Origin of the sequence: Aeromonas sp. QDB30 (assembly GCF_027707645.1) — a bacterium.
GTDB classification, from domain to species: domain Bacteria; phylum Pseudomonadota; class Gammaproteobacteria; order Enterobacterales; family Aeromonadaceae; genus Aeromonas; species Aeromonas caviae.
This window is the reverse complement of the sequence record NZ_JAPCIY010000016.1, coordinates 1-56010: the sequence shown is the minus strand read 5'-3', so window position 1 is coordinate 56010 and position 56010 is coordinate 1. Positions and strand designations below refer to the sequence as shown.

Sequence of the window (56010 nt, the reverse complement as noted above, 5' to 3'; positions counted from 1 at the left end):
TCTTCTCCCGCTCCGTGGGGGCGGGCAGCGCGACGACGCGAAAGACCCGGGGGCTGACCCGCTCGGTGATCGCCTTGATGGTGCCCCCCTTGCCGGCCCCGTCGCGCCCCTCGAACACGATGCAGACCTTGAGCCCCTTGTGCACCACCCACTGCTGCAGCTTCACCAGCTCCACGTGCAGGCGGCGCAGCGCCTTTTCGTATGCCTTGTTGCCGAGGGGCTTCTGCTCCTCGACCACGACCGGCTGTTCAGCCCTGGATTTTTTTTTGCTGCCCATGATGTCCTTCTTGTGTCTCAAACGGATGGAGAGTGGCCGTCATCCCGGACGGCGCCCTTCAAGCGTAGATGACGACGCCGGCTCGCCGTTGGCGGCGAGGGCAGAGGGTGATCGGGATCATGGGTGGGCAGGTGGACGGCGAGCCCTTGCCCCGGTTGTCGCCATCCCCACGGGGCTGGGGCCGCACTGCGCACAGTGCTGGCGGGGGATGATGAAGGGGCCAAGAACGACCAAGGGGTTGGCATCTTGCGATGCCAACCCCTTGTTTTGTATGGCGTTCCCGACTGGAGTCGAACCAGTGGCCTGTCCCTTAGGAGGGGACCGCTCTATCCTGCTGAGCTACGGGAACCTTGTGGCGGGCATTATACAAGAAGCATTGTGCTTTTAAACCCTTGATTCCTATTCCAATACGGCCAAATCACCGATTTGGACATTGAATGGCGAATATTTGTTCTGACTGCTGATGACGGCGCCGTCCTCGAACACCTGCACCACCTCGAACAGGCCGTCGGCGGGATTGCGCATCACGCGGGACTTGCCGTAGGGGTCGACGAAGTCGGCGCTGTGCTGGACGCGGAACTGATCCCCGAGCTTGACGCCGTTGCGACGGCCCAGATTGATGTGGGGACCGCGCTCGTGCTGGGCCACGATCCGGGCGGTGACGGGGGCGCAGGCAAGCTCGGCGACGATGTCCTGGGCCGCCTCCTTCAACTGGTAGCCCACCTCCTGGCCATAACTCGACTGCCAGAACCGGCCGCCGCTGCTGCCGACCTGTTCCCGCTTGGAGAAGGTCCAGTTGGCGCGCCCCTGGTACTCCTTGCGACCGAGCAGGGTGCCGTTGATGCCGTCAAACAGGTAGAGCTGCATGCGAAAATTGCGCACGGGATCCTCATACCAGCTGGTCAGGGCGTTGCCCTGAGGCTCGAGGGAGAGATCGTCGATGCTGCCGAGCACCAGGTACTGGCTGTCGGTGCGCAGGCTCAGGGCCTTGATCTCCTCGAGGGCGCTGCGATCCCCCTGCTGCAGGTGGAGCGGATCGATGCGCAGGTTCTCGTCGAGCCACTGGCGGGCGACCACCCCCTGGGGGGCTGCCGCCAAGGTCTCGAACAGGCGGCGGGAGAGATCGGCGGGCATGTCGTCCAGGGCGCCGGTGCTCGCCTGATCCGGGTAGCGCATGCGCAGGCGTACCAGCGTCAAATCCTTGGCGTAGTGCTGGGTCTGGCAGATCTGGCGCTCGGCCTGGATGTCGGCCACCAGCGTGATGTACATGCGGCCGTTGCGCACCTCTTCGCGCTTGAGGCGGTACTGGCGGATGTCGCCGCCGGAACGGATCTGGATCTGCTCCGAGCGCAGGCTGCCATTTTCCAGGCGCTGGATGCTGGAGACGGACGCCCCGCTGGCCAGCAGGGCCTGGCGCAGCGCATCCCGGGTTGCCTGCTCGCGGGCGTAGACCTCGTCGCCCCCCAGAATGGCGGCACTGCCCTGGGCCTCGATAAGTTCGGCCCTGGCCGACAGGCTGGCCAGCAGCAGGGTGAACAGCAGCGAAACTTTCATAACAAACACCTTGAGTGGGCGACCCCGCTGCCGCCGGTGAGGCGGGTCAGGGATCCTGGACACAGATCCGGTCTGCACCGGAGCGGGTGACCAAATAAAAGCAAGAACCATGCCTTCTTCCCTGGCCGGAGCCCGTACGGTGGGCTCCGGTGGCACAGTGCGCGCCTTTGCCCTGGGATCATCGAGGATCCTGCGCGCATTCCCGCCTCAAGTGTTGGCGGTTGCGACCGATAACAGGTCAGGTGCAGATACAGGAAAGGTATCCATGAAGAGAGTTATCACGGTGCTGGCGGTGGCGCTGGCATTGGTCGGTTGCGGGTCGGCCGACCCCATCAATCGGGAGCTGGGAGACCCTCGCCAGGCGGCGAAGGGGATGGAGCTCAACTGGCTGGTGGCCCGCATGACGGATCAGTTGATGGAGCGCAAGTCCCTCACGACCCTGACCGAGCCCATTGCGGTCGCCTCCTTTGTCGATCTCGACACCCTGAAGGACACCAACTGGATGGGGCAGCAGATCGAGGAGAGCTTCATCTACGAGCTGAACCGGCGCGGGGAAGTGGTGGTGGACTTCAAGACCACGGGCAACATCCAGGTGACCCCGCAGGGGGATTTCGTGATGAGCCGCAACTACAAGGATCTCTCGTCCCGGCTGCCCATCTCCCGCATCCTGACCGGCACCTTCAGCCGCAATCAGCAGGGGATCCTGGTCAACGCCCGCATCATCGATCTGCGCACCAAGATGGTGGAGACCACGGCCCAGAGCCTGATCCCGAAACAATATTTGTCCGGTGCCAGCAACTCCTTTGGCCGGGCCTCCATCAATCGCGGTTACCTGATGCGGGGGGGCCAGAGCCCGTCCGGCCATCTGGTCAACCTGACCCCTTGAGGTGGCGCGTCATGAAGCGTGAAGCGGGCTGGCTGACATTGAGCCGTGAAACATCGGGTGTGGTGAACAGGAAAACGGGGAAACAGCGATGAAAATCTTGTTGGGTTGCCTGATGGCCATGTTGCTGACGGCGTGCAGTGGCAACCGGGTGGTGAACTATGACGTGGGCGAGAAGCCCGATGACTTCCCGGTGCTCAAGGCGGTGGGGTATGCGGTGATCGACATCCAGCCCGGTCCCTCCCAGTCCGAGAAGATGTTGCAGGCGATCCGCGCCTCCAAGATGGACGCCTACCGGGAGCTGGCGGAGCAGCTCAACGGCCAGCAGGTGCGCGGCCAGAGCAGCTACAAGGACCTGACCCAGACCTCCAACTCCCTGGATGTGTCGGTGGCGGGCATGGTGCGCGGTGCCCGGGTGGTGGCGACCTATCCCCGTGGCAACACCTATGCCACCGAGCTGGAGCTCGACACCCGCAACCTCTATCACCTGAACCAGCTGATGGCGGGCCAGTTCTAGGGCGGGTCCGGGGGGCGCCGGCATGAGCCCGGCGATGATCACGGCACAGACAAAGGCGAGCGCAGGCTCGCCTTTTTGTTTGGTCGGGAAAGGGCTCGGATCTGCGGGGAATAACCGGGGTTGGCGCCTTGGACGGGATAGGGCCTGGGGAGGATAACCGGGGTTGGCGCCTTGGACGGGATAGGGCCTGGGGAGGATAACCGGGGTTGGCGTCTTGGGGGATAACTGGCCTGCGGTGAGGATAACCGGGATTGGCGTCTTGGGGGGAGAGCTGGTCTTCTGCAGGAGAAACGGACTTGATGGCCGGGCGGGATCCGGCCTGTGGCGAGGAAAAAGGGGGCTGAAGTAGAACAAGAGGTGCCCGGGCGCCGGAATGGCAGCCTTTTTTGTTTAGGGAAATCTAACGATATCACCATGTCGTTAAATAAAGCCAAACGATAGAAAGGCCCGGCAGGCGGCAAAAGGAGGCCGCAACGGGAGGAAGATGGCCTGATGGTGAGTGGAGAGACAGCAGCGCCAGGATCCCGGGTCCACGAGGAAGGGGGTGGAGGGCGGTTTAACGCCGGAAGGGAAGGGCGGGACTGGGCCGCGTCTCACGGGGAGGGCGCAGAGAGCACAAAGGCGAGCCGGGGCTCGCCTTTGTGTGGCAGGGGCGGGATCCGCTCCCCATCAGCTTCCCATCAAGACGGGCGGCACGGCGGTCGGCTTGACGTCTTCGCTCGGGTAGCAGCCCAGCACCTTGATGTAGCGGGTGATCTTGGTCAGCTCCAGCAGGGCGGCCTGCATGGCCGGGGTCTGCAGGTTGGCGGAGACATCCAGGTAGAACATCTCCTCCCAGGGGTTGCCCTGCACCGGACGGGATTCGAGCTTGGTCATGTTGATCTCGTGGCTGCGCAGCACCAGCAGCGCCTCCACCAGGGAGCCCGGCTTCTGGGAGGTGGACATGATGAGGGTGGTCTTGGCCGGGATCTGGGGCGCCACGTCGATGGGCTTGCGCGCCACCACGATGAAGCGGCTGTAGTTCTCCTTCTGGTTGGCGAGCTGCTCGGCCAGCACGTCCAGGCCATAGAGCTCGCCGCCGGCGGCGCTGCCGATGGCCGCCGCTTCCGGGCTTGCCAGCTCCTTCACCTTCATCATGGCGCTGGAGGAGGAGTCGCAGATCTCGTGGCGCGCTCCTTCCAGCTTGCTGAGGTAATGGGAGCACTGCTGGAACACCTGGGGATGGGCGTAGAAGGTCTTGATGCGTTCGATCTCGGTGGGCACGGCGGTGAGGATGCAGTGCTCGATGGGATAGGTGAGCTCACCCACGATGGAGAGGGTGGTGTGCTGCATCACGTCGTACACCTCGTTGATGGAGCCCGAGCTGGTGTTCTCGATGGGCAGCACCCCGAAGGCGGCGCGGCCCGACTCCACGGTGTCCAGCACCTCGCGGAAGTTCTGGCAGTTCACCTCGATCACCTGATCCTTGTAGCGGGCCAGGTACTTGCGGGCGGCCAGGCTCGAGTAGGAGCCGCGCGGTCCCAGGTAGGCGACGCTGGTCATGGGCTCCTGTTGCTGGGGGTTGAGCAGGCTCTGCAGGTAGGCCTGCTGGGAGAGCACGGAGTCTTCGATGATGGTGTGGTAGATGCGGGTGATGTACTGGGCATCCAGTCCGAGGGCGCGCCCTTTCTGGATCAGGGCGACCAGCAAGTCCTGTTCGCGCTGGTGGTCACGGATGGGACGGGGATTGGCCTGCTTGGCGCGGGCGACCTCGATGCTGAGGGTCTTGCGTTTGGCCAGCAGGGCGAGCAGCTCCTGATCCAACTGGGTGATGTCGTGTCTGATCTCGTCGAGCGTTGCCATGGTGGTTCCCTATCCAGTGATTCTGTGGTGTGTGGTGCAAAAAAAAGCCTCCGCTGGGGAGGCTCGATTCGTCTTTGGTTTCTGTTTACGCGAATGGTTCACGTGACGACGGGCCTTCCCTCATGTGGGCCGGGTAAACGAGAAAACAAAGAAGAATGGTGTGTTCATGGGCGTGTCCTGAATGTAACGCCATAACCATTAAGGGATTTGGCGGTGCGATGCAAGTAAAACTTGCCCGGGGGCGTTGAACGGGGCAGGGTGGTGGCTCGGGTTGCCGAGGGGGAGTGAGCGTCGTTCTGGTCCCTGTTTGTGGCAACCGCCGTGACCACATCCGTGGCAACAACACATAGAGAGGACGAGACGATGGCGGTGATCTTCGATCTGGGCAGGGTGGTGGTGCGCTGGGATCCGGTGGCCATCGTGAGTGGGGTGCGCGGACCTGATGGGGCGACAGCGATCGCGGAGCAGCTGTTCAACCACCCGGACTGGCTGGAGGTGGACAGGGGGACCCTCTCCCTGCACACCATGGCCCGTCAGGCGCAGGGGCGCACCGGCCTGTCGATGGCGGAGAATCTGGCCATCTTGCAGGCGGTGCCGTCCTCCCTTGTGCCGGATCCCGCCATGGTGGCGCTCATCGAAGAACTGCACGGTGCAGGCCACCCCCTCTATGCCCTCTCCAACATGGGGCACGCCAGCATCGACTGGCTGGAGCAGCATCAGTCCTTCTGGCGCTTCTTCAGCGGCAAGGTGGTGTCGGCCCGGGTGCGAATGCTCAAACCCGAGCCCGACATCTACCGCTATCTGCTGGTGTCGTTCGACCTCAAGGCTGGGGAGTGCCTCTTTATCGACGACAGCCCGGCCAACGTGGCGGCGGCCGAGGCGCTCGGTCTGCGGGGGCTGATCTTCACCGATCCGGCCCGGTGCCGGGCGCATCTGATCGCTCAGGGGTTGTTGCCTGCCTGAGGAGAGCCAGTTTCGCTTCGCAGCGAAAAAAGTGTGCAAAACCTTGATTGAGGGCAAATAACGTACAGCTTTATCCATGCTCTTTAAGTGTATATTCAGCTTGGTGCGGGCAAAATGGTATCCAGTTCATCATCCGGAGTTGTTGTTATGGATGCCAATGTCGTTGCGCTGCATCGGGGATACGATCAGACCTTTCAAGCCAGGGAACAGAGGCTCATCAACACCCTGGCCGGTTACAGCGAACTGCTTGTCTCCTTCTCCGGCCGACAGGAATCTTGCTACAGCATGGATCTGTGCCGGGCCAGCGGGGTGCGATTTCGCGCCATCACCCTGGACAACCCCACCCTCAGCCGCCAGTCGGTGGCCAGGGCACAGCGCTACTGCCGGCACTACGGCATCCCCCATCAGGTGCTCAAGACCGACGAGATGATCTTCAGCGCGCACCTGGGCCACCTCGCCGAGGTGACCGACCCGGTGCGCTACCTCTGCCAGCAGCTCGAACATGAAGAGGGCCCGCCGCTGCTGATGTCGGCCTCGGTGGAGGAGAAGCGGGAGTACCTGCGCCGATTCCACAGCCTGCCCGCCAACACCCTCTGGATCTTTGCCGAGCAGGGGATGACCAACCGGGATTTTCGCTACGGCTTTCACAAGCGGCAACTGGCGCTCTGGGGAGACGTGGGGGAGGCCTGCCTGAGCCGGCGGTTTGTCGATATGACCTCCCTGGACAGGCGGCACCTGCGGATGGTCGACATGGCCGAGCAGATGCTGGTGGACATGGGGCTGGGGGGAGCCCAGGTCTTCTTCCATACCCTGGGTGACAGGGTCACCACCCTTGCGAGGATCCGGGTGCCCGAACGGCTGCGGGCCTTGGTGTTCGACATGCAGCCCACCATCCAGAAGGCCCTCAGGAGTGCCCAGTTCGATCTGGTGACCCTGGATCTGGCCACGCTGGAGGATCCCCACCCCCTGGTCATCTGAGTCGGGGCGTAACGTGAGGGGGGTCATAGGCAAGGAGGGCGCGACTCTTTATACTGCTCCCTTCGCATCCTTTATCGAGTGCCTGCCCATGAAACCCCTCTCCCGACTGCTGGTCGCCCTCTGTCTGTGCCCTCTGCTGGCCGAGGCGGCTCCCCTGCACCAGATCACCTTGCCGGATGGTCGCCAGGTGCAACTCAATGACGATTTCACCTGGGAATACCTGCTGGTCAAGCCGGCAGCCACGGTAGCCGGTCAGGCAGTGACGGCGAGTGTCGCGGCCCCGGTGCTGACCGAGCAGGCCATGGCCCATCCCGACTTGCTCTCCCAGGCGACCCGGGACGGCATCACGGTGAAGCTGGACCAGGTGGCGGGGGACGATCCCCTCAGCCTGCAGTTCGTGGTGAGCAACACCGGCAGTCGCAACGTGGTGCGCGTCAACGGCAGCCTGACCCTGTTCAGCGCCGACGGGGTGCAGCTCTCGAGCGAGCCCGTGCGCTTCTGGGTCGGGGAGAACCGCCTGCCTGACTCCTACCTGCGCAAGGGGGAGGCACGCACCTCCCGGGCCATCGAGCTGGCACGACCCGCCGGCCTCACCGGCAAGCCGCTGGTGCGGGTGCAGATCGACGAGGTGGAGTTCCGCTAGGATGACGGCGGGGGAGCCCTCGCTCCCCCGCAGAGTGTTGCACCGGTAACCGCCAGCAATATCCGCTTACATCTGACATGGTTTGGCAACAGCTTGCTCCTCGGCGTTGCCCCCTTTGCCCGTCACAATGGCTCCATTCCAGTTAGGTCCGCCTAACTCAACCCATGGAGTCAACAAAATGCAAAAGATCGCACTGTCTGTTCTGGTTCTGGCCGGTCTCTCTTCCACCTCCGTCCTGGCGCAAGATGCCTTCAGCTATGCCAAGGGCTCTGCCACCTGGGCCCACACCAAGTCTGACTACATCGGTGGCAAGGATGGGGAGAACCGCGACTTCGGCGGCCTGAGCCTGGATCTCTCCAAGAGCTTCACCAGCAATGTCTATGGCCGGATCGGCAGCGAATACACCTCCCGCAGCAGCGGCAACGACAGCATGGCCATCTCCAGTCTGGGGATGGGTGTCTACACCCCCCTCAGCACCGGCCTGAACCTCTACGGTGAAACCGGCCTGATGGGCTACAGCCTGGAACGGGAGCTGGCTTCCGACGTGAACCACTCCGGTTGGGATACCCTGGCCCGCAAGAAGAGCGGCAGCCTCTACGGAGAAGTGGGTCTGCGCTACGACATCGGCGCCGTCGAGCTCTCCACCGGCTATCGCTACGCCAACATGACCGACGACATGCACGACTTCAAGGCGGGGGCGGCCTACAAGCTGACCCAGAACCTGGCCCTCACCGCCGACTACACCTATCGCAACTGGGATCTGCAAAAAGGCTCCATCTCCAGCCTGGGTGTGAAATACAGCTTCTGATCATCCTTCCTGCAGGGTCTTCACCTTTACCCATGACTTCGGTCATGGGTTTTTTTTATGGGGGCTGATCCGCCCGCCGCCCCCTGGCCGTATCAGTTCGCAATAGTTATACAGCTTCCAATCTTTTGTATAACTGCTATAACTTACTCAAGGCTTATACAAGGGGCTTCATCATGTACAAGATTAAGGTCGGTATCAGTGCCTGTCTGCTCGGCCAGGAAGTGCGCTTCGACGGGGGCCACAAACGATCCAGTTTCTGCGAACGGGATCTGGGTGCCCATTTCGACTATCACCCCGTCTGCCCCGAGATGGCCATTGGCCTGGGTGCACCCCGCGCCGCCATCCGGCTGGTGAAGCGCCAGGGCGAGGTGCGGGCCGAGGCAAGCAACGGCAGCTTCGACGTCACCGACAAGCTGATTGCCTTCAGCGAGCAGAAGGCACGCCAGCTCGACTTCCTCTCCGGCTACATCCTCTGCGCCAAATCCCCCAGCTGCGGCATGGAGCGGGTGCGCATCTATGGCGCCAACAACGAGGGGAGCGCCAAGGAGGGGGTCGGCCTCTTCGCCAAGGCGCTGATGGAGGCCAACCCCCTGCTGCCGGTGGAGGAAGATGGCCGCCTGTGCGACCCCATCCTGCGGGAGAACTTCGTGCTGCGGGTCTTCGCCTACCACGACTGGCAGCAGCTCTGCGCCCGGGGGATCACCGCCTCAGCCCTGATCCGCTTCCATTCACGCTACAAGTACCTGGTGCTCTCCCACGCCACCACCCACTACCGGGCGCTGGGGCGCCTGCTCGCCAACCTTGGCAAGGCCAACCTGCAGGAGGTGGCCGACAGCTACATCCAGGGGTTGATGGCGGCGCTGACCCTGCGGGCCAACCGCCGCAGCCACACCAATGTGCTGATGCACCTGCAGGGCTACTTCAAGCGGGTGCTGACCCCGGCCCAGAAGCAGGAGCTGTGCGACACCATCGACAAGTACCGCACCGGGGTCTTCCCGTTGCTGGTGCCCCTTACCCTGATCCGCCACTACCTGCGCGAGTACCCGAACCCCTATCTCGCCGAGCAGGTGTACCTCAATCCCCATCCCGACACGCTGAAATTGCGTTACGGGCTGTGAAGGTGTGGCTGGATTTGGCCGATCAGGCCTACCTCGACCTTCATCCCGACACGCTCAAGCTGCGCTACGGGCTCTGAACCCCCTGTGCAGGCCCCGGCGGATGACCGGGGCCTCTTCCCAACGTCTGATGGACTCTCTCATGTCTGATGAACCACAAGCAGCCGCGCCTCTCCCCGACGAGGGCGTCTACCCCATTCGCGAGGTCTCCCGCCTCACCGGCGTCAACGCCGTCACCCTGCGCGCCTGGCAGCGCCGCTACGGGCTGGTGCAACCGGCCCGAACCGAGAAGGGCCATCGCCTCTACAGCGAGCAGGACATCCGCCAGATAGGCGAGATCCTGAGCTGGCTGGAGCGGGGGGTGAGCATAGGTCAGGTGAAGGGGCTGTTGAGCGAGCCCCAGAGTGCGCCGGTGAGCGATCACTGGCAGCAGACCCTGGAGCAGTTCAGCCAGGCGCTGCTCGCCTTCAACCAGCGCAAGGCGGAGGCCGAGCTTGGCGATCTGCTGGCGAGCTACCCCTTCGAGCTGGTGCGCAGCCGGGTGCTGCAGCCCCTGGTGGAGCGGCTGCTGGGGCTGTGGCGCGAGCGCCCCGATGGCGAGCTGCTGCAACAGGTGTGGCTCGGCTGGTTGCATACCCGCTTCGCCCGCCACCTCATCGAGCAGGAGAAGGGCGTCCCCGTCACCCTGGCAAGCTGGGGGCAGGTGGGGCCGCTGGATCTTGTCTGGGCTGCGTATGAGCTCATCGGTCAGGGATATGAGGTGCAACTGCTGGGGGCGGTGGAGCCCCGCCATGCCACCCTGCTGGAGGGGCGCGCCACCCCCCCCTGGCTGATCCTGCTGGGGGCCGGGCTCGGCAAGCAGGACCAGGCCGCCGAATGGCCTGCGGGTACCCGCTTCTTTGGCGAGCTGGGACGCCTCTACGATGAGCCGTGGCGGCGTGCCCGCAACTGGCACGCCACCCTGGCAGAGGTCAGTGCGACGCCCCGCACTGCCAAGGCGAAGGGCAAGGGCGGGAGAACACCGTCATGAGGCTGGTCTGGTTTCGCAACGATCTGCGTCTGGCCGACAACCCGGCCCTGCGCCACGCCTGCGCCGGAGATGAACCGGTCGCCGCACTCTTCATCGTCTCGCCGACCCAGTGGCAGCAGCACAAGCTGGCCCCGGTCCGCCAGCGCTTCATGCTGGCACAGGCGGATGCCATGGGCTGCGAGCTGGCGGCCCTCGGCATTCCGCTTCATCTGCTGCGGGTCGAGACCTTTGCCGAGGTGCCGACGGCGCTGACGGCGCTCTGCCGGGATCTCGGGGTGAGCCAGCTCTACGCCAACCAGGCCATCGAGATTGACGAGCTGCGCCGCGACCACGCCGTCAGCGCCGCGCTGGGGGAGCAGGGCCTGACCAGCCACTGGTTCAACGGCTGCTGCGTGCTGCCGCCCGGTCGGGTGCTGACCGGGTCGGGGGAGATGTTCAAGGTCTTCACCCCCTTCAGCCGCGCCTGGCTCAAGGCTCTCGAGGAGGATGGCTTCGTCATTCACCGTGCCCCCGCACCACGCGGCGAGCGGTTGCCGTGGCTGCCCCTGGCCGAGCGGGAGTGGGTGGACGACGGGCTGGGGGATTTGACGCCGGACACCCGCTGGCCGGTGGGGGAGGCCGAGGCGAGCCGCCGGTTGCACGCTTTTCTGGATCAGGCGGTGCTCGATTACGGCGAGACCCGGGACTTTCCGGCGCTGGCGGGCACCTCCGTGCTCTCCCCCTATCTGGCGGCGGGCATCATCAGTGCCCGCCAGTGCGTGGGGGCGCTGCAGCAGCGTCTCGGCTACCGGCCCCAGTCGAAGGCCCAACCCGGTTTCGTCTGGCTCAACGAGCTCATCTGGCGCGAGTTCTACCGCCACTTGCTGGTGCTGATCCCGAGCCTCTCCATGAACCGCCCCTTCAAGCCGGAGACGGCGGCCCTGCCGTGGAGCTGGGATCCGGATGCCTTCGCCGCCTGGTGCGAGGGGCGCACCGGCTACCCCGTGGTCGATGCGGCCATGCGTTGCCTCAACGCCACCGGCTGGATGCACAACCGGCTGCGGATGATAGTGGCGAGCTTCCTCACCAAGGATCTCCATATCCACTGGCGGCTTGGGGAGGACTACTTCATGAGTCGGCTCATCGACGGGGATCTGGCGGCCAACAATGGCGGCTGGCAGTGGGCGGCGGGGACCGGGGCCGATGCGGCGCCCTATTTCCGGGTCTTCAACCCCACCACCCAGGGGCAACGATTTGATCCACAAGGGGAGTTCATTCGTACCTGGGTCACTGAGCTGGCGGATGTGCCTGCTGCCTATCTTCACGAGCCCCACGACTGGTTGCGGCTCAAGGGGCGGCAGGATTATCCGGCCCCCATGGTGGATCATGCCGTTGCACGGGTGAGGGCCATCGAGATGTTCCGCGAACTGGAGAAAAACTAGCATGAATGACGCGCTGGCCCGCTTTGTCATCCTCTACCTGCAATTGGACAAGCATCAGTTGCACCGCTTGTCGGAGGTCTATGCCGATGAGGTGCTCTTCATCGATCCTGCGCACCGGATAGAGGGGCTGGCCGCGCTCACCCGTTACTTTTCCTCCCTTTATGAGCGCCTTGCCCAGTGCAGTTTCGAGATAACGAGTCAGCAGCAGTCGGGCAACGAAGCCTGGCTCGCCTGGGTCATGACCTTCTCCCACCCCAGGATTGCCGGTGGCCGGGCCGTCAGGGTGGAGGGGGCCACCCGGCTGACGTTCGACTCCTGGGGCAAGGTGTTCCTGCACCGGGACTACTTCGATCTCGGGGCCATGCTCTACGAGCAGTTGCCGCTGCTGGGGCCCGTGGTACGTGCCATCAAGGGGAGGCTGGGGACATGAGCGGCCGGGTGCTGATCACCGGGGCCACCTCGGGCATCGGCCGCCAGCTGGCGCTGGATTATCGGCGCGCCGGCTGGCAGGTGTGGGGTTGTGGCCGGGACGAGGTGCGCTTGCAGGCACTGGCCGACCTGGGGATCACCCCTTTGCGATTCGATGCGCGCGACAGCGCCGCCATGGCCGGGGTGGCCGCGAGTCTGCCCGCCCTCGACCTGCTCATTCTCAATGCGGGCAACTGTGAATACATGGATCCGGCAGAAGGCTTTGACGGCGCCCTGTTTGCCCGGGTCATCGAGACCAACCTCATTGCCACCGGCAACGCCCTGGCCGCCTTGCTGCCGCGGCTGGGGGCGGGTGGACGGCTTGCCATCGTCAGCTCCTCGGTGAGCTGGCTGCCCCTGCCACGGGCGGAGGCCTATGGCGCCTCCAAGGCGGCCCTCGATTATCTGGCGGATACGTTGCGCCTGGATCTGGCCAGCAAGGGCATCGGGGTGACCCTGATCCGCCCGGGCTTCGTGCAGACGCCGCTCACCGACAAGAATGATTTTTCCATGCCCTGCCTGGTGACGGTGGAAGAGGCTTCCCGCGCCATCATGACGGGGCTTGCCGCCGGTCGCCACCAGATCCACTTTCCCCGTCGCTTCATCTGGCTGCTGCGCCTGCTCGGCGCCCTGCCGACAGGGCTCTGGCTGCGCCTTGGCCGCACACTCGTTTCGAAAGGACGCCCTTCATGAAGAAAAAGATCGCCATCGTCGGCTCCGGTATCTCCGGTCTCACCGCCGGTTTTCTGCTCCACAAGCTGCATGACATCACCCTGTTCGAGGCGGCGCCGACCCTGGGAGGCCACACCGCCACCGTGGAGGTGGAACAGGCTGGGCGCCACTATGCCATCGACACCGGCTTCATCGTCTTCAATGACCGCACCTATCCCAACTTCCTCAAATTGCTGGAGCGCATCGGGGTGGGGCGCCAACCCGCCGAGATGAGCTTCTCGGTCAAGAGTCCCGAGGGGATGGAGTACAACGGCCACAACCTCGATACCCTGTTCGCCCGGCGCCGCAATCTGCTGAGCCCGCGCTTCTATCGCTTCGTCGCCGAGATACTGCGCTTCAACCGGGAGGCGCGGGCCTGGCTGGCCGCGCATCGCCAGCGGGAGCTGACCCCCGAGCTGACCCTGGGGGACTTCCTGCAGGCGGGGAAATTCAGCGACTATTTCGCCCGCCACTACATCCTGCCCATGGGGGCGGCCATCTGGTCCTCCACCCTGGCGGACATGCGTGCCTTCCCCTTGAGCTTCTTCCTGCGGTTTTTCGCCAACCACGGGCTGCTGGAGGTGGCGAACCGGCCCCAGTGGTATGTGATCCCGGGAGGCTCGCGAGAGTACATAGGGCCGCTCACGGCGGGCTGGCAGTCGCGCATCCGCCTCGCTACCCCGGTGGAGGCGGTGCGCCGGGTGGCGGATGGCGTCGTGGTCACCAGCCAGGGGCAGGAGGCCCATTTTGACGAGGTGATCTTCGCCTGTCACAGCGATCAGGCCCTGGCCCTGCTGGCGGATGCGAGCGACGGAGAGAGGGCCATCCTCGGGAACATGCCCTATCAGGCCAACGACGTCTGGCTGCACACCGACGCCTCCTGCCTGCCGATGCGCCGCAAGGCGTGGGCGAGCTGGAACTACCAGCTCGGTGAGGATGACGGGGCGCGCCCCCTGGTGAGCTACAACATGAACATCCTGCAGGGGGTGAGCTCCCCAGCGCCCTTCTGCGTCAGCCTCAATCCCCGTGGACGGGTGGACGAGAGCAAGGTGTTGCGCCGTTTCGTCTATCATCATCCGGTATTCAATCAGGGCTCCATCGCCGCCCAGCAGCGACGGGGAGAGATCTGTGGCCATCAGCGCACCCACTTCTGCGGGGCTTACTGGTACAACGGTTTTCACGAGGACGGGGTGCGCAGCGCCCTGGACGTGGCCAGACGCTTCGGGGCCGAGCTATGAGCGGCGCCGCGGCCTTGACGCAAGGGGACGAGGGAATGGGGGAGGGGATCAGCGCCATCTGGCAAGGTTCGGTGCGCCATCGCCGCTTCGCGCCGCGTCCCCACGCCTTTTCCTACAGCCTCTTCATGCTGGGGCTGGATCTGGACGAACTGCCCGGGCTTGAGCAGGGGCGCTGGTTTGCCGTGGAGCGGGCCGGACTGCTCTCGTTTCGCCGCGAGGACTATCTGCGGGGCAGCGAAGGGCCCCTCAAGCAGGCGGTCTGGGACAAGGTGGCGGCCCTTGGGGGGGATGCGGAGTCCGGCGGGCGGGTGCTGCTGCTTGGCAACGTGCGCTGCCTCGGGTTTTATTTCAGCCCGGTCAATTTCTACTTCTGCGATCGGGCGGGGGAGACCCGCTACCTGCTGGCGGAGGTCTCCAATACCCCCTGGAACGAGCGCCACTACTACCTGCTGGATCTGGCGGCGCTCTCCCCCCATGACAAGGATTTTCATGTCTCCCCCTTCATGGGACTGGGGATGCGCTACCACTGGCGCATCCGAGCGCCGAAAGAGGAGGCGCTGATCCATATCGAGAGCCACCCCGTATCCGGTGAGAGCAAGCTGTTTGACGCCACCCTGGCCCTGCGCCGCGCGCCGCTGTCGCGCAAGGGGCTGGCGGCGCTGCTGGCTCGCTGGCCCTGGATGACCCTGAAGGTGCTGCTCGGGATCTACTGGCAGGCCCTGCGCCTTTTTATCAAACGCACCCCCGTCTTCACCCATCCGGAGAGCCGCCCGTGACGCTGACACACCCGTTAAATTCCGCTTCCTGGTGTTGTCAGCAGCCCATGGTGCGGGTTCATCCCAACCGAACGACCCCATTCTTGACCCATTCGGAGAGCTGCTAATGGAACTTGCTCAATCAACCCTCTCTGCCTCTTTCATCGACAAGGGGGCCAAGCAACTGCTGCTCAAATTGCTGGCGCGCCTTGAGCAGGGCCAGCTGGTGCTCCACGACGGCAGCGAGTGCCACCGTTTCGGCAAGGCGGGTAGCGACCTGCTTGCCGAGCTGGTGGTGCAGGATCCGGCGTTTTATCGCCGCCTGCTGCTGGGGGGCAGCATCGCCGCAGGAGAGACCTGGGTGGAGGGTCTCTGGACCAGCCCGGAGCCGGTGGCACTGGTGCGCTTGCTGGCCCGCAATCTGCCGCTGCTCGACGCCCTGGAACGGCGCCTCGGCTGGCTCAGCTTCCCGTTCAACAAGGTGCGCCACTGGTTCAATCGCAATACCCTGACCGGTTCGCGCGCGAACATCGCCGCCCACTATGACCTTGGCAACACCCTCTATCAGGGCTTTCTCGACGATCACATGCAGTATTCGAGCGCCATCTATCCCCACCCGGATGCCACCCTGGAGGAGGGGCAGCAGGCCAAGCTGCGCACCATCTGCGAGCGGCTTGAGCTTGGGCCGGACGACCATCTGCTGGAGATAGGCACCGGCTGGGGCGGTCTCGCCGTCTATGCGGCCCGTCACTACGGCTGCCGGGTCACCACCACTACCATCTCCCGGGCCCAGCACGACTATGCCAAGGCGTGGATCGAGCGGGAGGGGCTGGGAGATCGCATCACCTTGCTGCTGGAGGATTACCGCAAGCTGGAGGGACGCTATGACAAGCTGGTCTCCATCGAGATGATCGAGGCGGTGGGGCACGCCTTCCTGCCCGACTATTTCCGCCAGTTGTCGCGCCTGCTCAAGCCCGGCGGACGCCTGCTGATCCAGGCCATCACCATCGCCGATCAGCGTCACGCCCAGTATCTGCGCGGGGTGGACTTCATCCAGCGCTACATTTTCCCGGGAGGCTGCCTGCCCTGCGTCTCCCAGATGGCGGGTCTGCTGGCGCGGGAGACCGACATGCAGCTGGTACGGCTGCACGATCACGGCCACCACTATGCCCGTACCCTGGCCCACTGGTGCGAACGCTTCCTGGCGCTGGCCCCAGAGCTGCCCAAGCTCGGTTACAGCCAGGATTTCATCCGGCTCTGGCACTTCTATTTCGCCTACTGTGAAGGGGGATTCTGGGAGCGGGCCATCAGCCTGGTGCAACTGGAGGCCGCCAAGCCGGGGCCCCATGGCTGGTCCGGGGACTTGCCGGCACACGGTCGCTGATCATGTGGCAGTGGGCCCACCTGCTGGGATTCAACCTCTACTGGTTGCTGGCGGTGACATGGCAGCAACCGGGCCCGCTGCTCGGGATGCTGCTGCTCCATTTCATCTTCTCCCCCCGCCGTGGGCATGACTGGCGCCTCATCCCGGTCGCCCTGGCAGGCTGCCTGCTCGACATCCTGCTCTGGCGCCTCGGCCTGTTTCACTTTCCGTCCGGTTTTCCGCTCTGGCTGTTGCTGCTCTGGTGCGGTTTCGCCCTGACCCTCTCCCACGGCCTTCGCTGGCTTCGCCTCTTGCCGCGCTGGCAACAGGGGCTGTTCGGCATGGTGGGGGGGGCTCCTCCTATATGGCGGGGGCCGCCATGGGGGCAGTAAACTTACCCTGGGGCATCTGGACAAGCGCAGTGCTGCTGGCGGTGATCTGGATGTGGTGGTTACCCGTACTCCTGTGGGTAACGGTCAAGCTGGAGGGTGAGACGAGATGAACACCTTTTCGACCGACACCTTGTTGTTTTCCAAGTGGACCAGGGATGGCCAGTGCGAGCTGGCCGAGCGTTTCTACCTGGTGGTGGCCTGCCAGCGCGATGCCCAAGGGCATCTGGCGAGCGTGGTGATGCAGGATATCAACACCCTGCAGGAACAGGAGATGGACTGGCATGAACTGGAGGATCCCGCCCGTTGGCACATGGGGTGGAACTAGCCTGCTGCTGGCGGTCTTGAGCCTGCCACTGTTTGCGACCGCCCAGAGCGTTGCCGCTCCCTGGCAGGGGCTGCGCACCGTGGGACAGGGGGAGATGCGCTGGCTCTGGTTCAAGCTCTATGACGCCACCCTCTACAGCGAGAGCGGCCGCTATCAGCCGGGGCGCTACCCGCAGGCCCTCAGCATTACCTACGCGAGGGCCATCGAGCGCCAGGATTTGCTGGAGGCGACCGCCGCCGAGTGGCAGCGGCTCGGCCTTGGCAGCGAGAGTGAGCGCCAACGCTGGCTGGCTCGACTGGCCACGCTCTGGCCGGATGTCGCCCCCGGCGACAAGCTGGTTTTTTATGTGGACGAGCAAGGCACGGGCCACTTCTGGTTGCGAGATCGCCTCCTTGGCTCTCTTGATGATCCCGCCTTCGCCCCCGCGTTTCTTGCCATCTGGCTGACTGACGACAGCCGGGATCCCGCTCTGACCCGCCGCCTGCGCGGCCAATCCTGATGGAGTATTCCATGAAGTTCTCTTCCTGGTGGCGTCTTGCCTGGTTGCTGCCCCTGCTGTGGCTCTCTGGTTGCGGCGCGGGTCTTGACGATTATCGCGGCTCCCGGCCGGGTTGGGATCTCGCCCGTTTCTTCAATGGCAAGCTGGTGGCCCACGGCCTGGTGACGGACCGCAGCGGCGAAGTGACCAGTCGCTTTCGGGTCGAGATGCAGGGGCACTGGCGAGAGGGCAAGGGGGAGCTGTTCGAGCAGTTCTACTTCGATGATGGCCGTCGGCAGACCCGCACCTGGTTTTTGAGCAAGGGGGCGGATGGCCACTGGCGCGGCACGGCTTCAGACGTGGTGGGGGAGGCGGTAGGCAAGACAGAGGGCTTTGCCCTCAACTGGCGTTATCAACTCGATCTGGCTCTGCCGGATGAGAGCGTGGTGAGGGTGAGCTTTGATGACTGGATGTATCTGCTGGACGACGACCGCCTGATCAACCGCGCGAAGATCAGCAAGTTCGGCATTCATCTCGGCGAGGTGATCCTCTATATCGAACGGCTTGAGCAATGAAAGCCGGTGCATTTTTTTGCCGACGATAGCCATTGGCTATGGATCGGCAAGGCACGGACGATTGTCCTTTGAGTCTGCTTCTGGATAAGCTGACTCCGTTCCCGATAATGCTTACCACCTGGAGGTGAATCATGAAGAGCCCCATTGGTCTTGATACCGTTCAATCACAAGCCCTGGCCGCCGAGCTCAACAAGCTGCTGGCCAGCTACCAGATCCTCTACATGAACGTCCGTGGCTTCCACTGGAACATCCGCGGCAACCAGTTCTTCGAGCTGCACCTGAAATTCGAAGAGATCTACAACGACCTGCTGCTGAAAGTCGATGCCCTGGCCGAACGCATTCTGACCCTGGATGGCGTGCCCCTGCACAGCTTCAGCGACTACATCCAGGTGTCCGCCATCCCCGAGCAGAAGGGGCTGCATGACGGTCGTGCCTGCGTGGAATCCCTGCTGGCGAGCTTCCGCGAACTGCTGGTCGCCCAGCGCCGCATCCTGGGTCAGGCCGCTGATGCCGGTGATGAAGGGACTGCATCCATCCTCTCCGACTATGTGCAGCAGCAGGAAAAACTGGTCTGGATGCTGCGCGCCTATCTGGCCTGATGAACCTGGGGCCGGCTGCCCATGCCCCGGCCCGTATCATTGCCCCTGTTGTTGCAAACCCGAGTTGTCTCTCCTTGATTTCCCACCCGCTTGCCGCCCGATTTGGGCGGCTTTTTTCTATTTGATCTGCATCAATGAAATGTTAATTGGTAAATTGAATGCCTATTAAGTTTTCCAGGAGCGGAATAGAATCGCCACAAAACAGATAACTGAAATGTCCAATTAGGAGAGACATGATGTTTTGTGTGCAATGTGAACAGACTATTCGTACCCCGGCAGGCAACGGCTGCGCCTATGCACAAGGCATGTGCGGCAAGACGGCTGAAACTTCTGATCTGCAGGATGTGCTGATCTATACCCTGCAAGGGCTCAGCGCCTGGGCCCTGGCGGCCCGCGAGCACGGCATCGTCGACAGCGAAATAGACGCTTTCGTGCCCAAGGCGTTCTTTGCCACCCTCACCAACGTCAACTTCGACTCCGCTCGCATCGTCGCCTACGTCAACCAGGCGCTGGCCTATCGCCAGCAACTGGCCGCCAAGCTGGCACCGCTGGCGGTGCAGGCCGACACACTGCCCGCCGCGGCCAGCTTCGAGCCGGGTGCCGATCTGCTGGCCCAGCTTGCCCAGGCGCCGCAGACCGCGGTCAACCGGGGCAAGAACGACGTCAACGAAGACATCATGGGGCTGCGCCTGCTCTGCCTCTACGGCCTCAAGGGGGCCGCCGCCTACATGGAACACGCCCGGGTGCTGGATCAGCAGGATGCCGGGGTCGCCGCCGAATTCCATCGCATCATGAGTTGGCTCGGCACGGATCCCTGCGATCTGGATCCCCTGTTCAAGTGCGCCATGGATATTGGCCTGCTGAACTTCAAGATCATGGAGATGCTGGATCTCGGTGAAACCACCGCCTTCGGCCACCCCGAGCCGACCCAGGTACGCGTCACTCCGGTACCGGGCAAGTGCATTCTGGTCTCCGGTCACGACATGGTGGATCTCAAGCTCATCCTGGAGCAGACCAGGGGCACCGGCATCAATGTCTACACCCACGGCGAGATGCTGCCGGCCCTGGCCTACCCCTTCTTCAAGCAGTACCCGCACCTGGTGGGTAACTACGGCTCCGCCTGGCAGAACCAGCAGAAGGAGTTTGCCAACTTCCCGGGCGCCGTGGTGATGACCTCCAACTGCATCATCGACCCGAACGTGGGCAACTACAGCGATCGCATCTTCACCCGCTCCATCGTCGGCTGGCCGGGCGTGACCCACCTGGAAGGGGAAGATTTCTCCGCCGTGGTCGCCAAGGCGCAAGCGCTGGAAGGCTTCAAGCACGTTGAGCTGGAGCACTTCATTACCATCGGTTTTGCCCGCAACGCCCTGATGCAGGCCGCTCCCGCAGTGATCGACAAAGTCAAGGCTGGCGAAATCAGCCACTTCTTCCTGGTGGGGGGATGTGACGGCGACCGTGCCGAGCGCGCCTACTACACCGAGTTTGCCAAGGCGATCCCGCAGGACAGCCTGCTACTGACCCTGGGCTGCGGCAAGTACAAGTTCAACAAGCTCGATTTCGGCAACATCGGCGGCATTCCGCGCCTGCTGGACGTGGGTCAGTGCAACGATGCCTACTCTGCCATCCAGCTGGCGCTGGCGCTCGCCGACGCGTTCGAGTGCGGCGTCAACGATCTGCCCCTGACCCTGGTGCTCTCCTGGTTCGAGCAAAAAGCCATCGTCATTTTGCTCACCCTGCTGGCGCTCGGCGTGAAGGACATCCGCACCGGCCCGACCGCCCCGGCCTTCCTCACCCCGGCCCTGCTCAAGGTGCTGGAGGAGCAGTTCGGCCTGAAAGGAACCACCACGGCAGACGCGGATCTCGCCGAGATCCTGGCGGCCTGAGCAAAGATACAGCCTTACACGCTCAGCATGTTGTAAGCCTTTGGCGAGCCTGATGGCTCGCCTTTTTTCAACGCTATTTCCGAGCAAGAGGAGCCTTGCGATGACCTCCACCTCTTTGAGCCTGCGCTGTATAGCCCGCCGGGCAGAGACCCACGACGTGGCGAGCTGGCAATTTGAACCCCTGGCTGGTGACCTGCCCTCCGTGCTGGCCGGCCAGTGCGTCACCCTGCACACGATGATTGACGGCAAGCCTCACTGCCGCGCCTACACCCTCTCCTCCAGCCCGCAGGATCCTTTCTGGCAGGTCACCATCAAGGATGTGGGGCTGGTCTCTCACCATCTGCACCAGAGCCTGCAAGTGGGGGACGAGATCCGGGTAGACGGCCCCTTCGGCGATTTCCACCTGACCGCGTTCCCCTGCGAGCGGCCGCTGCTGCTCAGCGCCGGCTCCGGCATCACCCCCATGTGGGCCATGCTGCGGGACGAGCTCGCCAAGCGACCGGACGCCGATATCCGCTTTATTCACAGCGCCAGAACCCCCGGGGATGTGATCTTCGCGAGGGAACTGGCTTCACTGGCCGAGGCTCATGCCGGTGTGCGCCATGCTTTAGTGCTGGAGAAAGTAGGGGAAGAGGAGCCAACGGCTCATCCCTGGGTTGGCCGGCTCACACCGGGGATGCTCAAGGAATTGGCGCCGGATCTCTTGAGCCGCCATGTCTATCTGTGCGGGCCAGCCCCCTATATGGCGGTGGTGAGCGAGATGCTGGCCGGGCTCGGGCTGCCCCCCGAGCAGTTGCATCAGGAGTCGTTCGGCCTGCCTGGGGTGGCCTCAAGCGCGGCGCCAGTTGCGGCCGATAGCGACCACTTCTGGCTGACCCTCAAAAAGAGCGGCAAGAAAGTGAAGATACTGCCTGGCCAGACCCTGCTGGCGGCACTGGAGGGGGCGGGGGAGACCATGATGGCCGCTTGCCGCGCCGGGGTGTGCGGCGCCTGTCGCTGCACCACGGAAGGCGAAATCGAGCGCCAGAGCGTGATGACCCTGAGCGCGCAGGACCTCGAGAACGGGGTGGCGCTGGCCTGTTCCTGCACCGCCAGAGGGGATGTGAGCCTGGAGTATTGACGGGCGTCATTGGTATCCCGAGCTTTTCCCGGGCGGGTCGTGCGGGTAGACTTAACCCCAGTTTCAGCAAAGTACGGGATAAAAAATGACAATTCTGGTGACGGGGGGAGCCGGTTACATCGGTTCCCACACCCTGGTCGAGCTGCTTGGTACCGGGCAGCAGGTCGTAGTACTGGACAACCTCTCCAACGCTTCCCCCGAGTCTCTCAAGCGGGTCGAGCGGATCACCGGCAAGCCGGTCACCTTCGTGGAAGGGGACATTCTGGACAGAGCCTGCCTGCAACGGCTGTTTGCCACCCACAAGATTGAGTCGGTGATCCACTTCGCCGGCCTCAAGGCGGTGGGGGAATCCGGCCAGATCCCGCTCACCTACTATCAGAACAACGTGACCGGCACCCTGGTGCTGTGCGAAGAGATGGCCAGGGCCGGCGTGTTCCGGCTGGTGTTCAGCTCCTCGGCCACCGTCTATGGGGATCCGGCCTCGGTACCCCTGCGGGAAGATTTCCCCACCAGCGCCACCAACCCCTATGGCCGCTCCAAGCTGATGGTTGAAGAGATCCTGCGTGACCTCTCCAAATCCGATCCTCGCTGGGCCATCGTGCTGCTGCGCTACTTCAACCCGGTGGGGGCTCACGAGAGCGGCCTCATCGGTGAAGATCCCAACGGCATCCCCAACAACCTGCTGCCTTACATCAGTCAGGTCGGCGTGGGCAAGCTCAAGGAGCTGGGGGTCTTTGGCAACGACTATCCGACCCCGGACGGCACCGGGGTGCGCGACTATATCCACGTGGTGGATCTCGCCATCGGTCACCTCAAAGCGTTGGCCCGCATCAAGAGTGATACCGGCGTCTTCACCTATAACCTCGGCACCGGTCAGGGCTATTCCGTGCTGGAGATGGTCAAGGCGTTCGAGGCAGCCAGTGGCCGTGCCATTCCCTACCAGATCAAGCCCCGTCGCCCCGGCGACATTGCCGAGTGCTGGGCTGAACCGGCCCTGGCCCGTGACGAGCTGGGCTGGCAGGCTGAGCGGGGTCTGGAGCAGATGATGGTGGATACCTGGCGCTGGCAAAGCCAGAACCCGAACGGTTATGGCCCTGCTGCGAAGCCGTGATCAAGGGTCATGCGCTGCTCAGGAACCTCATTTATTCATATAAACTCGGGTCCCTGCGCTGCTCTTCGCCTTGCTGACAGCTTCTCGCGACGGCCCATCAGACCTGATGGTTTGCAGCATGAATAGCAAAACGCCCCGGCATGCCGGGGCGTTTTTTCATGCACAACGCGCGGGTTACTGAATGCTCTTGCCGGCGCGGACATCCTTGATGATGGCCTTGAGGCTGGCCAGATCCCGCGGTGCGCCGCGCAGGATCTGATCGCCGATGATGAAGGCCGGGGTGCCGGAAATAGCCATGGCTTCGGCCAGCGCCCGGTTGGTACCCAGATTCTGATCGATGCTGCCGTCCTTGATCTTCGCCTCGACCTTGCTCCAGTCCACGCCGGCGGCTCTGGCGATGTCTTTCACCTGGGCTTCGTCGGAGAGGGGCCCCTGATGGGCGTACAGCTTGTCGTGGAAGGTCTGGTATTTGTCGGGCTGGCCGAGCTTCACCGCCAGCGCCGCGCGGGCGGCGTAGTAGGAGGTTTCGCTCAGGATGGGGAACTGCTTGTAGATGTAGCGGATCTCCTTGTCCTCAGAGAGCAGTTGCTGAATGAGAGGATGAGCGCGCTTGCAGTAGCCGCAGTTGTAGTCGAAGAACTCCACCACCGTCAGGCTGCCCTTGGGATTGCCGCTCTCGGGATCCTGGTTGGCGAAGAGCTGCTTGGCATGGGCTTCTATCAGCGTCTTGTCGTTCTCGGCCTGCTGGCTCTCCTGCTTGGCACGCAGGGCGTTGGACATCTCGACCAGGATCTCCGGATTCTTGACCAGATAGTCGCGCACGATCTGCTCGACATCGCTCTTGGTCAGCTCGCTCGCCTGCACGGGCGCCGCAAGCAGGGTCGCGCCGGTCAGGGCGGCGAACAGGGCATGTTTGATTCTCATAAGTCCATCTTGCTGGGGATGTGGTAGTGGCCCCTATAGTGGGTGAGTCTGTTTTCAAGTCAAGCCATACGCTTGAAAAAGCACGGTTTGTAGCGGTTTTGCCGGTTTTGTGCGCCAGATAGCCCAATAAATGGGCAAACAAACGGAGTGGGGATTTACAAGGGCTGGGGGCATGGGTAATATGCGTCGCACTGCTGCGGAGGGGTGGCAGAGCGGCTGAATGCACCGGTCTTGAAAACCGGCGATGGGCGACCATCCGTGGGTTCAAATCCCACCTCCTCCGCCATATATATAGCCCAACTGATTGATTCGGTTGGGCTTTTTTGTATCTGAGATTTTTGGTATGCCAGTGAGTATGCCATTAGGTGTTGGCTGTCCTGCTCCTCGATAGCATTTCTTTGGACAGGTCATCGTCGTTACTCCTTTCAGTTTAACCAAAGCAAGAGAGGGCCAATGGCCCTCTCTTGCTATCTATTGTGTTGGTCAGTGCAAACAGCACTGCTTGTACTTCTAGCCGCAGCCAAAGGGACACGGCTCGTTGCGGCCAATCTTGATGGGTACCACCACTGGTGTTCGCTACGTTGTGCCAGAAAGTGGGCATGAAGGATACGAGCAGCAAATCGGGCCTTGGTGGCTTGCTCTTGCAGGTGTTCATTGCTGAGCGCCTCCAGCGACGTAGACATGGTTTCTTAACCATGTGTTCTTTATGGTCTCTGTCATCCGGGGGATGTCGCTCCAATGGATAGGCATCTATATCGGTCTCAGGCACAATGTTCGATTAGATAGACCTGATAATGGGTAGTTCAGCTGATGGCACGAATATTAACCAAAGCGCAATTGAGTAAACTGGAAAGCAAAAGCCAAGCCGAGCTGTTGGCTATCGTGCTTGACCTGGCAACGCATCTTCCCCTCGCAAAAAAGCACCTGATTAACCAGTACCTTACTGCTGAGGATGCCTTATTGGCATTGGCAAAAAAAGAGTATAGCAAGCTCACTCGTCGCCCCCCTTCCTGGGATTATAAGGAGGTGGATGCCTTCTTCGATACCTTGCAAAATCAGTTTATTCCGTTGCTGGCCAAGGGGATCGTCGCCTCTCCAAGGGAGGGAGAACTCTTCGCCCTCGAGTTGCTGGCGAATGCCAGAGCCTTGTATGAAAAGATGGATACATCCAGTGGCAGCTGGGAGGACTACCATCTTGCGCTGGTCGAACAGTGGTTGATGGCGATCGCTGCTCAACGAGAGTCTGTCCCCCCAGAGGTGCTGGCTCGTCGATTACGTGACGGATTGTCAGACATTGATCCATCGATCAGCATTACTTGCCTGTTTGATTACCGTGATGTGCTCGGCTCCCCAGTGATGCGAGCCTTGCGCGATAACTATGCGGCGGCAGGTCTATTGCCAGAGGCGTTGGGGTTGAGCTTTGAGTTGCGTGATATTGCATTCTTTGACTCGGTGCAACAGGCTGGTCTCTTTAGCCACCCCCGTCAGCAGATTGACTATGCCAGACTGCTGACCGACGAATTACGCGCCGATCAAGCCATCGCGGTATTAGAGGCAATGGACTCGGCTCTGTTGCAGCGCCACCGCCAATTGAACCTGTGGCATCAAGTGTTGATCCGGGCCTATCTGGAAGAGGGACGCCGAGCTGACGCTCATGCTCAGGCATTACGCGCGTTTGCTAGCACACGGGCAAACTCGTTTTTTGCGAGTTATTGCCAAAGTGGAGATGAGCCTAGAGAAGTAGCATTAGGCCAGTTTGTTGCCATTGCCGAATCATGGGGGCTACGCGAGGTCTTGTTGCTGTTGGAGGAGGTTGATGCATGGCCACAACTGGCACAACGGCTTGAGCAATGTACAGATGCAGACTTGCAGGAGGATCTCTCACTCCTTGCTGGTTCAACCGTACGAACCTGGTCGAGCCGCCTCTATCAGCAGGGATTTATCGTGGTGGCAGTGCGGCTACGTCGTCAATTGGTGGCCAATGTCGTTAATCAGGGCAAGAGCACCTACTACACGGGGGCAGCCTCGGATCTGAAAAAGAGCCTGGATTATCAGGCGGCCTTAAAGGTAGAACAAGAGGATGGAGAGAGACCTCTCTGTTCGCCACAGGAGTATCTGAATCAGCTTTATCAGCAGCACAAACGCAAGAGCAGCTTTTGGGAGGCGGTTCGTCAAAAGCTACCGGCCATTACCATGTCGGCGAGCGGTGTGCAGTATCAGGCCGAGAATAAATAAGGCGCTAACACCTTTCACTCGGTCAGTCAGCTTGTGCTGGTGTTCCATGCGCCCTTGGCTGTCCAGCGCCTCGATAGCACTCATCTGGATGTCTCATTGCCACGACATCCTTCAAGCTACCCAAAACAAGAGAGAGCCATTGGCTCTCTCTTGTTTTCGAAATAGGTGTTTTCAAAAAATGTGTTTTCGAAAAAAGTGTTATCGAAAGAAGATCTCATCAAAGTCCGGCTCTTCATCCCAGATGGCGTGCTGACGTGCGTCCCAGCGCTCGGCCAGATAGGGTTTGAGGGTTGCAAGGGTGGTGATGGTCGCCAGTTGTCCATGCAACTGCTTGATATCCCGCTGTAGATAGTGCTGATGCTCCTCGAACGCGAGATCGGTCTTCTTCTTCGAGCGCTGTTTAAACTTGTGCAAGATAACCCCTTGCACTCCCTCCGGGCCACTATAAAAGCAGATCTCGAGCTCACGTTTTTTCTGCCAGAGCGCCGGATTGATGGCCACCAGATTCTCTTCACTCAGCAGCTTGTCTGCCTCGGGCAGATGGGTGTGAGCCAGGTGCAACAGAGTAAACATATCCCGCGTTTCCCACGCATGGCTGAGCTCGCCCATCAGGCGGCTCTTCTCTTCACGCTTGACCGGGTCTTGCTCCCGATCCGGGTGCAGCGTCATAGCCAGCTTGCGATAGAGCTGCTTAAGGCTTGAGTTATCGAGCAGTTGCTCAACCCTGGCAACCTCATCCGGATCGGCCATGTCATGATGATCCTGCCAACGTGCGAAAGCCTCGTCATTGGCAAAGGGGTCATCGCCACAGTCCGGCGCGTCGTCGTCCCACTCATGCTCATCACCGCCCTGTTTTTGGGCCTGGGCTTGCATATAGTCGCGCAGCTTCTCGGGATTTCTGACCATCTCGCGCAGCAGCTCGATATCATCGGGGCTCTCGCCAAACGCCTCTTGCAGCATGTCAGTGATAAAATCGCAGCTCGCCTCGAGCTGATCATCATCGAGCTGGCTGACGCTGCCCGCTTGCACCGCCATATAGAGTGACTCCAGATCCAGCTCCCCCCGAAACGGGTTGGATTCAAGATACCCCATCAATTCATCAATCCAGCCATGGAGCATCTCGCGCTGCCACTGGGTAAAACTTTTGCGGGCGGTGAAACCGGCCAGCCGCTGGCAAAGCTGAAAAATCAGCCCACACTGCTCACGCTCCAGAGGCTCAATGTCGCTGACAAAGCGCTGATAGATATCCGCCCCCTCTTGCTCCTGTTTGGCCAGCTTGGCCTGCAGCTTTTCGATGGCCTGCCACTGGCGATGAAAATAGGCAAGGGCCGGACTCTCGTGGCGCGGCTCGGCTTTTTTTCGCTTGGCCGAGGTTTTACTCTTGGTCAGTGACATGAAAACTCCAAATGAAAACGGGATAGTTGGCTACCGTGGCCACGGCAGATTATCAGAGGGGAGGAGATGCGCCTATCCTCGCGGTCTGCTGCCGCGACTTGTCGATCTTGAGAAATCATCCTAAAACCTCGTATTGGGGTACCACGTGGGGTACCACATCTAGCAAACGGTAGGCACATTACTGTATCCACTTACCTGGCCACCGGCAGGTCCTCCCAGCGGGTGGTGTAACAGGGGCTCAGGAGCTCTTGTCGCATCATCCACTCAGGCGACCCCGTACCTTGGCTGGCAAAGCCTACTCGCCCCAATCCCTTGGCTTTGATCTGGTCCATCACTGCCATCAGCGCGTCCGATTGAGCGGAGGACGGGGCAAACAGATCTGCCTGTTGTTGCCCCTTGGGGGTGAACTCACTCAGCATGACGCCCCCCTTCTGATAGCGGTAACCGTCGCGCCAAATCTGCGGTAGCAGCACGTTCACTTGCTGCAGCAGCAACCGGGTATCATCGCTAGGGCAGACCAGTCGGACGCCAGCCTGCTCACTGTAGTAAGGAGCTCGTTCGTCAAAGGGGCTGGTTCGCACGAACAGATGCACCCGCTGGCAACACATTCCCTCGGCCCGCAACTTCTCGGCAGCGCGAGCCATAAAGCCTGACAACGCTTGGGCCATTTCCCCACGGTCAGTCACGCGCTCACCAAAGGAACGGCTCGAGAGGATCTGCTGCTTCGCCACCGGTTCAACGGTCAGCTCCGCGCAAGGCAGGCCACGCAGCTCCTGTACGATCCGCTCGACCACCACGCCGTATTGGGCGCGCAACCCTTTGGCATCACTGGCCACCAGGTCTGCCACGGTGTTGATGCCTTGTGCCGCCAACTTGGCCCCCAAGCGCCGCCCTATGCCCCACACCTCGTCCACCGGGGTGATAGCCATCAGCCGGGCACGGCGCAGCTCGTCACGCAAGTCCACGACGCCGCCCGTGGCAGGCCACTTCTTGGCTGCATAGTTGGCCAGCTTGGCGAGGGTCTTGGTGGGGCCGATCCCAACCCCTACCGTGAGGCCGGTCCACTGCCACACTCGCTGCCGGATCTGTTGTCCATAGGCGGTCAGGTCCCCGGCAAACGACTCCGACAGTGACAGGAATGCTTCATCGATGGAGTAGACCTCCAGCTCAGGGGCCATGGTCTCCAACGTGCTCATCACCCTGCCAGACATATCGCCGTAGAGCGCGTAGTTGGAGCTGAATGCCACCCCGCCATGCGCCTCGAACTGCTCGCGGATCTTGAAGTAGGGCCCGGCCATCTTGATACCCATCGCCTTGGCTTCAGGGCTGCGCGACACCACGCATCCATCGTTGTTGGAGAGCACCACGATCGGGCGGCCACGCAGCTCAGGGCGAAACAGCCGCTCACAGCTGGCGTAGAAGTTGTTTACATCAACGATCGCTATAGCTATCACGCTGCCTCAGATTGCCAATCACATGGGTGACCACTCCGAACAACTCCAGGGAGAGGCTCATACAAGGGTCGATAGGCGCGAACGCCGGATTGGCTGGCAACAGCCGCAACCTCGGCTTGAGCTGCAAGGTCTTTACCGTGAAGCAGCCATCGAGTAGTGCAATCACCACATCACCATGGCGTGGGGTGAGGCTCTTATCGACCACCAGCAAGTCACCGGGAAAGATGCCGACCCCGGTCATGCTCTCCCCCTCGGCACGCAGATAGAAGGTTGCGGCAGGGTGCGCCACGCAGTGGGTGTTGAGGTCCAACTTCCCTTCCAGATAGTCGCTGGCTGGGCTGGGAAAGCCGCAAGAGACGCGGTGCAAGAACAGCGGAATGGTCACCTCGGCGGGTGATGGGTCTGGGGTTAACAGCTTCATGGTAACAACACCTGTATTTATATACAGGCATTATAGCGCACCACCTTTGAACCAGCGCAAGTCCCGCATGCCACTGATGACGTACCATGGCGCCAACAAATAACAAAGAGATCAGTATGAGTCACAATCTGTGTGCCCTACCGAAAGAGCAACAAGAACGGATCGAGGTCGAGAAGGCCGCCGCATATGCGGTATGGAAGGAGCGCAACGGTCACTTGGCCAGCGCAGAAAGCGAAGCAAGCCAGCATAAGGGTGAACTGGGCAGCTACTTTCTTGAGCAAGTAAGTAGGTACAAACGGGGCTAGCCTTCCTGTAGTCATGTTTTTATTCTGGGAACACTCTAAGTCCCTTAACTCTCACGCAAATCCGGGCTTCGGAGCTTGAAGATGCAGCCCTTGGCTACCAACTCGTCCCGGTTTGCCAGCACCAGCGGGTAGAGCAGCGGATGCTGTCCTATGTTGAAGGCGGTGCAGAGGTGATTGGTGGTAAGACGGCCTTCCCATAGCAGCACGATCTCAAGTAGTCGAAAGCGCAGGGTCTGATCCCAAGTGAGAGCCTTAGGGGCAATGCTGTTCACTTAAGAGAATTTGAGTTCCAGTCCACGTAGTATCAGGACAAAAAAGCGAGGGAGGCATGATGCCTCCCTCTTTCTATTGCAAGCCCCGCTGGATAAAGGCTGGAGGAAGATCGACTGGACACAGCCTTGCCCCCTCAACTCAAATCCAATTTATGAATAATCAGTCAAAAAAGTGCTTATCTGAACAGCATTGAGCCTTAGGGGGCATATGTGCTCCAAAATGCGACATGTTAATGTAACCAGTATCGGCATGAGTATACAGACGACATATACTGAGCCAACTTGAAAATCCGCCCCAAGGACATGAAATGTCACTCTTATCTAGCACTGTGTTCAGTGCGGTCTTATTGTTGCTGCTGGTGGCCCAGAGTGCTGGGGCCGCTGACTGCACCTATCGTAAAGACAGCCTCGGCAATACCCGCTACCAGTGTGACGATGGCAAGAGCGGCACCCTGCGGAAAGACAGTCTCGGTAACGTCAGAGACTCGCAAAGTGGCACCACTTGGCGTAAAGATTCCCTCGGCAATGTCCGCAGCAGCGAAGGCGCCACCTATCGCAAAGACAGCCTGGGCAATGTGCGCGTTAGCAATCCGGGTACCGGCGATACGGTCACCTGGCGCAAGGATAGCCTCGGCAACCTGCGCGCCTCCGATGGCACCATCTGTCGCACCAACTCCCTGGGGCAAGTCAGGTGTGATGGTCAGAGTGCGCCGCCTGCGGTTCTCGAAGGAGAGTGATGGGGCATCTTGCCTGAGAATGCACTGTAAATGCGTTCTGTTGTATGAGTTGAAAGTCACATTTGAGACTTTTCAGTCTTGCCATTTAGGGGGCTGCAAGCTAATTTAGCTAAATTAGCTGTGCCCTGCCGATTTGGAGTCCCTGAGTGACTGAGGAAGAGATCTACCAGCAGATCAAAAGTGCCTTGTTAGCTGCACCTCGCAAGCAATACATGGTCGAAATGCACCTGCAAATGCTCAAGTATGCCGACGAACTCAAGCACGTGACGGCTAAAGAGTTTTGCGAAAAAGTGGAACTCAAAGAGAGTCTTGGCACCGAATTTAGCAAGATGCGTAACCTCACTGCACGTTTGAAAGCGGCAGGGCTCGATCCAGCCAAGATCTGACATTGCCTACCCCAGCCCGTTATCTGCCAGACCATCGATAGGAACAATATGCTCAAGCTCGAAGAAATCAAAAAGGATGCTCAGGTTCGCGGCATTGTCGAAGGGCAAGTGGTGCGAGTTGTGACAGTTGAACCTATTGGTGAACATGCGCTGACAGTCTATTACAAAGACAGCAGTGGCAATCTAGCTGAGCGAATGTTGTTCCGAACCGATGAGATAGCATTGGATCTGGCCACAGTAGGCCGTCCTTGGTCATTTGATGCAAAAGGGGCAGATTTTAAACTTGGTTTGGAAGCCTACCGGATCTCGCAGGCTGCACTGTTTGACCCCATGATGGCGGTCAACATGGCGAACGTTGACCCACTACCGCACCAGATTTCAGCAGTTTACGAATACATGCTACCCAAGCAGCCATTGCGTTATGTTCTGGCCGATGACCCAGGTGCGGGCAAAACCATCATGGCGGGTTTGTTCATCTCTGAACTGCTGCTTCGTGCAGATGCTCGACGGGTCATGGTGGTCTCGCCGGGCTCGTTGACTGAACAGTGGCAGGACGAACTGTTTGAAAAATTTGGTCTGCAATTTGAGATCTTTAGCAAAGAAAAACAAGAGCAGTGCGCGACCGGTAACTATTTTTCTGAAACCGATCGCCTGATCTGCCGACTGGACCAACTCTCTCGTAGCGAAGAGCTGCAAGAGAAGCTGCGCAATACCGACTGGGATCTAATCATCGTCGATGAAGCGCACAAACTCTCAGCCAACTACTTTGGCAGCAAAATCAACAAAACCAAGCGCTTCGTCCTTGGTGAGCTGCTGGGGTCTATTTGCCGCCACTTCCTGCTGATGACAGCAACCCCACACAATGGCAAAGAGGAAGACTTCCAAGTCTGGATGTCACTGCTCGACAGCGACCGCTTCTATGGCAAGTTCCGCGAAGGCGCCCACAAGGTCGATATCACCGACATGATGCGCAGGATGGTTAAAGAAGAGCTGCTCACCTTCGACGGCACTCCCCTGTTTCCTGAGCGCCGCGCCTACACGGCCAACTATGATCTCTCCCCCCTTGAAGCCAGCCTTTATGAGCAGGTAACGACGTACGTCAGGGAAGAGATGAATCGGGCCGACAAGCTCGATAACAAGAAAAAAACCACCGTGGGTTTTGCATTAACCCAGCTACAACGGCGTTTGGCTTCCAGCCCGGAGGCAATCTATCAATCGCTGAAGCGCCGACGTAATCGACTGCAAGACAAACTTGCTGAGATGAAGCTGCTAGCCCGTGGCCAGAAGGCTAAACAAGCGGGTGTTGCTGAAACACTCGGCACTTACACCATCACCAAACAGATCGATCTGCCTGATAACTGGGATGAGCTGGATGAAGATCTCAGTGCCGAAGAGTACGAACTCTATGCCGAACAGGTGGCAGATCAGGCCACCGCAGCAGAAACCATCATTGAGCTGGACGCCGAGATCCACTCACTCAAAGACCTTGAGCAGCAGGCGCTGACGCTGGTGCAGTCTGGCAATGACAAAAAGTGGGAACAGCTTTCATCACTGCTGCAAGACTCCCCCGAGATGAAGAACCGCGACGGCAGTCGTCGCAAACTGATTATCTTCACCGAGCATAAAGACACTCTGAATTACCTACGCCAACGTGTCAGTGATCTGCTGGGTCAGCCCAAAGCAGTCAGGGTCATCTACGGCGGCACCAATCGGGATGAGCGCCGCAAGATCCAGAGCGAGTTCCGCAGTGATCCCACCGTCTTGGTGTTGATTGCGACCGATGCGGCCGGGGAAGGCGTCAACCTGCAAAACGCCAACCTGATGGTCAACTACGACCTGCCCTGGAACCCGAACCGCCTCGAACAGCGCTTTGGCCGTATTCACCGGATCGGCCAAAAAGAGGTATGCCACCTGTGGAATATCGTGGCCAATGAAACCCGTGAAGGGGAAGTGTTCCAAAAGCTGTTTGATAAGCTGGAAATAGAAAAAAAAGCCTTGGGTGGTAAGGTGTTCGACATCCTTGGTGAAGCCTTTGATAACGTCTCTCTGAAAGACTTGCTGATCGACGCCATTCGCTATGGTGAAGATCCCGCAGTGCGCGCCAAGATGGATCAGGTCATTGAAGGGGCACTCGATAGCGACCATCTCAAAGAGATCATGCGCCGCAACGCACTGGTTGAATCCCATATGGGCTTAGAGGGGCTTTACGCCATCAAAGAGCAGATGGAAAAAGCAGAAGCCCGTCGCTTGCAGCCGTTCTTTATTCGGGCGTTTTTCCAAGAAGCCTTTGCCGGATTAAACGGCGAACTGAGGGAGCGTGAACAGGGCCGCTATGAAATAAAGCATGTCCCAGCGGTGATCCGCGAACGGGATCGCAGCATCGGCGAAAGCCGCACCCCTGTGTTGTCCCGTTATGAACGCGTCTGTTTTGAAAAGCAGCTGATCAGGCCCACCGGCAAGGTGCTGGCCGAACTGCTTCATCCCGTACATCCACTGATGCACTCGCTGCTCGATCTCACCTTGCAAGCCCATCGCACCAAGCTCAAGCAGGGGGCTGTGCTGGTGGACCCGGCCGATGAAGGGGACGAACCTCGCCTCATCATGATGCTGGAGCACTCAATCCGCGAAACCAGCGAACAAGCCAAGAGTGTCGCCTCACGGCGGTTGCAGTTTGTCGCCATCGATACTGCCTGTCGGGCCAGCTATGCCGGTTGGGCCCCCCATTTAGACCTGCAACCGATAGCGGATGCTGATCTGGCACTGGTGCAGGATATCCTGCACTCACCCTGGTTATCTCAGCCACTCGAACCGCTGGCGCTGCAACTGGCCTCTGAAAAGCTGGTGCCAGAACACTTTGCGGAAGTGAAAACGCGCCGTGAACTGCAAGCCGATAAAACCCTCACGGCTGTGCATGAGCGACTGATCAAAGAGATCAACTACTGGCAGGATCGCTTCTTGAAATTGAGCGATGACGTCAAAGCGGGCAAGCAACCCAAAATGCAGCCCGAAAACGCTCGTCGCCGAGTCGATGAATTGACCGCACGTCTGCAACAGCGCACGGCAGAGCTCACCGCACTCAAGCAGGTGGTCTCTAGCACCCCGGTGGTGATTGGCAGTGCCTTAGTGATCCCACAAGGTTTACTGGCCAAACGCAAAGGCGAAGCAATCTTTAGCCCAGATGCCGCCAGCCGGGCCCATATCGAGAAGATTGCAATGCAGGCCGTGACGCAGGCCGAGCAAGCCCTCGGCCACACGGTGATCGACGTATCGGCGGATAAATGTGGTTGGGATATCACCGCTCGCCCGCAGTTGAATGCCGATGGCTCACTCAAACCAGACCGGCATATCGAAGTCAAAGGGCGCAGCAAGGGGCAAACCACCATCACCGTCAGTCGCAACGAGATCCTCTATGCCCTCAACCAGGCCGACAAATTCCTGCTGGCCATTGTGCTGGTAGAGGGTGACAACACCGAGGTGCCCTTCTATATTCGCCAGCCCTTTACCAAAGAGCCGGATATGGGCGTGGCGAGCATCAATTACGATCTGGCGGATTTGCTGGCGCGCGCCACCGATGCCGAAGGTAGCTTATGAAAATTGAACAAATTACCTTAAAAAATTTCCGCTGTTTTGAGCTGCTGGATGTGACCTTTCATCCGCAGATGACTGTCTTGATTGCCCCCAATGGTGCGGGCAAGACCACGATCCTCGATGCGGTGCGCATTGCGCTTTGGCCGTTCGTCAAAGGCTTTGATCTGGGCAGCCAAACCGGCAAGTCGGCCACTATTCAGATTGAAGACGTGCGTCTTGAGCGCCGTGAACAAGAGATGGAACCGATATTGCCCAGCCAGATTACGGCCCAGACCAGTAGTATCCCCAATCAGGATCAGAAGCCGCGTCCGCTCCACTGGCAACAGAGCCGCGATCAGGTCAAGCCACGAACCCAAACCAAGGGGGATCAGTCGACACAAGTTCTGACTCGGCTCGCAAAGAAATTCCAGTCAACGATTTATAAAGGGCAGGAAGCCAACATAGACGCTATCGATTTACCCTTGGTGGTCTATTTAGGAACTGGGCGCCTCTGGTATCAGGGGCGCTATACCTCTGAAGCAAAAGATAAAAAGCTCGATACCAGCGTGTTTTCCCGCCTTTGGGGCTACCAGAACTGTCTAACGGCAACCTCTAGCTATAAGCAGTTTGAAACCTGGTATGGCTGGGTATTTCGCAGTTATCGCGAGCTGCAAATCGATCAGCTGGAGAATCGACTTAAGAAGCCGGATCAGAGTGCGCTGGCCAACTTCGCGGCTGCCATTGAAGTCGTGCAGCGTGCCATCAACACCCTCACAACTTCGCTGACCGGCTGGCGGGATCTGCAATACCGCTCCAGCATGGGCCAGCAACTGGTGATGGAGCATCCCGAACTGGGCTATATGCCGCTTTCCCTGCTCAGCGATGGTCTGCGTAATATGGTTGCCATGGTGTCGGATATTGCCTTTCGCTGTATCAAGCTCAACCCTCATTTAGGTGTGGATGCGGCGCACAAAACCCAAGGCATCGTACTGATCGATGAAGTGGACATGTTCCTTCACCCAGCGTGGCAGCAGACAGTATTGGCCTCGTTGCAGCAGGCATTTCCCAATCTCCAATTTATCGTCACCACCCATAGCCCGCAGGTAATCAGCACTGTGCGTACCGAATCAATTCGAGTATTGGGTGAGGATGTCAATGGCAATGCGATTGCCGCAATCCCTCTAGCTAACACCTACGGTGAGCCGAGTAATAATGTCTTGCGCACGGTCATGCTGGTTGATCCTCAGCCACCGATTGACGAAAAAAGTTTATTGCTTCGCTTGACCGAGCTAGTCGATCAAGGATTGGGCGATGAGGAAGAAGCCAAGGGACTGATGGCTCAATTGCTGATGGTGCTGGGGGCTGGGCACCCACAGTTACAACGATTGCAGCGCAGTATCGCCCGTCAACAATGGCTGAAAGGATTGGATGCAAAGCAATGAGATATGTCAACCAATCTGGTTTGCATGTGCATGGCCTAGCAATGGCTCATCAAACACCACCACACACACAGGAACAAGCGACAAGCCGTTGGTCCTCTTTTGGCCACAAGCGCGAACTATTGTCCCGGTTATGCAACCAGCAATATCAACTTTGTTGCTACAGCGAGGTGCGCGCTGATCTACTGGGGCTTGATTATCACATCGAACATGTAGAGAACAAAAGCCAAGTGCCTACCCGCACCTTTGATGAAACCAATCTCGCCGCAAGTGCGTTCAGCTCTGACACAGTCTCGTCGAGAGTGAAGGCCGATGTTTTTGGTGGCCATGCGGTGGGTAAACAAGCTGGCGTGGAGATGGCTCGGTTTGTTCACTGTTACCAACCAGATTGTGCGCGCTATTTTGCCTATATGTCGGATGGTCGAGTGGTACCCTCCATTCATTTGAATGCAGGTGAGCAACAGCGGGCTCAATACAGCATCGACTTGCTCAACCTGAATAGCCCTTACTTGGTGAATTTACGCCAGCAATGGTGGGACGAGCTAGAGCAACTCCAAGAAGAACATCTCACCAAAGGCTGGGATCTTAATCAGCTATTACACCTTGATTTAGTGCCGACGGCGCATCATCAGCTAAACCATTTTTTTTCACTAACTCGCCAATTCTTCGGCCCTGTCGCCGAAACAGTATTGCAGCGTGAGGCCCCAGAACTCGTATGACTCAAATCAAATCCCCCAAAAAACTGATCGAAGTGGCCTTGCCGCTGGATGATATCAATGCGGCAGCAGCCCGGGAAAAATCGATCCGTCACGGCCATCCGTCGACCCTGCATCTGTGGTGGGCGCGTCGCCCCTTGGCGGCCGCACGGGCGGTGATCTTTGCCCAGATGGTCAACGATCCCGGTTATCAGCAGGGGGCGGGGTTTAAGTACGGGGTCAACAAGCAGGAAGCCGCCAAGAAGCGCGAAAAGCTGTTCAATATCCTGCGCGAGCTGGTGAAGTGGGAAAACACCAATAACGAGGCTGTGTTAAACCAAGCCCGTGCCGCGATCTGGGAGAGCTGGCGCGAGATCTGCGATTTGAACAAGGATCACCCGCAGGCGGCCGAACTCTTTAACCCAGAGCAACTACCGGGCTTTCACGACCCCTTTGCTGGCGGCGGTGCGCTGCCGCTGGAAGCGCAGCGGTTGGGGTTGGAATCCCACGCCTCCGATCTCAACCCGGTAGCGGTCACCATCAATAAGGCGATGATCGAGATCCCGCCCAAATTTGCCGGCCGCGAGCCGGTGGGGCCTCTGCCTGCCTGCGATAAGCTAAGCAAGAAAAAAGCCACCAAGGATGCTTTCGAGGATTGGTCCGGTGCCAAGGGGCTGGCGGAAGATGTGCGCCGTTACGGCGCTTGGATGCGCGACGAGGCGCAACAGCGCATTGGTCATCTCTATCCCAAGATCGCTATTACCGCCGAGATGGTGGCAGAACGCCCGGATCTGCAACCCTACTTGGGTGAAGAGCTGACGGTCATTGCCTGGCTATGGGCGCGGACCGTAAAAAGCCCGAATCCGGCGTTTTCTCATGTCGATGTGCCGCTGGCCTCGACCTTTGTTCTTTCCTCCAAGGCAGGCAAAGAGGCCTATGTCGAACCTGTGGTGGAAGGAGATAGTTATCGTTTTACCGTCCAGGTGGGTACGCCGCCGGAATCAGCTAAGACAGGAACTAAAGCTGAAGGACGTGGTGCCAATTTCCAGTGTCTAATTTCTAATACTCCAATTACAGGCTCTTACATTAAAGATGAAGGGCAAGCAGGCCGAATGTCTCAGCGCCTGATGGCTATTGTACTAGAGGGCAAAAAAGGTCGAGTCTATTTATCGCCTATGGATGAACAGGAGCAAGTTGCTTTAGTGCAACCGCCTGAATGGCGTCCTTCGGGGTTAGTTCCTGCAAGACTGACAGGGGGTACCTGCGTACCTTATGGTCTGAAAGAGTGGGGGGATTTGTTCACCCCCCGCCAATTAGTCGCACTAACCACGTTTTCCGAGTTGGTTGGCGAAGCCATCGCGCGTTGTCGTGAAGATGCTCTCTCTGCTGGGATGGCCGATGATGGTATTGGCCTCGATGCCGGCGGCATCGGCGCCACTGCCTATGCGCAAGCTATGGGAGTGTATTTAGCTTTTGCAACTAATAAAATGGCTGACTTGGGGAATAGCCTATGTCGATGGGAACCAGTGGCTCAGTGCCCACGCCAGCTTTTTGGAAGACAAGCGATTCCAATGATTTGGGATTTTGCCGAATCAAATCCAATAGGTGATCGTTCAGGTGGGTGGAGTGTCTTTATTGACGGTATAACCAAAGCGTTTAGTAGTTGTTTTGATAATGTAGAGTCACATTGGTTCGGTCGTGTGCAGCAGGATGATGCTCAAACCCAGACTATTAGCCGCAATAAGGTGATCTCCTCCGACCCACCTTATTACGACAATATCGGTTATGCCGACTTGTCGGATTTTTTCTATGTCTGGCTGCGAAAATCACTGCGGCCAATCTTCCCCGGCCTCTATGCCACCATGGCGGTGCCTAAGGCGGAGGAGCTGGTCGCCACGCAGTATCGCCACGGCGGCAAGGAGGGGGCCGAGGCGTTCTTTTTAGATGGCATGGGCAAGGCGATCCAGCAACTGGCCGAGCAGGCCCACCCGGCGTTTCCGGTGACCATTTATTACGCCTTTAAACAGTCCGAAACCAAGGCCGACGGCACCTCCAGCGCCGGCTGGGAAACCTTTCTACAGGCGGTGATCGACGCCGGTTTTGCCATTAATGGCACTTGGCCAATTAGAACTGAGAATAGCTCTAGGATGATTGCTTCAGGCACCAACGCGCTGGCCTCCAGCGTGGTGCTGGTGTGCAATAAGCGCAACGCCGATGCCGATACCATCAGCCGTCGCCAGTTTATCCGTGAACTCAATGCCGTACTGCCTGAAGCGCTGGCTGATATGACCCAGGGCACGATCGATGCCCATGGCAATAATCAATCAGCCGTAGCTCCGGTGGACTTATCGCAGGCGATTATCGGCCCCGGCATGGGCATCTTCAGTAAATATGCAGCAGTGCTCGAAGCCGATGGCAGCACCATGAGCGTGAAAACCGCGCTGCAACTGATTAACCGCTTCCTCGCCGAAGATGACTTCGATGCGGATACCCAATTCTGTTTGCACTGGTTCGAGCAGCAAGATTGGCGGGTGGGCAAATTTGGCGAGGCCGATGTGTTGGCCCGCGCCAAGGGCACCAGCGTCGCGGGCCTGGTCGAGGCCGGGGTCGTTGAGGCCGGACAAGGGGACCTGCGTCTGCTCAAATGGGCAGAGCTGCCGAGCGACTGGACACCTGAGCGCGACAGCCGCACCCCGGTGTGGGAGGGGTTGCATCAACTGATTCGCCTGTTAAATAGCCAAGGCGCCAGCGCTGCCGGGGCCATGCTGGCATTGATGCCAAACAAGAGCGACGCCATCCGCTCCTTGGCCTATCGCCTCTATACCCTTTGCGAACGTAAAGGCTGGGCCAGCGACGCCCGTGCCTATAACGAGTTGGTCATGGCGTGGGAGGCGATGCAAGGCGCGATGGTCGAAAGCGGTCAGGTTGGCGACCAACAAGGATTTGATTTCTGATTGGCTTTCGCCAACAACATGAACACAGGACAGCCGTATGCATATTGAGTCGATCACCTTAAAGAACTTCAAAAGTTTTCGTAACACACAGATGGAGGGGATCCCCAAGTTTTGTGTGTTGGTGGGGGCAAATGGAACCGGAAAATCAACCATGTTTGGGGTATTTGATTTTCTGCGTGAAGCCTTGTCGAGCAATTTGCATACTGCCTTGGTGAAAGCCGGGGGAAGCCGGGGCTTTCAGGAGGTAAAAAGCCGCGGGGCAGAAGGCAATATCGAGATTGAGCTGAAATTTCGTGAGCATGATACAGCCCCGCTGGTGACCTATTTTCTTGAGATTGGTGAAGACAACGGCCGCCCGATAGTCGAGCGCGAAATTTTGAAGTACCGACGCGGTAGCGGTGGACAGCCATGGCATTTTCTGGATTTTTCTCGCGGTGCGGGTATGGCTGTCACCAATGAAATCGAGAAAGTCAAAGATGTTAATCAGTTGGTGAGAGAGGAGCAGCGATTGAAGTCGCCGGACATTTTGGCGATTAAAGGGTTAGCACAATTTGCCCAGTTCCCGGCTGTCGTCACGCTCGGTACCCTGATCGAAAATTGGCATATCTCTGATTTCCATATCAATCGGGCTCGTCCTGAACAAGAGGCTGGTTATGCCGAACACCTCTCTCGTGAAGGGGATAACCTTTCTCTGGTGACGCAGCATTTACATAGCCGATACCCGGAGGTTTTTTCCGCCATTCTGGACAAGCTGACACATAGAGTTCCTGGCATTACCAAGGTCGATGCTAAAACGACAGAAGAGGGGCGCGTGCTATTACGCTTCCAAGATGGTGCCTTTGAGGACCCTTTTCTGGCGCGGTATGTGTCGGATGGCACGATCAAGATGTTTGCCTATCTGGTGCTGCTTTATGATCCAGTTCCCCATCCTCTGCTGTGTGTTGAAGAGCCTGAAAATCAACTTTATCCGGGGTTGTTGTGGGAACTGGCCGAAGAGTTCAGCGCCTATGCCCAGCGCGGTGGCCAGGTGTTCGTCTCTACCCATTCCCCTGATTTTCTTAATGCAGTCGAGCTGGACTCTGTTTATTGGCTGGTAAAAAAACAAGGGGCAACCGAGATTGTCAGAGCCAGAGATAATAAGCAGGTGGCTGCCTATATGGCTGAAGGCGATCAGTTAGGTTATCTGTGGAAACATGGCTTCTTTGAGGGAGTAGACCCTCAATGACGACAGTGGTTTTTTGCTTGGAGGAGCCATCCGCTAGGGCCATGCTGGAGGGAGTGATCCCTCGTTTATTTCCTGATATTCAGTTTCGCTTTGTCGTTTTTGAAGGAAAACAGGATCTCCATAAGAGACTGGTGATGCGTTTGCGAGGTTGGCAGGGGGATGCACTGTTTGTTGTGATGCGCGATCAAGACTCGGGTAATTGCGTGGATATCAAAGCACAATTATTCACTTTGTGCGAACAGGCAGGTCGACCGAACGCCTTGATCCGAATCGCCTGTCGTGAACTGGAAAGTTTTTATCTGGGTGATCTAGCAGCAGTTGAACAAGGATTGAATTTGACAGGGTTAGCCAAGTTACAAGGAAACCAGAAATTTCGTGATCCTGATCGCTTAGTCAACGCGGCTGAAGAACTGAAAAAAATCACAAAAAACACATACCAGAAGTTGAGCGGATCCAGAAGCATCGCCCCTTACCTTCGTCTGGATGAGGCTCATCGCTCAACAAGTTTTAAGGCTCTGATTACAGGGCTTCAACGTTTATTGCACGAGGCTTAACAATGAGTCTGAAACCCTGGCGCGAGATTGCGCGCCCCCATCGTGATGTGCTGGAAGGCACGTTTAAACAGTCCGAGTTTGCCGCAGATATTACCCAAGTGGCTAACGGCAAGGCCCCGCTGGAGTATCAAGATGCCGAGCAGTTCTTTGCGCGTACCTTTATCACCGAAGGGATGCGGCTGCTGTTAGGCTCCGTTGCCGAGCGGTTGGCTGGCAAGGGAGGCGATCCGGTTATTCAGCTCCAAACGGCATTTGGTGGTGGTAAGACCCACACCATGTTGGCCGTTTATCATCTGGCATCACGCAACGTGACCACGGATCGTTTGCAGGGCATCCCGCCGATCCTGGATGCGGCCGGGATCGATCAATTGCCGCTCGCGAGAGTCGCGGTGATCGATGGTATCAACTTGTCGGTGAGTCAGCCGCGCCAGCATGGTGCAGTGCGGGCCAATACCCTGTGGGGTGAGTTGGCTTGGCAACTGTTGGGCGACGAGGGTTATGAGCTGGTTGCTGACAGTGATCGGGATGGTACTTCACCGGGTAAGGAGTTGCTGGTTGCGTTACTGACCAAGGCTGCTCCTTGCGTCGTCTTGATGGATGAGCTGGTGGCGTTCTTGCGCCAGTTGGAGGTGGGCAAGCAGTTTAATGCCGGGACCTTTGACTCCAATATCACCTTTATTCAGGCGTTGACCGAGGCGATGAAGGCTGTACCCAACGCCATGCTGTTGGCCTCTTTGCCAGAATCCGCACTGGAAGTCGGCGGCACGATGGGGCAGAAGGCGCTTGATTCCCTTGAGAAGTATTTTGCTCGTGTTGAATCGGTCTGGAAGCCGGTTGCAACCGAAGAGGCGTTTGAAATTGTGCGCCGCCGCCTGTTTGAATCAGCCGGTGATCCAGCTCAGGTGCAAGGCATTGCGCAACAATACGCAGATTTCTATCGCCAACATGCACCGGATTTTCCGAACGAAACGCAGTCAGGCCATTACTACGATCGGTTGTGCAAGTCATATCCCATCCACCCGGAAGTCTTCGACCGTCTTTATGAGGACTGGTCAACCCTGGACAAATTCCAGCGTACCCGTGGTGTGTTGCAGTATATGGCCATCGTGATCCACCGTTTGTGGGTAGCGGATAATCGCGATGCGTTGATCATGCCGGGTTCGCTGCCCCTTGATGACAGCAATGTGCGCGGCAAGAGCATCCATTATCTGCCTCAAGGGTGGGAGCCGGTCATCGAAAAAGAGGTGGATGGTGTTCGCTCGGAAGCCGCCGATCTTGATAAAAATGACACGCGCTTTGGGCAATATCATGCTGCCCGCCGAGTGATGCGCACGCTGTTTTTGGGCAGTGCGCCGAGTTCCAGTGATCAGATGCACCGTGGTTTGGAAGTGGAGCGGATCTTGCTCGGAGCCTGCTCTCCCGGTCAAACGGTTGGCACGTTCAAGGATGTGCTGACCCGCTTACGGGACCGCCTGACCTATCTCTATGGCGATAAAGAGCGGCTGTGGCTCGATACCAAGCCAAACCTGCGGCGGGAGATGGAAACGCGTAAGAGCAATGTCAGCGAACGTGAGGATTTGCTCCCCCTGTTGAAAAAGTCGGTGACGGGCTGCTTTGGTGCTCAGCACGGCTTTGCTGGCATCCATGTCTTTACCCCTGCTGGCGATGTGCCGGATGAATATGGCAATGGGCCACGGCTGGTGGTGCTGGAACCTCAGGGGTTGTCGGCATACAGCCGTAGCAGTAGCACCAATCAGGCTTTCAAAGCAGCAGAAGCCATCTTGCTCAAGCGTGGTGAGCAACCTCGGGTGAAGCAAAACCGCCTGCTCTTCTTGGCTGCGGATTATGACAGCCTGAGTCGCTTGAAAGATCAAGGCAGAACCTACTTGGCTTGGCACTCCATTGTCACCGATATCGAAAACGGCGTGCTCAATCAGGATCTGGCGCATCTGACCCAGGCTAAAGCCAACCGCGATGGTGCGAAAAAGCAGTTTGATAGCTTGATCCGCGATACCTACAAGTGGTTGCTAGCCCCGTTGCAGGAACCCGGCCAAATGCTGGAGTGGGAGGTAGCCCAGATCGCTTCAGGCGCGCCCAAATTGATCCAGGAGATCGAGAACCGATTGGTTGAAGAGGAGTGGCTGATCAAAGAGTGGTCACCCGTTCATTTGCGCAACTTGTTGGATAAATACTATTTCAGCAAAGGCGCTGAATCGGTCAGCGCATTGAAGGTGTGGCAGGATGCTTGCCAGTATCTTTATATGCCGCGCTTGGTCAATGATTCGGTATTGCGCCACTGCATCGAAGCCGCTATCCAGGGCTCTGACTATTTCGCCTTTGCCTCTAGCCAGCGTGAAGATCGTTTTGAGGGCTTTGCTTTTGGCAAAGCGGCCACCGTGTTTATCGATGAGCACAGCCTGCTGATAAGCCGCGAGGCAGCCCTACGTTATCAAGACAAGCTGGACAAAGAGAAAAGTAAGACAGAAGAACAAAAGGAAATCGATAAGCCCTCTATAAAAGACGGCGATAACGACACCAAAAAAACAACAGGGACTGATGGGGAAAAAGGAGCTGGTGGAGACGGCTTGTGTCCATTGCCTACGCCTCCAATCGCCGAGAAAACTCGGTTCTATGGCTCGGTCAGGATTGACCCCATCAAGGCCAAGATGGATTTTGCCACGCTGATGGATGAGGTTGTGCAAAACTTCACCAGCCAATTGGGAGTGGATGTGGAGATCTCAATTGAGATTAACGCCCGTTCAGGGAAAGGGTTTGATGCCAACTTGCAGCGAGCCATCAAAGAGAATTGCAGTATGCTCAAGTTTGGCAATGCTGAATTTGAAGAGTAAAAAAACAAAAGGCCGGGAAACCGGCCTTTTTATAACCAATGCTCGGGGATGGTGAGCTCGAAAGATCTGGCGGCATAACGCAGCATGGAGAGAATTTCACGATGGCGGGCGGTATCAATTGGCTGCCCTGCTTTTCGTTGTTCTAACATGCTCTGCAGCTCAGGCAAATCGAACATGCCGAGCCGATGAAAGTTACCCCAAGTGGGCTGGCCGAACAGGTTATAGATCACAACTGTGCTATCACGTTCACTGGCCAAGCGTTTTTCACCCGTGATCTTGGTTAATGCAATTTCGGCTTCGTCTTTGTCGTCGTAAGTGTTGAGCAGCTTCATTAGAGGCTTTGTGTTCGATGAATGGGTGGCAAAGTCTACCAAGGAAGGCTAGCACCGGCAAAATCAGGTAACGGTCAGTTTGATCTGATTGATGCCGTTTACAAGGCATTAGGGGTTCAGTAGAGAGCCAAAAAAAGAAGTTTTGGGCAAAGGGTGAGTCTGTGGCTCACCCTTTGTGTCGACTTTATGCCTCTGTGGCTGGAACATTGCCGCTTTCTTGCCGGTAGACATCCAGATAGAGGTAGCCATAGCTGGCCCTTGGATTGGCCAGGCAGACCCATTCCCCTTGCCTCAATGTTACCAATTTATCTTGGTCGCTCAGCAGTTCCCCTTGTTGAAATAGTTTGCTAAGACGCTCAATAAACCCCGGTAAAACGGTGTCGATGTCGGTGAGCCACTGCTCGTCGGCCTCGCCATAGACGCCGCTGCGATCCCAGAGCAGGGAGACTCCGCTTCGTTCGACAATGGCTCGTGCGCCAAAACGGGGCTGAACCTGGGTGTGTAATCCCCAACTGCCTATCGTGCTCATGTTTTTACTCCAAATGAGGGTGGGTCCTTGCACAGGTCATCGCAGACCATGCTCATTACTCCCGAAAAGGACGGCCTGATCGGCGCAACTGTTACAAATGTCCACGCTCTGCCAGTGACACCACGCCCTCCGCCCCCACCACCAGATGATCCAGCGTGCGGATATCGACCAGCGCTAGGGCGCTTTGCAGTCGCTGAGTGATCTCGATATCTGCACGGCTGGGTTCTGGGTAACCTGAGGGATGGTTGTGGACCAGCATCAGCGCGGCGGCATTGTGGTGCAGCGCCCGCTTGACCACGTCGCGGGGGTAGACGGTCGCAGCGGAGAGGGTGCCGAGAAACAGCTCCTCGTAGGCCAGGATCCGGTGCTGGTTATCGAGGAACAGTGCGGCGAACACTTCGCGATCCCGCGTTTGCAGCAGCCCTTGTAGCGCGTGGTGGGCCAGATGCTTGTCGGTGAGGGCCACGCCTTTGGCGAGCTTCTGGCGGGCCAGTGCCTGGGCGATGGTGAGCAAGTCGTCGTCGGTGACTAAGTCGGTCACCCGATAAGTGCCGGGTTGCTCCCCAGCACTGAGTTTGTGATGCAACATGATTCATTCTCCAAAAGCGTTCGCCCCACTGGCCGGTGGGGTGTGTTTTGCGATAAGGGGGGTGGTGATTGCGATGAGTGGGTCAGTGATTGGCAGAGCGCAGCCTTTGCTGTGTCAGGTCGTGCAACGGGATCTGGTAACTGGTGGCCAGCAGGTTGCCGATGCCATAAAGCCACTCCCGTTCCGGGTGATCGCACAGCCATTCGGCCAGTGCGTCACCCCGTTCGGTCTGATAGCGCAGATAGAGGGCGTAGCCATCGACCCGTAGACCGTAGTCCAGCACCACCTGGGTCTGCCCCCCGTTGTCGTGAACCCCCTCCAGCTCAAGGGCGAGCAGTGTTCTGGTCATCGGCACCTTCCTGATGGGGTAAGGGGTCACTCTCCACGGTAAAACCGCGATGAATACAAATGCGTTGCAGGTCAGCCAGAAAGCTGGCCAGTACCCTGGGCTGCTCGGTGAACGGGACCGGCCCTGCCTGGCAATGCCAGAAGCACCTGCGCTTGGGATCAACGCAGATCTCATCCACCGGTTGGCTCATGGTGCGCCAGTCGTCAGCATTGCTGATGGTGAGCAGTTGCCACTGAACCCCAGACCAACGCACTTGTAAGGTGACGGTGCGGGCATGTGGGCTACCAGGTGTCAGATGCAGCAACCAGCGTTTGCCACTTTGTGTGGGCCTTAATTTTGCTTTGATAGTGATCTGTCCCAGCCACTGGCGTGAGTAGTGCGAAAGCGCTAATTCTTGGCTCATTGCAACCTCCTAATCTCCAGTGACCGAAACGGTGAAACACTCCAACCGGCAGTAGGCAATGAAGTTGCTCTGCCAGATATCGAACAACTCCCGGGCTTCAGCCAGCCGTAGCGGCCCCCAGCCCAACATGGTGTGTTCCCCGTCGAGGAAGTTGAAATCAAGCTCCTTGCAGAGCTCGGCATCCTGGCCCAGTCCCTGGTAACTGAAATCGGTGACGTAATCGACCAGCCAGTCGTCAAGACCACGTACCAAGCGGATCTCGACCGGGTGGACGCCACCCTGTTCAGCGCTGTAACCGGGGTTACGGAAGTTGAAGGTCAGCTGGGTGCAGCGCCCCAGATCGAGATCGGTACGTTCGGCTTCTTGGCTGAGCAGGGTCAGTAGAGCCTGACAAACGGGCAGGGCAAAGCCGTCCCGGTGAAAGGGAATCGTCATGGGTAGTGCTCCTTGTTGTGCGAGGGTAAGGCAGTGGCTCAGTCGGTGAGCCAGGACCAGAGGCGGCTGACTGCGTAAACGGCTAATGCGCCAGTTGCCAGGGGGACCCAGCTTGGCGATGTCACGAGGGTGGTCAGGGTGATAGCAGAGGTGGCGAGCGTTATGCAATCAGACGTTGTGCGCTCGCGGCTCAACACGGTCATGGCTGGGGGAATGATGGTGGCCTGTGGAGTACGAAGGGCCGCTTTCGCCACTGCCGTTGCTACCTGGCTAACCTGTGTCGAGTGGTGGATACCGTGGATGCACCACATCACGAAGTGTTCACAGTTACTGAACAACACATCGTAACGGTGTTCGCCCAGCCGTGTGCGGGCACGTTCGAGGCTCTCCGTTCGGTCATACCGCCTAACAGGGCAAAATTTGCACCAGACCGGCTTACCATCGGAAAACGCATCCAGAGACGTCATCACTATCTCACCGGGTAGGCCGTGATTAGGCCCCTGGTAGTGGATAACGAGGTCGCCCCCGACATAGAGGCCGTGGTGGGTATAACCGAGGCGAGCGGTCACCAGATGATCGCCTGGGGTGAATCGAGACATGAAGATAACTCCTTGTGGTCAGACATAAAAACGCAGCAGGGCACCTCGTGGGTGCCCTGTTATCAGTGTGGAAAAGTGACGATTCTATTTGTGTAAGGTCAGGGTACGGGAATCCCAGGCCCAGGTGAGCTGTTGGCTAAAAGCGTGGGCAAGGCGATCGGGCGGCAGCGCCAGCAGGCGGGATTGACCCAGGATCAGGTGGCAGAGCACCTTAATATCGGGATGGAAGCCGTCTCTCGGATGGAGCGCGGCATCGTGGTGCCGACCATTGCCCGGCTGGCTGAACTGGCTCAGTTGTTTGGCTGCGAGCTGGCCGATTTCTTGCGCGAAACCAGCCCGCGCCCAACCGAGCAGGGTATCGTCTTGGGGCAGAAACTCGCCCGGCTGGACAGCGATGACCGGGCATTGCTGCTGGAGACGTTTGAGCGGCTGGTCGAGCGCTTGGCCAAATCCTGAGTCAGGGTGTACTGGGTGCCGGTGTGGCGCCCTTGCCTAGCTTGTTGGTTAACGGGGATGCCCGTGCTCGCGTTCCCCGTGGCTGGGCCACTGTTTGCGGTGCTGGTTCGGTAGTCAAATGCTCCCCTTCCTCCACCTGGGGGTAAAACTCTTCCAGTAGCATTGGCACTTCTTCATCCACGTCCTCGAACTGACCATTACGCAATAGCGCTCGCGCCACGGTTTCCATCTCGCTTATCGCCAGCCCTGCCTCATCGTCCAGCATCGCCTCCTGCCGTGCCTGACCGACCGCCTCGGTCAGGGTCAGCTCGTCACGCAGCGTCAAATCCACGTAGTAGACCGGGGTGCGGTAAGACTGGGTGGTGCTCTTGGCCCGCAACCGCAAGGTCAGCGGCAGATAGCGGGTCAGGCCGCCACTCACCGCCTCGAAGTACTTGAGCCGTGCCGCCAGGGTTCGTACCGAGTTATAAACAAGCTTTCGTAGACGAGTCTGGCGGATGCTTCCAACGTCGGGATCTTCGGCTTGTTCTGCTCCTGCAGCCGGATCTCTAGTGGGTCCAGATTATTCGCCAGCTGTTCCCGCATTGCCTGGGCGTCTCGAGCAGCGTCAGCGATAGAGATCTCGGGGTAAGTCCCGAGGCCAGCGTTACGTCGTTTCTTCGTCAGTGGGCTGACATAGCGGAACACCCACTTTCCTCTGCCCTTGATGGTAGAGGGGTGTAGCGTCAACCCGGTGACGCCACCATGAGCAAGGGGCTTATCTTCAGGCTTGATGTTGCGGGCTTTGGTATCGGTGAGGATTGCCATCAGGTAACCTCCTTGAGAATTGAATATGCCACTCAGTATGCCACCAAGCATGCGCAGTGGTAATATGTGATTGGGATGGATTGGACTGTGTTTGTTTCTAATATACTGATAGTAAATGGCTTGCTGGATTGGTGTGGAGTTGATTGGACTTAATTACGGCGGGCACCTCCTCCGCCATCTATATAGCCCAACTGATTTATTCAGTTGGGCTTTTTCGTATTCGCGTGCTACATGCAGGTGCCATTGAGTGACAACCTGAGCGGGGCTCTCCCACCCGTCAGTTCCTTCAATGGTGGCCAACAAGATGCGGACGAGCACGGCCAGGCTGCCCGTCAGTCCGGTGGATGTCTGGCTCGAACGCCGAGCCTGTCTCTTTCACGGTCTCGATGGCCTCTGTTGTCTGAACGCTGTCATTGTCTGGGCCGTTAGATTGCTGCCGCCAGTGACGATAATCCCGCCTCCCGTGCTCTCCTGCCAGCCCATGCCTTCTCACCTTGGCCGCCACCACAGCGCCCGTGATGACACTGGAAGTGAGGGCTGAGAGCCACTCCCTGCAGCCCCCTGCCGGCATTGCCGAGCGCCAGACATCAGGGGGCAACATCATGACGCTCTCCGCTACGTGGCTCGTCTGGCCCTCCAGGCCTGAATGCGCGCCTGGGTGCCGATGACGAAGACAAAAAAGACCGGCACGAAGAAGATGGCCAGCAGGGTGCCGCTGATCATGCCGCCGAACACGCCGGTGCCGATGGCATGCTGGGTCTCCGCGCTGGCACCGCTGGCAAGCATCAGCGGCACCACACCGAGGGTGAAGGCGAGTGATGTCATCAGGATGGGGCGCAGACGCAGGCGTGCGGCGGTCACCGCAGCGTCAAGCAGCGAGCGCCCTTCGCCATGCAACTGGCGGGCAAACTCCACGATGAGGATGGCGTTCTTGGCCGACAGGCCGATGATGGTGATCATGCCCACCTTGAAGAAGACGTCGTTGGGCATGCCGCGCAGCATCACCGCCGCCACGGCGCCGAGCAGGCCCAGGGGGACCACCAGCATCACGGAGAGCGGAATGGACCAGCTCTCGTAGAGCGCGGCCAGCACCAGGAAGACCACCAGCGCCGACAGCAGCATCAGCAGGGGGGCCTCGGCCGCCGACTGGCGCTCCTGCAGCGACTGTCCCGTCCAGGCCAGGGCGAAGCCTGGCGGCAATTGCGCCACCAGGCGATCCATTTCCGCCATCGCGGCGCCACTGGACACCCCGGGGGCGGCACTCCCGAAGAGACGCACGGCGGGGAAGCCCTCGAAGCGCATCATCTGTTGCGGCGACTGGCGCCAGGTCGGCGTCACCACCTCCCGCAGGGGCACCATGCCGCCGCTGGCATTGCGCACCCGCACGCCGAGTACGTCATCGAGCTGCATGCGCGCCGACGCGTCGGCCTGCAGGATGACCTGCTGCATGTGCCCGCCGTTGGGAAAGTCGTTGATGTAGAGCGATCCCATCGCCGCCGACAGGGTGCTGCTCACGCTGGTGAACGAGAGTCCCATGGCCTCGGCCTTCTGCCGGTTGATCTCGAGGTGAATGCTCTCGCCGGGGGGGCAGGCTGTCGAGATAGACATCGCTCACCACTTCGCTTTGGGCCGCCAGTGCCAGCAGTTGCGCCTGGGCGGCCAGCAGCGCGGCCTCCCCCTGGTTGGCCCTGTCTTGCAGGAAGAGCGTGAAACCCGAAGAGGTGCCCAGTTCGTCGATGGCGGGCGGCAGCAGGCTCATCACGGTGCCTTCCTTGCTGTTGGCCATGGCGGCCTGTGCCAGCTCAGCCTCTTCGGCAGCCGTGGCACCATGACGCAGGTCCCACTCTTTGAGCATGGTGAAGGCCATGGCCGCATTGGGGCCGGCGCCGGAGAAGCTGAAGCCTTGCACCACCAGATTGGTGTCGAGCGCCTCGCGAGAGGCCACATGGGCCTCGAACTCCTTGATGACGGCCAGGGTGCGCTCGCTGGTGGCGCCGGTCGGCAGCTGGATGGAGGTCATGAAGTAGCCCTGATCCTCGTCCGGCAGGAAAGAGGAGGGCAACTGGGTGGCGGCGATGGCCAGCACGGCGCAGAGGGCGGCGAAGGTAGCCATCATGCGTCCGCTGCGCCCGACCAGCCGGGTGACCCGAACGTCGTAGCCTGCGGTGAGCCGCTCGACGCCCCGGTTGAAGGCGCCGAAGAAGCCGAGCTTCTCATGGTGACTCGGGCTGACCGGACGCAGCAGGGTGGCGCAGAGCGCTGGCGTCAGGGTCAGGGCGAGGAAGGCGGAAATCAGGATCGACACCGCCATCGACAGGGTGAACTGCTGGTAGATGACCCCCACGGAGCCGCTGCCGAACGCCATGGGGATGAACACCGCCGTGAGCACCAGGGTGATGCCGATCACCGCCCCGGTGATCTCCTTCATGGCCCGCGATGTCGCCTCCCTGGGCGATAGCCCCTGGGTGGCCATCAGGCGCTCGACGTTCTCCACCACCACGATGGCGTCGTCGACGATGATGCCGATGGCCAGCACCATGCCGAACATGGTCAGGGAGTTGATGGAAAAGCCGGCCAGTAGCATCACCGCGAAGGTGCCAAGCAGGGCGATGGGGGCGACGATGGCCGGGATCAGGGTGTAGCGCAGGTTCTGCAGGAAGAGAAACATCACCAGGAACACCAGCACCATGGCTTCCAGCAGGGTGTGGATCACCTTGTCGATGGAGACCTTGACGAAGGGGGCCGAGTCGAACGGGATCGAATAGGCCATGCCCGCCGGCAGGGTGGGGGCAAGCTGGGCAAGACGAGTGCGTACCGCATCGGCGGTGCGCACGGCGTTGGCGCCGGGGGAGAGCTGGATGGCGGCGCTGGTGGCAGCCACCCCGTTCTCGCGGTTGGAAAAGGCGTAGGATTGCGCCCCCAGCTCGACCCGGGCCACGTCACCCAGCACCAGCTTGGCGCCATCGGCACCTGCCCGCAGTACGATGGCGGCGAACGCCTCGGGAGTGGTCAGCTGCCCCTGTACCGTGAGGGGAACCGTCAGTCGCTGGCCAGGCAGGGCGGGTTCGTCGCCGAGGCGCCCCGGTGCAATCTGCACGTTCTGCTGCTCGATGGCCTGCGCCACCTCGCTGATGGTCAACCCGTAGGCGGCGAGCTTGCCCGGATCCACCCAGATGCGCATGGCCTGCTCGGCGCCGAACAGCTGCACTCGCCCCACGCCGTCGATGCGGCGCAGCTCCTGCACGATATTGCGGGCCATGTAGTCGTTCAGCGCGACCTCATCGAAGCGGCCATCCGGTGAAGTCATGCCGACCATCATCAGAAAGCCGGACGAGGCGGACTCCACCTGCAGGCCGGTTTGCCGCACCGCCTGTGGCAAGCGAGGCTCGACCGCCTTGATGCGGTTTTGCACGTCCATCTGGGCCAGCTCCGGATCGGTGCCCGGCTTGAAGGTGGCGGTGATCTGCGCGCTGCCGGAGGCATCTACCGATGACTCGAAGTAGAGCAGGTTCTTCACCCCAGACAGCTCGCGCTCGATCAGGCTCACCACCGCATCGTTCAGGGTCTGCGGCGTGGCGCCCGGATAGGTGGCATAGAGGGTCACCGACACCGGCGCCACCGAGGGGTAGCGGGAGATGGGCAGCTTGGGGATGGCGATGACCCCCGCCAGCACGATGAAGAGGGCGATCACCCAGGCAAACACCGGGCGATGAATGAAAAACTGCGGCATGAAATGTCTCCGATTCAACGGTTACCGGCGTCAGCCTGCTGGTTGACTGCGGGGGATTGCCAGGGATGGGCAATGACTTGCGTCCCCGGGGTCAGGCGGTCGATCCCCTCGATCACCACCCGCTGTCCGGCGTTGAGCCCGGACGTGATGCGGTACTGGCTATTCATCAGCTCAGCGGTGTTGACCGGAACCAGTTGTGCCTGCCCCTTGCCATCCAGCACCCACACGCTGGTCTGGCCCGATGTGCGCACCACCGCCTGCTGAGGCACGCTCAGGGCGTTGGCATAGCGGGCACGGGGAATGCGCGCCTGTACGTAGAGGCCGGGCAAGAGCCGCCGCTCCGGGTTGTCCACCAGTACCCGCAGCAGTACGTCACCGGTACCGGCATCCACCTCGATGCCGGAGAAGAGGATGTGCCCCTGCATGCCGAGCGGCTTGCCGTCGCTGCCGAGGATGTCCACCGCCAGTTCCGGTGCCGTCGAGCCAGCCTGCTGGCGCAGGGAGTCCAGCACAGAGGCCGGTTGACGCACATCGACGTAGACCTGATCGATCTGCTGGATCCTGGCCATGGGGGTGGCGTCGGTGGGGGACACCAGGGCCCCTTCACTCACCAGCGCCTGATCGATGCGCCCGGCGATGGGGGCTTCCACGCTGGCAAATTGCAGGCTCAGCTGGTGCCGGGCCAGGGTCGCCCTGGCCTGGGCCACGTCGGCGGCCGCCTGATCCCGCTGGGAGACCGCATCGTCATAGGTCTGGCGGCTGATGGCCTCGGTGCGCAGCAGCGGCACCAGACGGTCAATCTGGATACGGGCGCGGGCCAGCACGGCCTCCGCCCGCTGCAATGCTGCGGTGGCGCTGTCGACATCCGCCTTGAAGGGGGCCGGATTTATCTGGAACAGCACTGTGCCTGCGCCGATTTCGGCGCCCTGCTCGAACAGGCGGCGCTGCACGATGCCGCTGATCTGGGCCCGAATTTCGGCGCTGCGCAGCGCGGCCACCCGGGCGGGCAGATCCTCGCTGATGACCAGGTCCTGACCTGCCAGCGTCATCACCGACACCTGAGGAAGGGTCGGCGCATCTTGCGCTTGCGTCGCCCCATCGCAACCTGCCAACCCGAATGCGGCAATGACGGCGAGCAGGGCGCCCGCATACCGCTGTTTGACAAACATCATACTCACCTCGTTAAACCGTCTCCCGGGCATGGTGCTGCCGCGAGAGCACATCGAACGGGCATTATGGAGAGGGGCTATTGCGAATGATTCGAGGCTTTGTGGAGAATCCATGGAGGCGGTGATAAAGTTCAAGCCCACCATTTTCGAGTCCGACCATGTCGTATCTTCCTGCTTCCGCCAACCTGGCGGCCCAGTCACTGGTACTGATTGCAGAGGATGAAGCCGAGATAGCCGACATCCTCGCCGCTTACCTGCAACGCCACGGATTGCGCACCCTGCATGCCGCCGATGGCCGCGAAGCCCTGGCCATGCACCAGACATGCAAACCCGATCTCCTGTTGCTGGATGTGCAGATGCCGCAGGTCGATGGTTGGCAGGTGCTCAGCGAAATCCGGGCCCGTGGCGACACGCCGGTGATCATGTTGACTGCCCTGGATCAGGACCTCGACAAGCTGATGGGGCTTCGCATGGGGGCGGATGACTATGTGGTCAAACCCTTCAACCCGGCCGAAGTGGTGGCCAGGGTACAGGCGGTGCTCAGACGCAGCCAGGCTGCGAAACAGACCACGGCCCGGGTACTGCGGGTCGGCCCCTTCCAGATCGATCTGGAGAACCACGAGGCCAGCATTTGCCGTGATGAGGGGCAACAGATGCTGGATCTGACCCTGACCGAGTTCAAGTTGCTCGCCTCTCTGATGCGGGCTCCCAAGCGGGTGTTCAGCCGCGCCGAACTGCTGACCCACTGCCTGCCGGAGGGGGATACCCAGGAGCGCACGGTGGACAGCCACATCAGCAAGCTGCGCAAGAAGCTGGAGGCACAGGGCATCCAGGGGGTGCCCGCCAGTGTCTGGGGCGTCGGCTATCGCTTCGGGGGCGATGCGTGACATCGGCCCCCGGCCTGCGCAGGCAAATCATCCGCTCCCTGGGGCTGATGGCGCTCGGCATCATCTGCCTCGCGGTGATCGGCACCTATGTGTTCTACGCCATTGCCGTGACCTATGTGCCTGGCAGCATCTCCGAGAGCTGGATGCCCTCCAGGGTCGAGATGATCTGGATTGGCTCGACCATTCTCATTGCATTGGGGATGGCGCTGTACGTGGCAGTGCGCCTCTCTCGGCGCATCCTGACTCCCCTCAACTCGGTGGCAACCAGCCTGCGCGAGGTGGCCGAGGGTAAGCTCGATGCGCGCGTGCCGCTGGATGAACAGGCGATCGGGGAGACGGCGCAACTGGTGCGGGACTTCAATACCATGGCCGAACGGCTGCAGAGCATGACCCGTGAGCGGGAGTTCTGGAATGCCGCCATCGCCCACGAATTGCGCACCCCGGTGACCATCTTGCGTGGCCGCTTGCAGGGGCTGGCCGAAGGGGTATTTCCGCCAGAGCGTGCGCTCTTTGAAGGCTTGCTGCGTCAGGTGGAGGGATTGACTCACCTGATCGAAGACTTGCGGGTACTCAGTCTCAACGACAGCGGCCACCTGGAGCTGCAACGAGAGGAGATCAGGCTGTCCGACGAGCTTGCCGTGGTGCTTGAGGCGTTTGCCACCCCTCTGGCCGCGAGCGGTTTCACCCTCAAGCGGGAGCTCGATGCCGAGCTCTGGGTCTGTTGCGATGCTCTTCGCATCCGTCAGGCCCTGATGGCGCTGCTGGAAAATGCCCAGAAGCACGCGGTGCCGGGCATGCTGACCGTGCGCCTGCATCGTTCTGGCACCCAGTGCATCCTGAGCGTGGAAGACGAAGGGCCCGGCATCAGCGAGGAGGTCGCCGCCCATATCTTCGAGGCGTTTCGCCGGGGGGATCCGTCACGCTCGCGCAAGAGTGGCGGCAGCGGGCTCGGGCTGGCCGTGGTCAAGGCGATTGCCGAGGCCCACGGCGGCAGTGCGGTCTGCCAATCCGGCGGGCGGGGCGGCACCCTGTTCCTGCTTTCCTGGCCCCTCTTGCACCCTGACGGCAGGTCATGACCCCGCATTGCCGCATCGGCTCGGGATGGGCAAGCCGAGGCGCGTGTGTTGACTGTGATCCAACAGCCCAAAAAAAGCCCATCTCATGGGGAGAGACGGGCTTTTTTTAGGTTCTTCGCGGGATCTTGGGGAAGTGGAAGTTGACAGACAGGGTGCTGGTAAACTGGCTGTCTCCAAACACACCA

Annotated in this window: 53 protein-coding genes, 2 tRNA genes, 2 pseudogenes and 1 other annotated feature (1 of these 58 only partly in view); of the genes and pseudogenes, 37 read left to right on the top strand and 20 right to left on the bottom strand. The window is 59.8% G+C overall.

Annotated elements, in window-relative coordinates; genetic code table 11:
* The 3 genes from ppk2 to PG896_RS07455 all read right to left on the bottom strand — a co-directional run.
* Positions 1–277 carry the start of a polyphosphate kinase 2 gene (ppk2, locus tag PG896_RS07465; protein WP_113978546.1) on the bottom strand. Its footprint begins 548 nt before the window's first position, so only the first 277 of its 825 coding nucleotides appear in the window; its start codon is at positions 275–277; its stop codon lies off the left edge, out of view.
* A 272-nt stretch (positions 278–549) separates the two neighbouring features.
* Positions 550–626 (bottom strand) — tRNA-Arg (locus PG896_RS07460).
* 50 nt (positions 627–676) lie between these two features.
* Positions 677–1831, bottom strand: a complete 1155-nt coding sequence (locus tag PG896_RS07455; protein ID WP_210538476.1) for a flagellar assembly protein FlgT — start codon at positions 1829–1831, stop codon at positions 677–679.
* Positions 1832–2096: 265 nt separating this feature from the next.
* Between PG896_RS07455 and PG896_RS07450 the strand changes: the two genes are divergently transcribed.
* Complete coding sequence (locus PG896_RS07450; RefSeq protein ID WP_010673310.1) at positions 2097–2717, top strand: FlgO family outer membrane protein; 621 nt, start codon at positions 2097–2099, stop codon at positions 2715–2717.
* A gap of 88 nt (positions 2718–2805) precedes the next feature.
* On the top strand, positions 2806–3231 hold the full coding sequence (locus PG896_RS07445; RefSeq protein WP_010673311.1) for an LPP20 family lipoprotein: 426 nt from the start codon (positions 2806–2808) through the stop codon (positions 3229–3231).
* Positions 3232–3900: 669 nt separating this feature from the next.
* On the opposite strand, the gene pheA is transcribed toward PG896_RS07445, so the two are convergent.
* Positions 3901–5073: a prephenate dehydratase gene (pheA, locus tag PG896_RS07440; RefSeq protein ID WP_010673312.1), complete on the bottom strand. Its 1173-nt coding sequence runs from the start codon at positions 5071–5073 to the stop codon at positions 3901–3903.
* A 38-nt stretch (positions 5074–5111) separates the two neighbouring features.
* Positions 5112–5245, bottom strand: a sequence feature (Phe leader region).
* Positions 5246–5436: 191 nt separating this feature from the next.
* Between pheA and PG896_RS07435 the strand changes: the two genes are divergently transcribed.
* From PG896_RS07435 to galE, 20 genes and pseudogenes are all read left to right on the top strand, one after another.
* On the top strand, positions 5437–6036 hold the full coding sequence (locus PG896_RS07435; RefSeq protein ID WP_210538475.1) for an HAD family hydrolase: 600 nt from the start codon (positions 5437–5439) through the stop codon (positions 6034–6036).
* Positions 6037–6183: 147 nt separating this feature from the next.
* Positions 6184–7014: a hypothetical protein gene (locus tag PG896_RS07430; protein ID WP_410198453.1), complete on the top strand. Its 831-nt coding sequence runs from the start codon at positions 6184–6186 to the stop codon at positions 7012–7014.
* An 88-nt stretch (positions 7015–7102) separates the two neighbouring features.
* Positions 7103–7657 carry a DUF3157 family protein gene (locus tag PG896_RS07425; RefSeq protein WP_010673315.1) on the top strand — a complete coding sequence of 185 codons (555 nt, stop codon included), beginning with the start codon at positions 7103–7105 and terminating at the stop codon, positions 7655–7657.
* A 178-nt stretch (positions 7658–7835) separates the two neighbouring features.
* Complete coding sequence (locus tag PG896_RS07420) at positions 7836–8465, top strand: outer membrane beta-barrel protein (protein WP_039041374.1); 630 nt, start codon at positions 7836–7838, stop codon at positions 8463–8465.
* A 173-nt stretch (positions 8466–8638) separates the two neighbouring features.
* Positions 8639–9583 carry a YbgA family protein gene (locus tag PG896_RS07415; RefSeq protein WP_010673317.1) on the top strand — a complete coding sequence of 315 codons (945 nt, stop codon included), beginning with the start codon at positions 8639–8641 and terminating at the stop codon, positions 9581–9583.
* Positions 9584–9722: 139 nt separating this feature from the next.
* The gene (locus tag PG896_RS07410) at positions 9723–10610 is read left to right on the top strand and encodes a MerR family transcriptional regulator (RefSeq protein WP_113069793.1); all 888 of its coding nucleotides are present in this window, start codon (positions 9723–9725) and stop codon (positions 10608–10610) included.
* Complete coding sequence (gene phrB, locus PG896_RS07405) at positions 10607–12031, top strand: deoxyribodipyrimidine photo-lyase (RefSeq protein ID WP_270835571.1); 1425 nt, start codon at positions 10607–10609, stop codon at positions 12029–12031. The genes PG896_RS07410 and phrB overlap by 4 nt, the downstream gene beginning before the upstream one ends.
* 1 nt (position 12032) lies before the next feature.
* Complete coding sequence (locus PG896_RS07400) at positions 12033–12461, top strand: nuclear transport factor 2 family protein (RefSeq protein ID WP_198497815.1); 429 nt, start codon at positions 12033–12035, stop codon at positions 12459–12461.
* Positions 12458–13192 (top strand): SDR family NAD(P)-dependent oxidoreductase, encoded by a 735-nt coding sequence (locus PG896_RS07395; RefSeq protein ID WP_198497814.1) that lies wholly within the window; start codon positions 12458–12460, stop codon positions 13190–13192. The genes PG896_RS07400 and PG896_RS07395 overlap by 4 nt, the downstream gene beginning before the upstream one ends.
* Complete coding sequence (locus PG896_RS07390) at positions 13189–14448, top strand: NAD(P)/FAD-dependent oxidoreductase (RefSeq protein ID WP_041214656.1); 1260 nt, start codon at positions 13189–13191, stop codon at positions 14446–14448. Before PG896_RS07395 ends, PG896_RS07390 begins: the two co-directional genes overlap by 4 nt.
* Complete coding sequence (locus PG896_RS07385; RefSeq protein ID WP_270835570.1) at positions 14445–15224, top strand: DUF1365 domain-containing protein; 780 nt, start codon at positions 14445–14447, stop codon at positions 15222–15224. The genes PG896_RS07390 and PG896_RS07385 overlap by 4 nt, the downstream gene beginning before the upstream one ends.
* A gap of 106 nt (positions 15225–15330) precedes the next feature.
* Positions 15331–16587 (top strand): SAM-dependent methyltransferase, encoded by a 1257-nt coding sequence (locus tag PG896_RS07380; protein ID WP_201957406.1) that lies wholly within the window; start codon positions 15331–15333, stop codon positions 16585–16587.
* 2 nt (positions 16588–16589) lie between these two features.
* Positions 16590–17068, top strand: a pseudogene (locus tag PG896_RS07375) (DUF2878 domain-containing protein).
* A complete protein-coding gene (locus PG896_RS07370; RefSeq protein ID WP_010673326.1) occupies positions 17065–17283 on the top strand; it encodes a TIGR02450 family Trp-rich protein in 219 nt (72 codons plus the stop codon). Before PG896_RS07375 ends, PG896_RS07370 begins: the two are co-directional and overlap by 4 nt.
* Entirely contained in the window at positions 17240–17782 is a 543-nt protein-coding gene (locus tag PG896_RS07365; protein WP_198497811.1) for a chalcone isomerase family protein, read from the top strand. The genes PG896_RS07370 and PG896_RS07365 overlap by 44 nt, the downstream gene beginning before the upstream one ends.
* 11 nt (positions 17783–17793) lie before the next feature.
* The gene (locus tag PG896_RS07360) at positions 17794–18336 is read left to right on the top strand and encodes a DUF3833 domain-containing protein (protein ID WP_080768134.1); all 543 of its coding nucleotides are present in this window, start codon (positions 17794–17796) and stop codon (positions 18334–18336) included.
* 131 nt (positions 18337–18467) lie between these two features.
* On the top strand, positions 18468–18935 hold the full coding sequence (locus tag PG896_RS07355) for a Dps family protein (protein WP_010673329.1): 468 nt from the start codon (positions 18468–18470) through the stop codon (positions 18933–18935).
* Positions 18936–19171: 236 nt separating this feature from the next.
* Positions 19172–20821, top strand: a complete 1650-nt coding sequence (gene hcp / locus PG896_RS07350) for a hydroxylamine reductase (RefSeq protein ID WP_270835569.1) — start codon at positions 19172–19174, stop codon at positions 20819–20821.
* A 100-nt stretch (positions 20822–20921) separates the two neighbouring features.
* Entirely contained in the window at positions 20922–21941 is a 1020-nt protein-coding gene (locus tag PG896_RS07345; protein WP_180911162.1) for a hybrid-cluster NAD(P)-dependent oxidoreductase, read from the top strand.
* 85 nt (positions 21942–22026) lie between these two features.
* The gene (galE, locus tag PG896_RS07340; RefSeq protein ID WP_270835568.1) at positions 22027–23052 is read left to right on the top strand and encodes a UDP-glucose 4-epimerase GalE; all 1026 of its coding nucleotides are present in this window, start codon (positions 22027–22029) and stop codon (positions 23050–23052) included.
* Positions 23053–23226: 174 nt separating this feature from the next.
* On the opposite strand, the gene PG896_RS07335 is transcribed toward galE, so the two are convergent.
* Entirely contained in the window at positions 23227–23976 is a 750-nt protein-coding gene (locus tag PG896_RS07335) for a DsbA family protein (RefSeq protein WP_103858963.1), read from the bottom strand.
* Positions 23977–24174: 198 nt separating this feature from the next.
* Between PG896_RS07335 and PG896_RS07330 the strand changes: the two genes are divergently transcribed.
* Positions 24175–24262 (top strand) — tRNA-Ser (locus tag PG896_RS07330).
* Positions 24263–24786: 524 nt separating this feature from the next.
* Positions 24787–26211, top strand: a complete 1425-nt coding sequence (locus PG896_RS07325) for a hypothetical protein (protein WP_042649080.1) — start codon at positions 24787–24789, stop codon at positions 26209–26211.
* Positions 26212–26409: 198 nt separating this feature from the next.
* On the opposite strand, the gene PG896_RS07320 is transcribed toward PG896_RS07325, so the two are convergent.
* The 3 genes from PG896_RS07320 to umuD all read right to left on the bottom strand — a co-directional run bounded on the left by PG896_RS07320 (position 26410) and on the right by umuD (position 29481).
* Positions 26410–27606, bottom strand: coding sequence for a J domain-containing protein (locus PG896_RS07320; RefSeq protein ID WP_042649079.1), 1197 nt, complete (start codon positions 27604–27606; stop codon positions 26410–26412).
* 191 nt (positions 27607–27797) lie between these two features.
* Entirely contained in the window at positions 27798–29057 is a 1260-nt protein-coding gene (umuC, locus tag PG896_RS07315; RefSeq protein WP_270835573.1) for a translesion error-prone DNA polymerase V subunit UmuC, read from the bottom strand.
* Complete coding sequence (umuD, locus tag PG896_RS07310) at positions 29038–29481, bottom strand: translesion error-prone DNA polymerase V autoproteolytic subunit (protein WP_201871431.1); 444 nt, start codon at positions 29479–29481, stop codon at positions 29038–29040. Before umuD ends, umuC begins: the two co-directional genes overlap by 20 nt.
* A 116-nt stretch (positions 29482–29597) precedes the next feature.
* Between umuD and PG896_RS07305 the strand changes: the two genes are divergently transcribed.
* Positions 29598–29786 carry a DUF3283 family protein gene (locus tag PG896_RS07305; protein WP_270835567.1) on the top strand — a complete coding sequence of 63 codons (189 nt, stop codon included), beginning with the start codon at positions 29598–29600 and terminating at the stop codon, positions 29784–29786.
* A 44-nt stretch (positions 29787–29830) separates the two neighbouring features.
* On the opposite strand, the gene PG896_RS07300 is transcribed toward PG896_RS07305, so the two are convergent.
* Positions 29831–29992 (bottom strand): hypothetical protein, encoded by a 162-nt coding sequence (locus PG896_RS07300; protein WP_270835566.1) that lies wholly within the window; start codon positions 29990–29992, stop codon positions 29831–29833.
* 374 nt (positions 29993–30366) lie between these two features.
* Here PG896_RS07300 and PG896_RS07295 point away from each other — a divergent pair, with 374 nt between their 5' ends.
* The 9 genes from PG896_RS07295 (at position 30367) to PG896_RS07255 (ending at position 44464) form a co-directional block, all read left to right on the top strand.
* A complete protein-coding gene (locus PG896_RS07295) occupies positions 30367–30795 on the top strand; it encodes a hypothetical protein (RefSeq protein ID WP_103858994.1) in 429 nt (142 codons plus the stop codon).
* Positions 30796–30941: 146 nt separating this feature from the next.
* Complete coding sequence (locus tag PG896_RS07290; protein ID WP_103858993.1) at positions 30942–31181, top strand: HTH-like domain-containing protein; 240 nt, start codon at positions 30942–30944, stop codon at positions 31179–31181.
* Between the two features lie 48 nt (positions 31182–31229).
* On the top strand, positions 31230–34772 hold the full coding sequence (locus tag PG896_RS07285; protein WP_216991884.1) for a helicase-related protein: 3543 nt from the start codon (positions 31230–31232) through the stop codon (positions 34770–34772).
* Positions 34769–36190: an AAA family ATPase gene (locus tag PG896_RS07280; RefSeq protein WP_103858991.1), complete on the top strand. Its 1422-nt coding sequence runs from the start codon at positions 34769–34771 to the stop codon at positions 36188–36190. The genes PG896_RS07285 and PG896_RS07280 overlap by 4 nt, the downstream gene beginning before the upstream one ends.
* A complete protein-coding gene (locus tag PG896_RS07275; RefSeq protein ID WP_103858990.1) occupies positions 36187–36906 on the top strand; it encodes a retron system putative HNH endonuclease in 720 nt (239 codons plus the stop codon). The genes PG896_RS07280 and PG896_RS07275 overlap by 4 nt, the downstream gene beginning before the upstream one ends.
* Complete coding sequence (locus tag PG896_RS07270; RefSeq protein ID WP_270835565.1) at positions 36903–39836, top strand: DUF1156 domain-containing protein; 2934 nt, start codon at positions 36903–36905, stop codon at positions 39834–39836. The genes PG896_RS07275 and PG896_RS07270 overlap by 4 nt, the downstream gene beginning before the upstream one ends.
* A gap of 37 nt (positions 39837–39873) precedes the next feature.
* Positions 39874–41061 (top strand): AAA family ATPase, encoded by a 1188-nt coding sequence (locus tag PG896_RS07265; protein ID WP_270835564.1) that lies wholly within the window; start codon positions 39874–39876, stop codon positions 41059–41061.
* Positions 41058–41615: a DUF4276 family protein gene (locus PG896_RS07260; protein WP_270835563.1), complete on the top strand. Its 558-nt coding sequence runs from the start codon at positions 41058–41060 to the stop codon at positions 41613–41615. Before PG896_RS07265 ends, PG896_RS07260 begins: the two co-directional genes overlap by 4 nt.
* 2 nt (positions 41616–41617) lie before the next feature.
* Entirely contained in the window at positions 41618–44464 is a 2847-nt protein-coding gene (locus PG896_RS07255; protein ID WP_270835562.1) for an ATP-binding protein, read from the top strand.
* 29 nt (positions 44465–44493) lie between these two features.
* On the opposite strand, the gene PG896_RS07250 is transcribed toward PG896_RS07255, so the two are convergent.
* The 7 genes from PG896_RS07250 to PG896_RS07220 form a co-directional block, all read right to left on the bottom strand.
* On the bottom strand, positions 44494–44796 hold the full coding sequence (locus PG896_RS07250; protein WP_103858985.1) for a hypothetical protein: 303 nt from the start codon (positions 44794–44796) through the stop codon (positions 44494–44496).
* 184 nt (positions 44797–44980) lie between these two features.
* Positions 44981–45325, bottom strand: a complete 345-nt coding sequence (locus tag PG896_RS07245; RefSeq protein ID WP_103858984.1) for a type IV toxin-antitoxin system YeeU family antitoxin — start codon at positions 45323–45325, stop codon at positions 44981–44983.
* Positions 45326–45416: 91 nt separating this feature from the next.
* A complete protein-coding gene (gene radC, locus PG896_RS07240; RefSeq protein WP_041212667.1) occupies positions 45417–45914 on the bottom strand; it encodes a RadC family protein in 498 nt (165 codons plus the stop codon).
* A gap of 82 nt (positions 45915–45996) precedes the next feature.
* Positions 45997–46263: a hypothetical protein gene (locus tag PG896_RS07235; RefSeq protein ID WP_041211638.1), complete on the bottom strand. Its 267-nt coding sequence runs from the start codon at positions 46261–46263 to the stop codon at positions 45997–45999.
* Positions 46238–46666 carry a hypothetical protein gene (locus tag PG896_RS07230; protein ID WP_129146649.1) on the bottom strand — a complete coding sequence of 143 codons (429 nt, stop codon included), beginning with the start codon at positions 46664–46666 and terminating at the stop codon, positions 46238–46240. Before PG896_RS07230 ends, PG896_RS07235 begins: the two co-directional genes overlap by 26 nt.
* Before the next feature lie 9 nt (positions 46667–46675).
* Positions 46676–47101: a DUF2787 domain-containing protein gene (locus PG896_RS07225; protein WP_201871418.1), complete on the bottom strand. Its 426-nt coding sequence runs from the start codon at positions 47099–47101 to the stop codon at positions 46676–46678.
* 38 nt (positions 47102–47139) lie between these two features.
* Entirely contained in the window at positions 47140–47700 is a 561-nt protein-coding gene (locus PG896_RS07220; RefSeq protein WP_111896687.1) for a lecithin retinol acyltransferase family protein, read from the bottom strand.
* Between the two features lie 111 nt (positions 47701–47811).
* Here PG896_RS07220 and PG896_RS07215 point away from each other — a divergent pair, with 111 nt between their 5' ends.
* The gene (locus tag PG896_RS07215; protein ID WP_043170874.1) at positions 47812–48156 is read left to right on the top strand and encodes a helix-turn-helix domain-containing protein; all 345 of its coding nucleotides are present in this window, start codon (positions 47812–47814) and stop codon (positions 48154–48156) included.
* Between the two features lies 1 nt (position 48157).
* On the opposite strand, the gene PG896_RS07210 is transcribed toward PG896_RS07215, so the two are convergent.
* The 4 genes and pseudogenes from PG896_RS07210 to PG896_RS07190 form a co-directional block, all read right to left on the bottom strand.
* Entirely contained in the window at positions 48158–48577 is a 420-nt protein-coding gene (locus PG896_RS07210; protein WP_270835561.1) for a hypothetical protein, read from the bottom strand.
* Positions 48574–48963: an Arm DNA-binding domain-containing protein gene (locus PG896_RS07205; protein ID WP_270835560.1), complete on the bottom strand. Its 390-nt coding sequence runs from the start codon at positions 48961–48963 to the stop codon at positions 48574–48576. Before PG896_RS07205 ends, PG896_RS07210 begins: the two co-directional genes overlap by 4 nt.
* Positions 48964–49578: 615 nt before the next feature.
* Positions 49579–52693, bottom strand: a pseudogene (locus tag PG896_RS07195) (multidrug efflux RND transporter permease subunit).
* Between the two features lie 14 nt (positions 52694–52707).
* Positions 52708–53865, bottom strand: coding sequence for an efflux RND transporter periplasmic adaptor subunit (locus PG896_RS07190; protein WP_270835558.1), 1158 nt, complete (start codon positions 53863–53865; stop codon positions 52708–52710).
* Positions 53866–54020: 155 nt separating this feature from the next.
* Here PG896_RS07190 and PG896_RS07185 point away from each other — a divergent pair, with 155 nt between their 5' ends.
* Positions 54021–54749 (top strand): response regulator, encoded by a 729-nt coding sequence (locus PG896_RS07185; protein ID WP_270835557.1) that lies wholly within the window; start codon positions 54021–54023, stop codon positions 54747–54749.
* Positions 54746–55825 carry an ATP-binding protein gene (locus PG896_RS07180; RefSeq protein WP_151028138.1) on the top strand — a complete coding sequence of 360 codons (1080 nt, stop codon included), beginning with the start codon at positions 54746–54748 and terminating at the stop codon, positions 55823–55825. Before PG896_RS07185 ends, PG896_RS07180 begins: the two co-directional genes overlap by 4 nt.
* The last annotated feature ends 185 nt before the right edge of the window (positions 55826–56010 follow it).

What these genes read in the sequence shown, in the direction of transcription:
- PG896_RS07425 (WP_010673315.1), top strand. Translation starts at nt 7,103, where the DNA reads ATGAAACCCCTCTCCCGACTGCTGGTCGCCCTCTGTCTGTGCCCTCTG.
- PG896_RS07225 (WP_201871418.1), bottom strand. Translation starts at nt 47,101, where the DNA reads ATGACGATTCCCTTTCACCGGGACGGCTTTGCCCTGCCCGTTTGTCAG.
- hcp (WP_270835569.1), top strand. Translation starts at nt 19,172, where the DNA reads ATGTTTTGTGTGCAATGTGAACAGACTATTCGTACCCCGGCAGGCAAC.
- PG896_RS07410 (WP_113069793.1), top strand. Translation starts at nt 9,723, where the DNA reads ATGTCTGATGAACCACAAGCAGCCGCGCCTCTCCCCGACGAGGGCGTC.
- PG896_RS07450 (WP_010673310.1), top strand. Translation starts at nt 2,097, where the DNA reads ATGAAGAGAGTTATCACGGTGCTGGCGGTGGCGCTGGCATTGGTCGGT.
- PG896_RS07250 (WP_103858985.1), bottom strand. Translation starts at nt 44,796, where the DNA reads ATGAAGCTGCTCAACACTTACGACGACAAAGACGAAGCCGAAATTGCA.
- PG896_RS07420 (WP_039041374.1), top strand. Translation starts at nt 7,836, where the DNA reads ATGCAAAAGATCGCACTGTCTGTTCTGGTTCTGGCCGGTCTCTCTTCC.
- PG896_RS07285 (WP_216991884.1), top strand. Translation starts at nt 31,230, where the DNA reads ATGCTCAAGCTCGAAGAAATCAAAAAGGATGCTCAGGTTCGCGGCATT.
- PG896_RS07445 (WP_010673311.1), top strand. Translation starts at nt 2,806, where the DNA reads ATGAAAATCTTGTTGGGTTGCCTGATGGCCATGTTGCTGACGGCGTGC.
- PG896_RS07325 (WP_042649080.1), top strand. Translation starts at nt 24,787, where the DNA reads ATGGCACGAATATTAACCAAAGCGCAATTGAGTAAACTGGAAAGCAAA.
- umuD (WP_201871431.1), bottom strand. Translation starts at nt 29,481, where the DNA reads ATGAAGCTGTTAACCCCAGACCCATCACCCGCCGAGGTGACCATTCCG.
- PG896_RS07390 (WP_041214656.1), top strand. Translation starts at nt 13,189, where the DNA reads ATGAAGAAAAAGATCGCCATCGTCGGCTCCGGTATCTCCGGTCTCACC.
- PG896_RS07245 (WP_103858984.1), bottom strand. Translation starts at nt 45,325, where the DNA reads ATGAGCACGATAGGCAGTTGGGGATTACACACCCAGGTTCAGCCCCGT.
- PG896_RS07270 (WP_270835565.1), top strand. Translation starts at nt 36,903, where the DNA reads ATGACTCAAATCAAATCCCCCAAAAAACTGATCGAAGTGGCCTTGCCG.
- PG896_RS07355 (WP_010673329.1), top strand. Translation starts at nt 18,468, where the DNA reads ATGAAGAGCCCCATTGGTCTTGATACCGTTCAATCACAAGCCCTGGCC.
- PG896_RS07275 (WP_103858990.1), top strand. Translation starts at nt 36,187, where the DNA reads ATGAGATATGTCAACCAATCTGGTTTGCATGTGCATGGCCTAGCAATG.
- PG896_RS07370 (WP_010673326.1), top strand. Translation starts at nt 17,065, where the DNA reads ATGAACACCTTTTCGACCGACACCTTGTTGTTTTCCAAGTGGACCAGG.
- PG896_RS07395 (WP_198497814.1), top strand. Translation starts at nt 12,458, where the DNA reads ATGAGCGGCCGGGTGCTGATCACCGGGGCCACCTCGGGCATCGGCCGC.
- PG896_RS07345 (WP_180911162.1), top strand. Translation starts at nt 20,922, where the DNA reads ATGACCTCCACCTCTTTGAGCCTGCGCTGTATAGCCCGCCGGGCAGAG.
- PG896_RS07190 (WP_270835558.1), bottom strand. Translation starts at nt 53,865, where the DNA reads ATGATGTTTGTCAAACAGCGGTATGCGGGCGCCCTGCTCGCCGTCATT.
- galE (WP_270835568.1), top strand. Translation starts at nt 22,027, where the DNA reads ATGACAATTCTGGTGACGGGGGGAGCCGGTTACATCGGTTCCCACACC.
- radC (WP_041212667.1), bottom strand. Translation starts at nt 45,914, where the DNA reads ATGTTGCATCACAAACTCAGTGCTGGGGAGCAACCCGGCACTTATCGG.
- PG896_RS07265 (WP_270835564.1), top strand. Translation starts at nt 39,874, where the DNA reads ATGCATATTGAGTCGATCACCTTAAAGAACTTCAAAAGTTTTCGTAAC.
- PG896_RS07205 (WP_270835560.1), bottom strand. Translation starts at nt 48,963, where the DNA reads ATGGCAATCCTCACCGATACCAAAGCCCGCAACATCAAGCCTGAAGAT.
- PG896_RS07230 (WP_129146649.1), bottom strand. Translation starts at nt 46,666, where the DNA reads ATGAGCCAAGAATTAGCGCTTTCGCACTACTCACGCCAGTGGCTGGGA.
- PG896_RS07430 (WP_410198453.1), top strand. Translation starts at nt 6,184, where the DNA reads ATGGATGCCAATGTCGTTGCGCTGCATCGGGGATACGATCAGACCTTT.
- PG896_RS07365 (WP_198497811.1), top strand. Translation starts at nt 17,240, where the DNA reads ATGAACTGGAGGATCCCGCCCGTTGGCACATGGGGTGGAACTAGCCTG.
- PG896_RS07385 (WP_270835570.1), top strand. Translation starts at nt 14,445, where the DNA reads ATGAGCGGCGCCGCGGCCTTGACGCAAGGGGACGAGGGAATGGGGGAG.
- PG896_RS07305 (WP_270835567.1), top strand. Translation starts at nt 29,598, where the DNA reads ATGAGTCACAATCTGTGTGCCCTACCGAAAGAGCAACAAGAACGGATC.
- phrB (WP_270835571.1), top strand. Translation starts at nt 10,607, where the DNA reads ATGAGGCTGGTCTGGTTTCGCAACGATCTGCGTCTGGCCGACAACCCG.
- PG896_RS07185 (WP_270835557.1), top strand. Translation starts at nt 54,021, where the DNA reads ATGTCGTATCTTCCTGCTTCCGCCAACCTGGCGGCCCAGTCACTGGTA.
- PG896_RS07280 (WP_103858991.1), top strand. Translation starts at nt 34,769, where the DNA reads ATGAAAATTGAACAAATTACCTTAAAAAATTTCCGCTGTTTTGAGCTG.
- PG896_RS07360 (WP_080768134.1), top strand. Translation starts at nt 17,794, where the DNA reads ATGAAGTTCTCTTCCTGGTGGCGTCTTGCCTGGTTGCTGCCCCTGCTG.
- PG896_RS07415 (WP_010673317.1), top strand. Translation starts at nt 8,639, where the DNA reads ATGTACAAGATTAAGGTCGGTATCAGTGCCTGTCTGCTCGGCCAGGAA.
- pheA (WP_010673312.1), bottom strand. Translation starts at nt 5,073, where the DNA reads ATGGCAACGCTCGACGAGATCAGACACGACATCACCCAGTTGGATCAG.
- PG896_RS07235 (WP_041211638.1), bottom strand. Translation starts at nt 46,263, where the DNA reads ATGACCAGAACACTGCTCGCCCTTGAGCTGGAGGGGGTTCACGACAAC.
- PG896_RS07295 (WP_103858994.1), top strand. Translation starts at nt 30,367, where the DNA reads ATGTCACTCTTATCTAGCACTGTGTTCAGTGCGGTCTTATTGTTGCTG.
- PG896_RS07400 (WP_198497815.1), top strand. Translation starts at nt 12,033, where the DNA reads ATGAATGACGCGCTGGCCCGCTTTGTCATCCTCTACCTGCAATTGGAC.
- PG896_RS07335 (WP_103858963.1), bottom strand. Translation starts at nt 23,976, where the DNA reads ATGAGAATCAAACATGCCCTGTTCGCCGCCCTGACCGGCGCGACCCTG.
- PG896_RS07260 (WP_270835563.1), top strand. Translation starts at nt 41,058, where the DNA reads ATGACGACAGTGGTTTTTTGCTTGGAGGAGCCATCCGCTAGGGCCATG.
- PG896_RS07255 (WP_270835562.1), top strand. Translation starts at nt 41,618, where the DNA reads ATGAGTCTGAAACCCTGGCGCGAGATTGCGCGCCCCCATCGTGATGTG.
- PG896_RS07320 (WP_042649079.1), bottom strand. Translation starts at nt 27,606, where the DNA reads ATGTCACTGACCAAGAGTAAAACCTCGGCCAAGCGAAAAAAAGCCGAG.
- PG896_RS07435 (WP_210538475.1), top strand. Translation starts at nt 5,437, where the DNA reads ATGGCGGTGATCTTCGATCTGGGCAGGGTGGTGGTGCGCTGGGATCCG.
- PG896_RS07455 (WP_210538476.1), bottom strand. Translation starts at nt 1,831, where the DNA reads ATGAAAGTTTCGCTGCTGTTCACCCTGCTGCTGGCCAGCCTGTCGGCC.
- PG896_RS07380 (WP_201957406.1), top strand. Translation starts at nt 15,331, where the DNA reads ATGGAACTTGCTCAATCAACCCTCTCTGCCTCTTTCATCGACAAGGGG.
- PG896_RS07220 (WP_111896687.1), bottom strand. Translation starts at nt 47,700, where the DNA reads ATGTCTCGATTCACCCCAGGCGATCATCTGGTGACCGCTCGCCTCGGT.